39 protein-coding genes and 3 pseudogenes (1 of these 42 running past the window's edge) are annotated in these 57671 nt (G+C 43.5%); 18 read left to right on the forward strand and 24 right to left on the reverse strand.

The window, feature by feature from the left end; all coding sequences use genetic code 11:
• Nucleotides 1–339: 339 nt before the first annotated feature.
• Nucleotides 340–2319, reverse strand: a complete 1980-nt coding sequence (locus ACED53_RS10895) for a replication initiator protein RctB domain-containing protein (RefSeq protein WP_017100481.1) — start codon at nt 2317–2319, stop codon at nt 340–342.
• 1262 nt (nt 2320–3581) lie between these two features.
• Between ACED53_RS10895 and ACED53_RS10900 the strand changes: the two genes are divergently transcribed.
• The 4 genes from ACED53_RS10900 (at nt 3582) to ACED53_RS10915 (ending at nt 10204) form a co-directional block, all read left to right on the forward strand.
• Nucleotides 3582–4799: a ParA family protein gene (locus tag ACED53_RS10900; RefSeq protein ID WP_009846016.1), complete on the forward strand. Its 1218-nt coding sequence runs from the start codon at nt 3582–3584 to the stop codon at nt 4797–4799.
• A 5-nt stretch (nt 4800–4804) separates the two neighbouring features.
• The gene (locus tag ACED53_RS10905; protein ID WP_009846015.1) at nt 4805–5779 is read left to right on the forward strand and encodes a ParB/RepB/Spo0J family partition protein; all 975 of its coding nucleotides are present in this window, start codon (nt 4805–4807) and stop codon (nt 5777–5779) included.
• 91 nt (nt 5780–5870) lie between these two features.
• The gene (locus tag ACED53_RS10910) at nt 5871–8003 is read left to right on the forward strand and encodes a GNAT family N-acetyltransferase (protein WP_017100480.1); all 2133 of its coding nucleotides are present in this window, start codon (nt 5871–5873) and stop codon (nt 8001–8003) included.
• A 530-nt stretch (nt 8004–8533) separates the two neighbouring features.
• Nucleotides 8534–10204 (forward strand): DUF342 domain-containing protein, encoded by a 1671-nt coding sequence (locus ACED53_RS10915; protein WP_102579904.1) that lies wholly within the window; start codon nt 8534–8536, stop codon nt 10202–10204.
• Nucleotides 10205–10351: 147 nt separating this feature from the next.
• On the opposite strand, the gene ACED53_RS10920 is transcribed toward ACED53_RS10915, so the two are convergent.
• From ACED53_RS10920 to ACED53_RS10945, 6 genes are all read right to left on the reverse strand, one after another.
• Entirely contained in the window at nt 10352–12466 is a 2115-nt protein-coding gene (locus ACED53_RS10920; protein ID WP_009846012.1) for a type I secretion system permease/ATPase, read from the reverse strand.
• A gap of 17 nt (nt 12467–12483) precedes the next feature.
• Nucleotides 12484–14394: a LapD/MoxY N-terminal periplasmic domain-containing protein gene (locus tag ACED53_RS10925; protein ID WP_009846011.1), complete on the reverse strand. Its 1911-nt coding sequence runs from the start codon at nt 14392–14394 to the stop codon at nt 12484–12486.
• A 5-nt stretch (nt 14395–14399) separates the two neighbouring features.
• Nucleotides 14400–15068 (reverse strand): transglutaminase-like cysteine peptidase, encoded by a 669-nt coding sequence (locus tag ACED53_RS10930; RefSeq protein ID WP_012600028.1) that lies wholly within the window; start codon nt 15066–15068, stop codon nt 14400–14402.
• 59 nt (nt 15069–15127) lie between these two features.
• Nucleotides 15128–16519, reverse strand: coding sequence for an HlyD family type I secretion periplasmic adaptor subunit (locus tag ACED53_RS10935; protein WP_017097204.1), 1392 nt, complete (start codon nt 16517–16519; stop codon nt 15128–15130).
• Nucleotides 16520–16631: 112 nt separating this feature from the next.
• A complete protein-coding gene (locus tag ACED53_RS10940) occupies nt 16632–17936 on the reverse strand; it encodes a sigma-54 dependent transcriptional regulator (RefSeq protein ID WP_029225421.1) in 1305 nt (434 codons plus the stop codon).
• Nucleotides 17937–18036: 100 nt separating this feature from the next.
• Nucleotides 18037–19935 (reverse strand): ATP-binding protein, encoded by a 1899-nt coding sequence (locus ACED53_RS10945; protein WP_371715257.1) that lies wholly within the window; start codon nt 19933–19935, stop codon nt 18037–18039.
• Nucleotides 19936–20125: 190 nt separating this feature from the next.
• Between ACED53_RS10945 and pdxH the strand changes: the two genes are divergently transcribed.
• On the forward strand, nt 20126–20761 hold the full coding sequence (gene pdxH, locus ACED53_RS10950; RefSeq protein ID WP_009846006.1) for a pyridoxamine 5'-phosphate oxidase: 636 nt from the start codon (nt 20126–20128) through the stop codon (nt 20759–20761).
• Between the two features lie 103 nt (nt 20762–20864).
• Here pdxH and ACED53_RS10955 read toward each other — a convergent pair whose 3' ends face one another.
• The 3 genes from ACED53_RS10955 to ACED53_RS10965 form a co-directional block, all read right to left on the reverse strand.
• On the reverse strand, nt 20865–21647 hold the full coding sequence (locus ACED53_RS10955) for a helix-turn-helix transcriptional regulator (RefSeq protein WP_017100476.1): 783 nt from the start codon (nt 21645–21647) through the stop codon (nt 20865–20867).
• Between the two features lie 377 nt (nt 21648–22024).
• Nucleotides 22025–23854 carry a formylglycine-generating enzyme family protein gene (locus tag ACED53_RS10960; protein ID WP_009846004.1) on the reverse strand — a complete coding sequence of 610 codons (1830 nt, stop codon included), beginning with the start codon at nt 23852–23854 and terminating at the stop codon, nt 22025–22027.
• A 157-nt stretch (nt 23855–24011) separates the two neighbouring features.
• Complete coding sequence (locus tag ACED53_RS10965) at nt 24012–25121, reverse strand: PEGA domain-containing protein (RefSeq protein ID WP_009846003.1); 1110 nt, start codon at nt 25119–25121, stop codon at nt 24012–24014.
• A gap of 498 nt (nt 25122–25619) precedes the next feature.
• On the opposite strand from ACED53_RS10965, the gene ACED53_RS10970 reads away from it, so the two are divergent.
• From ACED53_RS10970 to ACED53_RS10980, 3 genes are all read left to right on the forward strand, one after another.
• Nucleotides 25620–26444, forward strand: a complete 825-nt coding sequence (locus ACED53_RS10970; protein WP_012600035.1) for an AraC family transcriptional regulator — start codon at nt 25620–25622, stop codon at nt 26442–26444.
• Between the two features lie 181 nt (nt 26445–26625).
• Entirely contained in the window at nt 26626–29781 is a 3156-nt protein-coding gene (gene putA / locus ACED53_RS10975; protein ID WP_017100474.1) for a bifunctional proline dehydrogenase/L-glutamate gamma-semialdehyde dehydrogenase PutA, read from the forward strand.
• 11 nt (nt 29782–29792) lie between these two features.
• On the forward strand, nt 29793–30497 hold the full coding sequence (locus ACED53_RS10980; RefSeq protein WP_017100473.1) for a 1-pyrroline-5-carboxylate dehydrogenase: 705 nt from the start codon (nt 29793–29795) through the stop codon (nt 30495–30497).
• Here ACED53_RS10980 and ACED53_RS10985 read toward each other — a convergent pair.
• A complete protein-coding gene (locus ACED53_RS10985; RefSeq protein WP_009845999.1) occupies nt 30494–30649 on the reverse strand; it encodes a hypothetical protein in 156 nt (51 codons plus the stop codon). The two genes, ACED53_RS10980 and ACED53_RS10985, sit on opposite strands and share 4 nt — an antisense overlap.
• A gap of 34 nt (nt 30650–30683) precedes the next feature.
• Here ACED53_RS10985 and putP point away from each other — a divergent pair, with 34 nt between their 5' ends.
• Entirely contained in the window at nt 30684–32174 is a 1491-nt protein-coding gene (gene putP, locus ACED53_RS10990) for a sodium/proline symporter PutP (protein ID WP_029222791.1), read from the forward strand.
• Between the two features lie 674 nt (nt 32175–32848).
• On the opposite strand, the gene ACED53_RS10995 is transcribed toward putP, so the two are convergent.
• Complete coding sequence (locus tag ACED53_RS10995; RefSeq protein WP_009845996.1) at nt 32849–33019, reverse strand: hypothetical protein; 171 nt, start codon at nt 33017–33019, stop codon at nt 32849–32851.
• A 279-nt stretch (nt 33020–33298) separates the two neighbouring features.
• On the opposite strand from ACED53_RS10995, the gene ACED53_RS11000 reads away from it, so the two are divergent.
• A complete protein-coding gene (locus ACED53_RS11000) occupies nt 33299–33787 on the forward strand; it encodes an Lrp/AsnC family transcriptional regulator (protein ID WP_009845995.1) in 489 nt (162 codons plus the stop codon).
• Between the two features lie 108 nt (nt 33788–33895).
• Here the strand turns inward: ACED53_RS11000 and ACED53_RS11005 are convergent, their stop codons facing one another.
• Nucleotides 33896–34600, reverse strand: a complete 705-nt coding sequence (locus ACED53_RS11005; RefSeq protein WP_017100472.1) for a DUF445 family protein — start codon at nt 34598–34600, stop codon at nt 33896–33898.
• Nucleotides 34601–34895: 295 nt separating this feature from the next.
• Nucleotides 34896–36746 carry an ABC transporter ATP-binding protein gene (locus ACED53_RS11010; RefSeq protein ID WP_009845993.1) on the reverse strand — a complete coding sequence of 617 codons (1851 nt, stop codon included), beginning with the start codon at nt 36744–36746 and terminating at the stop codon, nt 34896–34898.
• A gap of 566 nt (nt 36747–37312) precedes the next feature.
• Between ACED53_RS11010 and ACED53_RS11015 the strand changes: the two genes are divergently transcribed.
• Nucleotides 37313–38287 (forward strand): arginine deiminase-related protein, encoded by a 975-nt coding sequence (locus ACED53_RS11015; RefSeq protein WP_017100471.1) that lies wholly within the window; start codon nt 37313–37315, stop codon nt 38285–38287.
• 157 nt (nt 38288–38444) lie between these two features.
• Here the strand turns inward: ACED53_RS11015 and ACED53_RS11020 are convergent, their stop codons facing one another.
• The 10 genes and pseudogenes from ACED53_RS11020 to ACED53_RS11065 form a co-directional block, all read right to left on the reverse strand.
• The gene (locus ACED53_RS11020; protein WP_009845991.1) at nt 38445–39077 is read right to left on the reverse strand and encodes a triacylglycerol lipase; all 633 of its coding nucleotides are present in this window, start codon (nt 39075–39077) and stop codon (nt 38445–38447) included.
• Nucleotides 39078–39191: 114 nt separating this feature from the next.
• Nucleotides 39192–39275 (reverse strand): annotated as a pseudogene (locus ACED53_RS11025) (AraC family transcriptional regulator); the annotation flags it as partial.
• Nucleotides 39269–39814 (reverse strand): mechanosensitive ion channel domain-containing protein, encoded by a 546-nt coding sequence (locus tag ACED53_RS11030; RefSeq protein WP_017100470.1) that lies wholly within the window; start codon nt 39812–39814, stop codon nt 39269–39271. The gene ACED53_RS11030 and the pseudogene ACED53_RS11025, both read right to left, overlap by 7 nt.
• Nucleotides 39814–40749 (reverse strand): CorA family divalent cation transporter, encoded by a 936-nt coding sequence (locus ACED53_RS11035; RefSeq protein WP_017089364.1) that lies wholly within the window; start codon nt 40747–40749, stop codon nt 39814–39816. Before ACED53_RS11035 ends, ACED53_RS11030 begins: the two co-directional genes overlap by 1 nt.
• Before the next feature lie 329 nt (nt 40750–41078).
• Nucleotides 41079–42701, reverse strand: a pseudogene (locus tag ACED53_RS11040) (phosphoethanolamine transferase).
• Nucleotides 42702–42933: 232 nt separating this feature from the next.
• The gene (locus ACED53_RS11045) at nt 42934–43509 is read right to left on the reverse strand and encodes a porin family protein (RefSeq protein ID WP_371692819.1); all 576 of its coding nucleotides are present in this window, start codon (nt 43507–43509) and stop codon (nt 42934–42936) included.
• Between the two features lie 618 nt (nt 43510–44127).
• A complete protein-coding gene (locus tag ACED53_RS11050; RefSeq protein WP_017097222.1) occupies nt 44128–44424 on the reverse strand; it encodes a Bor family protein in 297 nt (98 codons plus the stop codon).
• Nucleotides 44425–44547: 123 nt separating this feature from the next.
• Nucleotides 44548–45867 (reverse strand): ATP-binding protein, encoded by a 1320-nt coding sequence (locus tag ACED53_RS11055; protein ID WP_017100467.1) that lies wholly within the window; start codon nt 45865–45867, stop codon nt 44548–44550.
• A 36-nt stretch (nt 45868–45903) separates the two neighbouring features.
• Entirely contained in the window at nt 45904–46608 is a 705-nt protein-coding gene (locus tag ACED53_RS11060) for a response regulator transcription factor (protein WP_009845984.1), read from the reverse strand.
• Nucleotides 46609–46967: 359 nt separating this feature from the next.
• A complete protein-coding gene (locus ACED53_RS11065; protein ID WP_017100466.1) occupies nt 46968–49163 on the reverse strand; it encodes an EAL domain-containing protein in 2196 nt (731 codons plus the stop codon).
• A 277-nt stretch (nt 49164–49440) separates the two neighbouring features.
• Between ACED53_RS11065 and ACED53_RS11070 the strand changes: the two are divergent.
• The 7 genes and pseudogenes from ACED53_RS11070 to choV all read left to right on the forward strand — a co-directional run.
• Nucleotides 49441–50531 (forward strand): annotated as a pseudogene (locus ACED53_RS11070) (alpha/beta hydrolase).
• Nucleotides 50532–50956: 425 nt separating this feature from the next.
• Entirely contained in the window at nt 50957–51559 is a 603-nt protein-coding gene (gene betI / locus ACED53_RS11075; protein ID WP_017100465.1) for a transcriptional regulator BetI, read from the forward strand.
• A gap of 116 nt (nt 51560–51675) precedes the next feature.
• Nucleotides 51676–53136 (forward strand): betaine-aldehyde dehydrogenase, encoded by a 1461-nt coding sequence (betB, locus tag ACED53_RS11080; RefSeq protein WP_017100464.1) that lies wholly within the window; start codon nt 51676–51678, stop codon nt 53134–53136.
• A 72-nt stretch (nt 53137–53208) separates the two neighbouring features.
• Nucleotides 53209–54921 (forward strand): choline dehydrogenase, encoded by a 1713-nt coding sequence (betA, locus tag ACED53_RS11085; protein WP_017100463.1) that lies wholly within the window; start codon nt 53209–53211, stop codon nt 54919–54921.
• Between the two features lie 157 nt (nt 54922–55078).
• Nucleotides 55079–56050 (forward strand): choline ABC transporter substrate-binding protein, encoded by a 972-nt coding sequence (locus ACED53_RS11090; protein ID WP_017100462.1) that lies wholly within the window; start codon nt 55079–55081, stop codon nt 56048–56050.
• A gap of 106 nt (nt 56051–56156) precedes the next feature.
• A complete protein-coding gene (gene choW / locus ACED53_RS11095; RefSeq protein ID WP_009845976.1) occupies nt 56157–56999 on the forward strand; it encodes a choline ABC transporter permease subunit in 843 nt (280 codons plus the stop codon).
• A 2-nt stretch (nt 57000–57001) separates the two neighbouring features.
• Nucleotides 57002–57671: the 5' portion of a choline ABC transporter ATP-binding protein gene (gene choV / locus ACED53_RS11100; RefSeq protein WP_017100461.1), read on the forward strand. It continues 545 nt past the right edge of the window; 670 of the gene's 1215 nt are visible here — the first part of the coding sequence; the start codon lies at nt 57002–57004; the stop codon falls past the right edge of the window.

A 57671-nucleotide genomic window follows, 5' to 3' on the forward strand; every position in this document is an offset into this window, starting at 1 on the left:
GGGTATGGGTATCGAGATACAGACTACTTCTTCTTGAAGATAAAAGCGGCTTTCCGGGGAAAGCCGCGATGAACCAAAAAAAAGCGAGTCCCTTAGGAACTCGCAAAAATCTATTCAGTATGATGTAACAAAATATGAGCCAATCTATTAATCATAAGAAAGGACAAAAGGTTGTCTATTCGGGATAAATAATAATCAACTGGATGCGCTACATTGTCATCAATTTGTCAGCGTTAGGTGCGGTTTTAATCAGCACCTAATGTGTTAAAACTATCCATTCGTCGACCGTAAATATGGGCTTCTTACAACTGAGCAGTGACAGTGATTGGTGGTTAGTGACTAGTGGCCAATCGCCATTTCGTCGAGCGCTAGGAACACGTTTTCGTCTAAATGACCTTCGTGAACTTGTTTACACACTTTACGACGCACAGCTAAACCAGAGATCAAGCGCTCAATAGACAAGTGTCGATTGCTGGTGCTGTCACGGTCGTTGTAAAGCTCAATCAAACGACTCAGTGTTTCGTATGGGATAACGTCCTCCCCTACTCTCAACCAATCAAGCTTCTCAATGAGCTCTGAACACTCTTCTTTGATTGAAGCATGTGAATGCCCTGTCATAGCAGATAAAGCCGTTATGCTGCGTTCTAGAGCCTCTGCAGAGGTATATTTAGAGAGAGTAATCATGATTTCGTCAGCGTTGATCTCAACAGAGTGTTTACGCTGCTTAACTCGACGTCCCAATTTGCCTCTTGGCGACGGTGCTTTGCGCTGAATTGGCTCAAACTCACCATCAATAATCTCAGACAACTCTTCCAATTTCTGCTTAGACACCATTTCATTACGCAGTGGGTTCGGTAACGTTGGTGCCATATTACGCTTGCCTGCATTGGTGGTGCGTGCTCTTGAGTAACGTAAGACTTCTTCCACATTACATTTGATATCAACCTGATAATCAGTCGTTTTGCCTTTTTCGATCAACGCGGTGATCGTTAAGTGATACCCCCAAAGGTTAACCAGGAAGGTATCTTCTTGATCCCCTACTTCACCTAACTTTCTGAGCTCGCGGATCAGATCCATCGAAAAACGACGCCAATCGATGTTACGCGCCAATTTCTGATTCAGCTCGCTGAGCAACATGCAATCTGTATGGCGGCGTGCCATACGGCTTCTAAAGTACGAATACATTTGGAAGACCAAGGTATGTTGCTTCAGGATTTCTGGCGGAAATAGGAAGAAATAATCACGAGTGAGCAGCTCTTCGTAGAACGACGGTTCCCAAACCAGGATGTACAGGTTCGGTTTAATGCGAATTTCGCCGTCAGAGCCTTCTGTAGGCGCTTCTTCCGATGCGGTAATGGTTCTAGCTAGGAATCGGAAACGATCACTCTTAAAGCCTTCTGGCATGTTCTCGCTAAGCCAACGGCCTGTGAGCTCATGCAATTGGAAGTCGGTAAATTCGATACGATCAATACTGTCACGGATCGAATCACGTGCCGGCCCGCTGTCTTTCTTGCCACGCAAGGACAAAATATCCGTGATGTAAAGTGGTGTTTTGTTCGGTGTGTGTTTAGCGTCTAGATGGTAATCATCTTGGTGATGATCATGATATTGAACAGTAAGCGTGAATAACGCGAATAGCGTCATCAGATCATCAACCGTCATAATGTTTTTTGAAGATCGTGTCTCGATCACCGCTCGAGTTCCAGAGATCGAAACCATTGATTTTTGGTAGCTCTTGCGCGTTCTAGGGGGCGCTAAGGCTTGATCAATAATACCCGCCCAATTAGTTGGCGACACAATAAATTGATCGGCTTCGTCTTTCATCGTTGGTGGGGTATTGAGTCCGTGTTCATTCAATAAGCGCTTGTTGACTTTGGTTTGAGCTAGAGCTTTAGATCGCTTTTGCTTCTCATTTTGCTTCACGCTTTCTGTCACTAAGCTAGTAGCACCCAGTACCGATATCAATTGGTTTGGGTTCACAAAGCGATGCAGCATAGTTTTGCCAGCAAGACCTTCTTCAAAGCGAACCGGAATTTGTCTGAAAAGGCCGATACTAACCGCAGCTCTTAACCTTTGCTGTAAGGCTGCACGAGTAACTTGGCCATCAGTTGATTCAATAATCTCGGTAGTGGAAACGTAACCGTCTTTGCTGCTAAACCCACGAAGTGAAATTAGGTTAAGAAGCTCAACAATGCTTTTGGTGACACCTTTGAAGTGCTGATATTGTTCTATCCATTCAACGGCTGTTTCAGATACCTCAAATAAATGACCATCTTTGTGGCTTCGTGCCTTAATTAACAATTTCTCTTCTGGTTTCATTTTTGATCCGTATCACACTAACCGTAATTTCACTATAGTTCCTGAATGATAAAGAAAGAATGATCATAAATAAAGAGAATTTATTGGCTTTTAAATAACTGATCTTTTTGATTAATATGATCTTAAATGATTAAGTGATCTAATGATCTGGCTGTTTCTTTTCCTTTAAGTTGCTGAATTTAAACGTTTAAAATAAAACCCCTTGGAAAGCATGATCATAAAAACCCCGAAACTATGATCATTAAATCAAAGAAAGCATGATCACAGAACTTCAGAAGTATGATCATTAAGTCATTGTAAGCATGATCATTATTGGCTTGAAAGCATGATCATTATACTTATACAGCTTATCCACAGTTCGGAAGTCAACATCATCTTCTAAGTCACTTCATACACATCAATGTGGATATTTATGATGGCCAATCTATCGGAACAATGATCAAGTGATGGTACTTTTTTATCCTTCCCGCCCTATTGAGGATAAAATTTAATCTGTATCTGTTGAAAATGGATAGCTTTGATGTATTTAGCGCAGGTGGGAGTTAACTTGGAAGCATGATCATGAAATTGTCATGTTTGCGTATTCTCGGTCAGTGTAGATTGAATTTTCAATCATTGAGCCCTTATAGGCGTTGAATCCCCATTGCAAAAGCATTTGTCCGTAACTTATCTCTTAAATTACATGCTTCCGGAACGATATTTACTTGATCATTTTTCCGTAATTTGATCATTTGTAATGTGCAGTTGTTCGGATCAATATTGCTAAGTTTACGCCTTGATCATGCTTCATAATTGGGTGTTATTAATTATCTTACACTGGATATGTACCATGATCATTCTTCCGCTCAGGTTAGAATCCTCTGTTGTTTTTTTGCACCTCCTCTTCTCTTCTGTTTTGAATTTTTTGTCCATTGAGCGTTTTTTTAATTTTTATTGAATTGAAAATCTATAAATTCGAATGCAAATCACACCAACCGTAATCTATAGTTGTGTTTCAATCGTTCCGCAGTTTTTTAACGATAATTTCATTTACATTGTAAATAAGTGATGCTGTAACATTTTAAATGTGCACTAGAAATAACATGGTTGTGCATGATGAAAATGATGACTTTCAGTATTACTCTGAGGTGATGTTTCATCAAATTGTAAAAACACTGTCTATTTTATGTGAGTTTTCTCATAAATGCATGTTCATGTTTTTGTTGTGTTTGTTGTTAATCGCTGTACAATTTGTACTTAGTTAATCATTACGGAAACTGGCAATGAAAAGAGAACAAACGATTGATAAGCTCTATCAGCTAGCCGAACAAACTCAACAAGTTCAGGCTGACCGAATTGAGATTATTTTGGAAGAGCGAAGTGATGAACATTTCCCTCCAATGTCTAAAGCTATGATGGAGACTCGTTCTGGTTTAACGCGTCGTAAACTCGATGAAGCGATCACTAAACTTGAAGCTGATGGCCATCAGTTTACAAAGAACAATGCCAATCACTACTCGATTTCATTGACAGAAGCTCACATGTTGATGGACGCGGCAGAAGTGCCGAAGTTCCATCAACGTAAGCAGCATGCTGACAACAAACCATGGATTATCAACGTACAAAACCAAAAGGGCGGTACGGGTAAATCAATGACGGCAGTTCACTTAGCTGCGTGCTTATCTCTAAATTTGGACAAGCGCTACCGTATCTGTTTGATTGACTTGGATCCACAAGGCTCTTTGCGTCTGTTCTTAAACCCACAAATTAGTGGTGCAGAGCATGACAGCATTTATTCTGCAGTTGATATCATGTTGGATAATGTGCCAGAAGAGCAGGATGTTGACCTAGAATTCTTGCGTAAGAACGTGCTGTTGCCAACTCAGTATCCTAATTTGAAGACTATTTCAGCCTTCCCAGAAGATGCGATGTTTAACGCTGAAGCATGGCAAAGTCTGTCTAGAGATCAGTCACTTGATATTGTTCGTCTTTTGAAAGAAAAGCTTATCGACAAAATCGCCGATGATTTTGATGTGATCATGATTGATACTGGACCACACGTGGACCCGTTAGTGTGGAATGCAATGTACGCGTCGAACGCACTTTTAATACCATGTGCAGCCAAGCGTTTGGACTGGGCTTCAACGGTTAACTTCTTCCAGCACTTGCCAACGGTTTATGAAATGTTCCCGGACGATTGGAAAGGGCTTGAGTTCGTTCGTCTAATGCCAACGATGTTTGAAGACGACAATAAAAAACAGGTATCAGTTCTGACTGAGATGAACTACCTGTTGAATGACCAAGTAATGATGGCCACGATTCCAAGAAGCCGCGCCTTTGAAACTTGTGCTGACACTTACAGCACGGTTTTCGATCTGACGGTAAGCGACTTTGAGGGCGGTAAGAAAACTCTGGCTGTGGCTCAAGACGCAGTACAAAAAAGTGCTCTAGAATTAGAGCGTGTATTACATAGCAACTGGCCTTCACTTAATCAGGGATAACAAGAATGGCAATTAAAACATCTGACTTAAATGCAAAGCTATTTGGTAAAGCAAACAAACGTCGCGTAGCTACGCCACAAGAAGCTCAAACTGCGGTAAAAGAGCAAGCTCAAGTGATTGAGCTTTCTGTTGCGGGTGAAGATTTAGTTTCATTTGAATTGGTTCGAATTCCAGCCGCTGATGTAGCAACACGAACGGTTGTTTTTGAAGAGAATGCTCGTGAGCAGTCTTTCTTGAATGAGCACGCGCTTTCTGACGTACTAACTACGCTTAAAGAGCGCGGCCAGCAATATCCAGCGGTTGGCCGTAAGAACAAAGACGGCAAGATTGAAGTTCTTGATGGTAGCCGTCGTCGTATGTCATGTATTTTGGCTGACAAAGAGTTCTTGATCTATGTCGCTGAAAACATTAACGGCGAACATGCTAAGTTTTTATCAGATGTAGCTAACGCTCATAAACCACTTTCTCTCTATGAGAAGGGGAAGGAGATGCAAGCGAAGCTTGATAAAGGCGAAGCTGAAGACCAGAAAGCACTCGCTAAAATGTTCCAGTGCAGTGAAGCTTTGGTGAGTGGCGCGTTGAAAGCGGCCGCTTTACCACTTGAATTATTACAAGCTTACCCAAATGTGAGCGATCTTGGCCGTCCGACTATTGTTAAGTTACACAAACAATTTAGCGGTCTTACTAGTGAGCAGCAACAAACATTACTGACCAAGTGTGGTGCTTCTGAAGGTTTTGTGTGGCAGCGCAGCGAAGCTCAAGGCGTAACTCGTTTAACAAAAGACGTGACAGAGACTTTAGAAGGTTGGGTGCTCGAACTAGCACCAGCACCCGCGAAGAAAGCTTCTCCAAAAGTTGAACTTATTAAAGGTCGAGCGTCATATAGCCGTAAGGGTTCAAACTTGGCGTTAAATCTTAAGAAAGTTGATGATACAACAATGGAAGAAATCCTAGCATTCGTACAATCTAAGTTAGACTAAGTCACGACTTTCATTACTCCTCTAAAGCCGCTTTATGCGGCTTTTTATTTGGCTGTGATAAACTGTGTTTAGATGAATCTGGACGCTAACTATGACAAACCCAACCAATACTTTTCTGTCTACACTTTCTAATATTGCCCAACACAATGGTCACCGTTACGGTGTGGTCTTTGATGGCGACTTTGATTGGCAAAACTCTGCTGTTTTAACCTTCCTTGAAAATTCGTACACTCCGAGCATCTTCCAGATTGGTGGAACTCCGTTTGAAGGTGTGATTCATGCTCCAGTCAAAAAAGGCCAACAATTGCTTGGTCGTGAGTGCCAAGTTCTTGTTTGTGATTTTAGAGAGCAGTTTGATGCGAATGGTTTTAGCGCTGCACTAGGTTCGTTAATCGGTGGTGGGCTGTTGTTGGTGTTGCCGCCAAAAGTTGATGACTCTGAAGATAACGAGAGCTTTGGCCAACGTTGGTTAAAGGAGAATTTCAATAAGCTCATCTCGATTTCACAACACAACGAAACAGACGATGTTGTTCAAGCGACTAAAGCACTTCCACTCAAGCAAGACTTTGAAAACAGTTTGAACAAATTCGAACAGCAAAATCTGGCTGTTGAGTTGGTTAAAAAAGTGGTGTCTGGGCATCGTAAACGACCTTTAGTTCTCACGGCAGATAGAGGGCGTGGTAAAAGTTCTACATTGGGTATTGCCGCTGCTCAGCTTTTGGTTGAGCAGCATGGATTAAATATCATCGTGACAGCGCCTTCAGTGAAAGCAATCGAGCCTGTATTTTCCCACGCGAGTCAAAGCCTAGAAGACTGTGAAGTGCTCAACGCAACTTACATTTGCTATCAAAGCGGAAGTTTAAGATTCGTAGCACCAGATGAATTACTTAAGTCTAAGCCTGATTGTGATTTGCTATTAGTCGATGAAGCGGCTGCAATTCCAATCCCGATGCTTAAATCTATGGTTGGCATTTATCATCGTATGGTTTTTTCAACCACCGTTCACGGATACGAGGGGAGTGGGAGAGGGTTTGGACTTAAGTTCGAGTCTTGGCTTTCAGAGCATCGCCCGGGGTGGAAAGGCTTTAAGCTCGATCAGCCCATTCGTTGGAATCGCAATGATCCACTAGAGCGCTGGTTGTTTGATTGCTTCCTGCTTGGTAACGACGCGTCGCTGAGTGACTCGGTGATTCATGAGTTAGATAGCTTTTCTGATCTGGCAATCAACCAACTGAGCTTGGTCGAGTTATCAAAGGCAGAATGCTTGGCGAACCCGGAGCCGCTACAGCAATGCTTTTCTCTTCTTGTTGACGCTCATTATCAAACGTCACCAAACGATCTAATGCAGTTTCTCAACAATCCAGCAATCCGTTTGTACGCTGCTTGGCAGAAAAACGAATGTTTAGGTTGTATGTTGGTAACTGAAGAAGGTCGGTTGGATAGCGATCTGATTGCTCAGATTCAACTTGGAAAACGAAGACCTCAAGGTCACCTAGCTCCAGTGTTACTCGCAAACCAACTGGGTTGTACGCAAGCGGCGCTCAGTCGTTGCCTTCGAGTTATGCGTATTGCCGTTTCAACACGTCATCAAGGTTCGGGGATTGGTCGTTGGATGTTGGGGCAGTTGTCAAAGCAAACTAATCAGGCGGATTACTTAGCAACGAGCTTTGGCGCGACCAGTGAATTGATTTCATTCTGGCGCGATAACGATTTTGTACCTGTGCACATTGGCCACCAGCGCGATCAAGCAAGCGGCTGTCACTCGGTATTGATGGTTAAGCCACTTAATAAAAGCGCACAGAATTGGGTCTACAATCTGATAAGTCACTTTGAACGTAGTTTCTGTTTTCTCACTTCTGGTTCTTTGGCTTCTCTCGAGGTTGATATGGTGCGCGCATTATTACCAAGGCAAGCGGAATCTATGGCAGAGTCTGAAATCCAACTCATCAGGAATTATGTCGATGGTGGTAATAGTTACGACAGCATTGGTTTCAGTGTCCTGAATTTGATTCTCCAAAGTAATGGTCATCAAGCGCACATAACTGAATCTGACGCTATAATCGATACAGGTTTCGTTGTTTCAGACTTACTTATCGCGAAAGTCGTGCAGCAGAAAGAGTGGGGGACTTGTGTCGAACAGTTTAATCTAGTCGGACGAAAACAAGCTGAGCTACAGTTTAGGAAAGATGTCGGTACTCTACTATTAAATTTACACTGTAAATAAGTAGGTCAACGATCGTCACTAAATTTGGAACGACAGAGCATATGTCGAGCTGTTAATTAGATTTACAGTGTAAATTAGAAGGCCGGATTTACACTGTAAACTGAACCGCGGTATGCAATGACCTATGTCATTTCAATAATCCAATCTTTATGCAATTTCTCAATTTGTTGAACATGTCCATCATGGCGCTCATTTCCTATCTCAATTCTACCGATCTAATCATCGCCGTTGTTTGGAAGGTATAATTTCATATTATCACATCAATTCATCCCGAATCGTTTGGTGATGAAGCTCCGTCGCTGTATTGCGATCTTATGCTCGTACCCAATATTCATAGTTTGAAAAATCGTGAAAGAATCTTTTTTGTAAAGGTGAAGAAGAGATTAGAATCGGTCAGTCTTATTTATGAGTCCCTTTGCAACATCGAAAGTAAGTGATGTGACGCTGATTATTCTACTGTAGTGATTCTAAGCACTGAGCGAATTATATAGACTGCATAACAACAGAGTTATTAAGGGTACACAATTCGAATGTGGGATAGCATCGTTACATTGTCGGAAGATAGGAAGCAAGTGATGGCATGTCTGCCGTCTGGGTTTGTGGTCAACGCAAGCTTTGACAATAAGACTTTACCAACAACCTTAGAAGCTTTGAACGCATCAAACTATTTTATTTTCGAAGAAGAGATACTGCGTTTTGTCACTCTTGCTAAAGAAGGTAAGGGAGAAGCTTATCAAGGAATATTGATTGCTGAAGTTCGTAATTCCAGTGTTACGGTTGAACTGTCTGATGATGAGATGCTCGCAAGTCTTGTTGTAACTGGGGCATATAATGGGCAGGCATTACGTGGCAGCGATATTATTCATTGCTTGGCTCAGGCTCACATAACGAAAGGAATTAATAAGCTAGCACTTAGAAAAGTCTTAATGATGAGTAGCAAGCTAAAGCCGGGTGAGAAATTTACTCAGCCCGTTGCCAAAGGTTCTCCAGCTGTGAAGGGTAAAGATGCTAAGTTTTCAGCATTGGTTGAAGACATTACTCATCAAGTATTAAAGCCTCGCAGTAAAGACGCCGGTAAGATCGATATGCGAGATCTCGGCGAAACCATTACCGTTGGTCAGAATGACCCGCTAATGAAACGTACTCCTGCCACCAAAGGTATTGCGGGCTTTACCGTCCAAGGTCGAATTATCCCACCCCTTCCGGGCCAAGACAGTTTGATTAAGCCGGGAAAAGGCACCCACATTTCCCCTGACGACCCTAATTTATTACTTTCTTCATCCTCTGGTCTGCCCATTATTAAAGAGCGAAGTATCGAAGTGGATGACGCCTTATGTGTTAGCAATGTCGACGTATCTACTGGGCACGTTAAATTCAAAGGTAATGTGTTTGTCTCTGGGAATATAGAACCTGGAATGATAGTGAAGGCGACCGGAAGCATTACTGTTGGTGGCTTTATTGAATCTGCAGAAGTTCAGGCTCAGGGGGATATAAAAGTCGCGAAAGGAATCATTGGTCATACGACCAAAGAGGATGAGCCCAAAAGTTGTAAGGTACTTAGCAAAGGCTCTATCACAGCAAGCTACGCACAGAATACTGAACTGCAAACCGCCAATGACATTCTACTCAACCTACATAGCATGAGTAACGACATTCGTTGTGGCAACAACCTCATTGTGATGGATACCTTTAAGAAGCATGGCACACTTAGTGGCGGTGAAGCTAAAGTCGGCGGTAAAGTGGAATGTGTTTTCTTAGGCGTTGAAGGGGATACAGCAACTAAGGTTCATGGTTTTGCTCGCTTCGAGGGATATCAAAAAAAGATAGCTCAACTGAAGGAGATTTATAAGCACGCTCAAGAACAAACCATGGACGTCATCCGTCAAGAACTCGAATTTAAGAAGCGACCAAAAGCGGAAAGAAGCGAAGAGCAAGCGTTGGAGATTGAGCAGCAACGGGAAAAAAACAATCAAGCGATAGAGAAGACTAAATTGCAGTTGGATACACTCGAAGCTGAATTTGAGACAAACCTTGCCGAGTGCACAGTAGAGGCGCACGAGAAAGTGTACACCCGTGTATCTGTTTTGTTTGGTGATGAGATGGTGACGACTAAGAGAACGCACGGCGGCAGTATTTTCTCGTTCAATCAATATGAAATTCAATGTTCTTTCAAAATGGAGAAAGAAGATATCTCATTGTAATTGAGCGACTCTGAAATTGCCCAAGACAGAATAGAGCGGTTCGAGCCGTTTTCACTCATTAGAACAAATAAGAAAGGGGGAGCTGATGCTCCCCCTTTGTTTTTGCTGATATTGATTTAGTTTGATTCTTTAAGTCACATGAGCGCTTTAACTTGCCGCTTTTACCTTTCCTTGCTTTAAGTCTGACAGAACTTGTGATTTTGGTCCGTCGGCAATAATGCTGCCTTTCTCCATCACAATCACTCTATCTACGATATCCAACATCGACGTTTTGTGGGTGATAAGAATCAAAGTCTCACTAGGTAACAGCTGGCTCAGCTGATGCTTAATGTGCATCTCTGAACGGTTATCCATAGCGCTGGTAGGTTCGTCCATCAATAATACAGGAGGGCGCCCTAGGAAGGCTCTAGCTATGGCTATCGACTGACGTTGACCTCCTGAGAGTAAACCACCACCTTCACCTACTTGGCGTTCTAAGCCTGCCGGATCTTGCTGAGTAAAAGCGGTTACACCTGCACGGTTGGCAGCATCCATGACATCACGATCGTCAACCAACGGGCGTCCCAAGGTAATGTTGTCTCTTACCGTGCCATAGAATAGGTTACTGTCCTGCGGCACACAGCCTATATTTCGTCGTACGTCGACATGGTGAAGTTGTTCCATATCGGTGTCATCAATGCGTACATGACCTTCTGTGGGCTTATACAGGCCCATAATCAGGCGTTCAAGTGTGCTTTTACCTGAACCAATTCGCCCAATAATCGCGACCTTTTCACCTGGACTAATATTAAGAGTCAGGTCTCTTATAGACGCGATTGGCGAATCAGGGTAATGGAATGTTACTTTATCAAGCGCGATATGCCCTTGAATAATCGGACGGTGGATGTATCGCTTACCTTCCTCTTGTTCACTGGGCATCGACATGACTTGTTCAATCAAGGTCATTGATGACTTCGCTTGGTTATAACGCGTAGAAAGCAATGATAACTGGACAAGAGGACCAATTGCTCTACCACTCAACATAGTAGCGGCAATCAAGCCACCCATTGTAAGAGTGCCTTCTGCCATTAGGTACACACCAAAAATAATCATTCCCACATTGGTACTTTGTTGAACAAAGCCAGCAGTATTTTGGATGCTATCGGTAATACGACGACTCTTGATATTCCAGTTCGCCATGTGCGCAACAGCTTCTTCCCAGCGGAATTGGAACTGGCTTTGAGCGCTGAATAGCTTAACGGTTTCTAGCCCCGCTAAACTCTCAATTAAGTTTGCGTACTTCTGAGAAGCAAGGCGAGAGCCTTCTTCAATGGTACGACGCAGCGGGCCTTGTATTAACAACGCATAGATGATCAGTATCACCACGCCAACGACAGGAACAAACACAAGGTTGCCAGCCATTAACCAAATTAACGCCAAGAACATAAGAGCGAATGGCAAATCGATTAATGAGCCTATTGTTGCCGAAGTAAAGAACTCACGGATTGACTCGAATTCTTGCAGGTTTTTAGCAAAAGCACCGACAGAAGCAGGCTTCGCTTCCATACGAATCCCGAGCACCTTACTGAACAACTTAGATGAAATCAGGATATCGGATTTCTTACCCGCAACGTCAATAAAGTAGCTTCGCATTAACTTTAAAAGTAAGTCAAAGAGGAAGACGACAAAAATACCACTCGCGAGTACCCATAGCGTCTCAAACGCAAGGTTTGGTACCACTTTGTCGTACACCAAACGAGTAAACATTGGAGCTGCAATAGCGAAAAGGTTGATTAGAATTGATGCGATCAGCACATCACGATAGATTTTTTTAGATTGCCAAATCGTGCTCCAAAACCAGTGACCTTCGCGCGTTTTTAAAATTTCTGGTGAGCGTTCATCATAACGGAATTGTTTCTTTACTAAGAAGTAACGGCCGATGAATTGCTCTTTCAATTCTTCGATAGGGATGACGATTGGCATCATCCCACTTTCCGTTGTGATGATTTCGGCTTCTTGCTTCTCAATATCGATACTATTAAGAACGCAAGCCTCACCTTGCTTGAGTAACAATACGGCTGGCAGAATTAAGTGAGGGATGTTTTCTAGATCGGAACGGTTTTCTTTGGCCACTAACCCCGCACGCTCGGCAGAGCGAGGGAATAGGAAAGGAGTTAGCTTTCCATCAGAGAGTGGTAGCCCATTGATCAACGCTTCGGGCGAGTTGGCTAACCCGTAATACCGACTAACGTAGATCAGTGAGTTTAATAGTGGATCTTGCATGCGATATAACCTTACAACTATTTATCAACAATGAAGCCTTGGAACACTTCTACGTAGTTATCAGACAAAATATCTAACTGAGTCTGAGTTTCAATTCGTGACGCAATAGTCGTCACACCAAGGTTATGAGCCGTTCTTGAGATAGACGTTAACGTAAATTTCTGTTTTTCGTCATCAAGGTTATGAGTAAATAGGTAATCCAGCTTCACATAGCTAGGGCGGTACTCGTTGATGTAATCGAGTGATTGGAAGTTGCGTCCATAGTTATCGACACCAAACACCGCATCAGCGTTGCGAATGGTGTTACACAATAGTGCTGTGTAGTGAGGAACATTGACGAAACAGTTTTCTGGAATTTCAAAATGCAACAGATGAGCGATTGACGCATTTTTCTCAAGAGACTTTCCGATCCAACGGATGAAGCTTGGCTGAGAAATACTGCTTGGCGAGATATTGATAGCAACGGGGCTCGTAAGCTCTTTTGCATTCAGTTTATCAATCATCTTCTCGATAACGTATTGATCGAGGATGTGGCTCATTTCAAGCTGTTCTAATGCGTATAAGTATTGGTTGGCACCGTAACGAACCCCCTCTTTCTCAATCGCAGAGAACACTTCTTGGTGATAGGTTTTGCCAAAACTATTATTTGCAGCTTGGAAGCGGAAAGTTACTAGGTCATTGATGATTGCTTCTTCGACCAACATGCGCCATTGCTGTTTACCCATTACAGCGCCATGGTCGTCAGCAGTTACGTAACCGTAAGCGAGCTCACGGTTCGCTTTCGCGCTAGACAGTGCGTTATCGACCAAAGACATGATTTCAGTACTGGTTTTACGTTTCTTACTGTACGTCACACCGAGAGCTATGTGTGGATTCGCCATACCTGTTGGATCTGAACCTAGATTTTGAATGCAGTTTACGATGCTGCTCGCGACGAGTTTCAGTTCATTTTCATCAATGTTCGGCATAATGAAGCCAAACTCATCACTAGAAATACGAGCGATAGTAATATCTGGAGATGAAATAGAAGCCTGTAGCTGTTCAGCTAATTGGTGAACTAAGGCATCGCCTTCTTGATAGCCTTTGTCATCATATTCTTCACTAATAAATTCGGCTTTTAGCACCGCCAGACCACCTAAACTCGACTCTTCTAACCACTGAGTTAGTTGAGACATGTAGTAAGCACGGTTACCTAACTGAGATACAGGATCGATATACGCGCGTTCACGAAGTCGTTGCGCTTCTTGTGCTTGGCTCTTAAATGCAAGTTCAACTTGAGTCGACATGTGGTTAATACCGTCGACGACTAAGATGAGGTCTTTTGTTTTAGGGCGAACCAGAGGCTCACCGAACTGATTTTTGGCGATTTGATCCATTTTTTTTATGATTAATGACAGCGGACGTAGCGCTCGTTGGAGTATCCATGAAATCGAGATCAAACCCAGTAAGAAAATCGCTCCAAAGAAGGTCACTAGCCGTGTAAATGCCTCCCAAAGCTGAGTATAGGCTGGGCCTGGGTGGCTCACTATCTCAACTTCAGCAAGTTGCATCCAACCACTGGTAATCACGCGGCGATCATGAATCGGTTTAAACAAATTCAGGTTGGTAAACCATTGTGGGACACCACTTGGTTTCACAGGGTATGAACGAAGAATATCATCTCCTGTGTCTAAAAAAATCAATCGTACGACAGAGTAAGAACTACCATCAAACAGTGCGTTGATAACAGACTCTACAGCCACTTGATCCTTTTCTTCGAGGTAAGGGGCGAGCGCCAGTCCAACAGTATTAATGGTATTATTTACTTCAGAGCGTTGCTGCTCTTCTAAGTAGTCACGGGTGGTATTGAATTCGATCATAAAAACTGAGGTCATCAGTAATATGAAAACCGCAACCATTCCGACCACAAGCTGTTTATATAAAGTCATTGTACCTACTCATCGTAATTGATAATGGGTTTGTTTAATTTTAGAGAGCGCTCACGCGAACGTAAGTCGTTCCATAAGCTCAATCTTGAAGATTTTCCTGATAACTTGCCGCTGCCTGCCGCCGACTTGATTAACCATAGGTTTTTACCATTGAAGCTGTATATCGGTCGTAGATCTCTGCGCTTGGAGCCGCGTTTTATTTCAGGGTTTAAGTTGTCTAAAATTAGTGGTTCTGCACTGGGTGTAGAGTAATAAGCCAACACCATATGGAATTGGTTTAACTCAAGTGCTTTTACATACACTAATCGTAATTTCTTATCTGGGACGCCGAGTTCAAGTAAAGAGAAGTATTTTGCGATAGTGAAATCTTCACAGTCACCCGCGTTACTGCCCAAAAACTCCAGCGGTGTCGCCCAGTAGTCATTCTTTCCCCAAAGTATACTGTCATCGACAAAGTACATTTGGTTGAAGAACCGATTTACCGAATCGAGTTTCTCTTTTTCACTTAACCCTGCGTACGACGTCATATTTGAGCGCCATGTCGACACTCGCTTCCCTGCTCTTTCTCCGTAGGTTACAGAGACTGCGTCGATCCACCTTTGGTCACTCTTGTTCAGTGCCCCGGAAGTAAAAGAGGTAAGGAACAGTAGCAATAACGAAAACCGAGACTTCATTGCTGCTGCTCTTGTTTTTTCACTGCACGTAGGAAGACGTTATCAAGCATTAACCGTCCTTACTCTTTTAGTGCGTTGTTTTGAGCACTCAAAATTGGCTTCAACATATATTCAAGCACGGTTCTTTTTCCGGTGATGATATCGACAGAAGCGGTCATACCAGGAATGATAGGCAGCTCTTCATTAGCCCCAAAGCTGTACTTCTCGGTACGAACACGCACGATGTAAAAACTATTGCCTTCTTCATCTTGAGTGGTGTCAGCACTGATGTGTTCTAACACACCCACTAAACCACCGTATTTAGTAAAGTCATAGGCACTGAATTTAACCACAGCGCTCAATTCTGGACGGAGGAATGCGATATCTTGTGGAGCAATTTTCGCCTCAACTAATAGGGAATCTTCAGTTGGTACAATCTCAACAATGTCCATACCCGGCTGGATAACACCGCCTACGGTATTAATACCAAGCGTTTTGACGGTTCCTGTTACTGGAGAAACTACTACAGTTCGATTAACTCTGTCTTCAAGGCCAACCGCTGATTCCGTCATTGCAGAGAGCTTATCTTGTGCTTGGTTTAGCTTCTCTTGTTGTTCTGATCGGAAGTTCAATGCAGCATCGATACGACTGAGCATCGCTTCTTTGATTGCTGAACGTAGAAGAGGGATTTTGAGTTCGCTAGAGGTCATTTCTCGGCGAGTGTCGTTAACTTGTCTTTGCAGCTTGAGCAGTTCAATTTTTGGCACCACCCCTTCATCAGCAAGAGGCTTGGTAATATCCAGCTCTTGGCGGGCAAACTTGTAACTCTGTCTTAAATTCTGAACACGCGCTTTTATTTCAACTAGGTCTTGTTGTTTCTGTCCAACCTGTTGATCAAAAACGGAAAGTTGGTTCTTCAGATTATTCAGATCTTGACGATATTCTGCTTTTTGGCGATTAACCAATTTGGGGTGAAGGTCGTAGAATAGTGGTGGGAAGGCGAGTTTACCATAATCGAGTAAGACACTTTTTTTCCACTCTTTTACTGAGAATTCTTCATTGATAACCACACTGGTCAGTGAGGCGGACAGCATGAGTACATTAGCCGTTAAGTTCGCAACTTGTTGCTCACGTTCACGAAAGTCAGAGCGGAATCGAGTGTCATCTATTAATAGTAATTGTTGCCCTTTTTGAACTCGTTGCCCTTCTTTGACTAAAATTTCTTTAACCAAACCACCTTCAAGGTTTTGCACCACCTGAATCTGAGAGGAAGGGATCACCTTGCCTTGGCCAACAGTCACTTTGTCGATTTCAGCCCAAGCAGACCAACCAATAGCAGCGACAAAAAACAGAACGATAACCCACAACATAATACGCGCACTGGTGGGCGTATTGAGGAGCAGTGCCGCTGTTTTGTCATCGACATACTCAAGTTCGGTCTCGTTCAATTTGCTGAAATTTTTCTGACTCATAACAGTCCTTGTTCGCTAAATAAAAGTGCAAGCTTTGTGAGTGTATTCTTACTTTTGATAAATGTTAAGGCTTTGCTCCTTTAAATCTTTGAATTTATATATTTTTTAACTCTTATTGTTTTTTGAAATCTGTTTTATCAAGTTGGTGTTTTCTCAGCTTGTCATAAAGCGTTTTTCGCGATACTTGTAGCTCTTGCTGTACCTCTTTTAAGCGCCCTTGATGACGATGTAGTGCCTCTATCAAGATGATTTGCTCAAAGCTATCGGTTCGTTGGCTTAATGACAGTTGTTGCTCTTCAGTCTTTAGAACGATGTGGCTCTTATCGCTTTGATCTTGATTATGATTAGGCTCTGATTCAAGCGATGCCAGCTTGGGTTTAGTCAACACTCTGAGTTCTGCATGTTGGCGAAGCTGTCGAATATTTTCACTCCAGTGAGTGGCGATCAATCGTTGAACCTCTTTTTCTGTAATCACCGGTGGGGGTAACTGATATCGACTTGCCGCACCACGAGCAAAATGTTTAAACAAAGAACCAATATCTTCTGTTCGTTGCGCTAGCGGTAGCAAATCAAATCGACGGAACTCACTTACCATTGTAGTAGGAAGTATTGTGGTTGCTAAAATGATACAAGTTGCACTGGTCTTGCATGAGTTTTCACGAAGTAGAGTGGGTTTTAGGTTTGCTAGCCACTGCCATTGGTCTTGAGTTAATGCTTCTGTTTCATGGATATAAAGTGTCCCTCCCTGATGTTTCAAGAACAGTTGCAAAACAAACTGATGGAATGTCGCTTCGTCACTGCGTGGCAAATTAAACGCAGCAACAGGGCAAAGCTCTGCAGCTTGATGGCTGTGAAGATCGTGCGTGTACTGCGCCGTAACCCTTTTGCCCGTTCCTAAATCACCGACGAACAGTAGAAGTGGGTTAGTTTTGGTATCTAGAGAGATCAGTTCTCGGCGTAATGCCTGCATTGATGGCGATTGACCAATCAACTTTGGACCTACCTGATTCTGTACCGCCAACTCTTTACGTAATAGATTATTCTCTTCAACCAGTGCCAGCTTATCTGATGCTTTTTTTACTGCGGTCAGCAGGGCATCGACCACAAACGGTTTTTCCAAAAAATCATAAGCGCCTGCTTTCATTGCGGATACGGCTGTTTGCACGTCCCCATGGCCTGTCAGTACGATGATCTGAAAATGAGGGTTTTGATTCAGCAGCTTTTGTGTCAATTGAATGCCATCCATCACTGGCATGTGAATATCGGTAATGACAATCCCAGCTTGCGTCACATCTATTCTCTTTAGTGCCTCAATGGCATTGGGGAAGCAGGCAATATCGATGCCTTCAATGAGCATGGCTTGTTCTACGGAGTCTCGAATGGCGGGTTCATCATCGACAAAATAGAGTTTAGGCAGAGGGTGCAAAAGTCGAATCCTTAACAGTATGTGAGGTTAGCTATGTGTGAAATTAGCAGTATGCAAAATTCATTTTCTAATCAACGATAACAACGGCACGTTAGCCCTTATCGTTATATAACGGGATGTTTAGCGAGAATACCATGCCTGAAGGCTCTAATCGGTTGGCGCTGATCGTGCCGTGATAAGCTTCAATAATCCGTTTCGATATTGAAAGCCCTAGCCCTAAGCCTTCCGGTTTAGTGGTAAAAAACGGGTTGAAAAGCTGTTCTAGCTTATCGTCCGGCATGCCAATTCCGTTGTCCCAAATGATCAACTGACAAGAATTATGATGCAATTGCCATTCGATGCCTATCTGTGGGCTGGCCGGTTGGTCAACGTTTTCCAAGTTTTGTTGCTCCTGCAAGATTTTCTGTTCAAGAACGTGTTGTTGAAGCGCTTGGGTCGCGTTGTGAACCAGATTCACCAGTACTTGCTCGAGTTCGGTTGGATGAATGGCAATATTAATGTGATTTGGCACCGTGCTTAGTCTTAGTGTAATGCCTTGCTTGATCATCAGCGCACTGAGAATACTGGTGGCGTTGTTGACCGCTTGGTGCAGGTTCGCGACATGATGTTCTTGTTTAGTGACCTTGCGAGTAAAGACTTTGAGTCGCGCTATGATGTCGGTAATGGTGTTGTTGAGGCCAATCATTTTCTCAAGATTGCTCTTCACTAAATCTGTCCGTTCCATTTCAAGCAGCTTTAAGCTGTTCTCGCTATAAGTTCGAAGCGCTGCAAGCGGTTGGTTGATTTCGTGGTTAATGCTGGCTGACAGCTCTCCGAGTACCGCTAATTTTGCTGTTTGGGTCAGCTCTTGTTCTGTCTGCTTCAGCTTTAACTGCGATGCTTGGTATTGAAAAATGGTTTGCTGAAGTTGTTGATTGGATTTCTTCAAATAGTGAGTACGTTTATCAACGGTTTGTTCTAGGTTTTGGTTGAGCCGGGTTAGCGCCACTTTCGCGACGTAAGTCTGTCGCCACGACCACGCGATGAGCATCACCAAGCTGTAAATCACCACGAAGATGACATCGATCTGCAGCACTTTAATAAGCTCTGCTTTGGCCTTTTTTAATGCGACAACTTGGTACTGATTGTTACTGAAGGTGGCGGGGTAAAGATTGAACGGCCCAAGTTTAAACAATCGGTTTGCCGTAAGTTCTTTTTGTACTCGATTTGGTTGAATGTTGTTGGGCTGATTAGCGTCGTTAACTTGTGGTTGATAGTTGGAAGAGCGAAAAGCTTCTATGATCGAAATTTCGCTTTGACCGTATTGGCGTTGCAGGGCGATATCGGTTTGTTGCTTCTGGCTTAACGGCAACAACGAGTGATAAAGCCACTGAGTTTGGCTCGAGAGAAAAACCACTTGGTTAGAGTCGAGTACCACAATCTCAAAATCATCGCTGGTTAGGATGTTTTCAAGGTTCTCTAGACTCACTTTAACGGTGATAACCCCAACAATGTCATTCTCTATATACAGGGGCGAAGACAAAAAGTAACCGCGTACGTTGGAGCGAGCCCCCAGTGCGACATAGTGTGTGCTGTTACCTTCAATCGCGGACGCAAAATAAGGACGAAACGAGAAGTTCTCACCCACGAAAGTACCGAGCTTCTGGTAATTACTGGAAGCGACCACAGTACCGCTCGGGTCATGAATATAGATGGTGTCAGCTTGGCTTTGATTAGACCATTCAAATAGCAATTGATTGAGCTGCGCAGCGGAAATCTTGTCTGTTTGTGGTGATGAGTCAAAATAAGAGAGCAGACGCGGGTCATGGCTGAGCAAATCAGGGATCTGTTTGAATTTATCCAGTTCAGAGTCGATTTGTAGGTTCGCTTTATTGGCCGCTTCGTTGAGCTTTTGAGTGACCACTTTTTCTTGAAATTGTACTGCCAAAAAATGAGTTGCGCTCAGCCCAATAGCCCCCAATAACAATGAGAATAAAACGAAGGGAGTCATTATGTTAAGCAGTATCTTAGTCACTAGGATCTCAGCATGTCATCGGTTTGTATAAAGATTATCAATATGATGGATAGAGTACCGAGATCTTGTTAACACAGAGCACCTTCTGTGAGACAAAACCATGGCTTAGACTTGTGTTTCAAAGGATTACAGCGCAAAATCAAAAAAAATTGAAAGGAGCAACCAAATGGAACTGACCGATATTCGTCGCGAATACGCTAAGGGTGGATTGAGACGTAAAGACTTAGCCGCAGACCCGATTGAGCAATTCAATCTATGGCTAGAGCAAGCTATTGAAGCTAAGTTGACGGACCCTACTGCCATGACAGTTGCTACGGTTGATGAAAATGGTCAGCCATTCCAGCGAATTGTTCTGCTAAAGAATGTTGATAAAGACGGCTTCGTTTTTTACACCAACTTAGGTAGCCGTAAAGCGCACCAGCTAGAGCACAATAGCAAAATCAGTTTGCATTTCCCTTGGCACCCTCTTGAGCGACAAGTTCATATTACGGGCACGGCTGAAAAACTGACAGCAATGGAAAATATGAAGTACTTCTCGTCACGACCAAAAGAGAGCCAATTGGCCGCAATTGCAAGTAAGCAAAGTAGCCGTATCTCTGCTCGTGGGATTTTAGAAGGCAAATATCTAGAGCTTAAACAGAAGTTCGCGAAAGGAGAGATTCCTGTGCCTTCTTTCTGGGGTGGCTTCCGTGTGCGTGTGGATAGCATTGAGTTTTGGCAAGGTGGAGAGCACCGCTTGCATGATCGCTTCTTGTTCTCACGCCAAGATAGCCGTTGGGATATCGACCGCCTAGCACCTTAATTTTCTTAACTGCTTAACTGCTTAACTGCTTAACTGATCCAAAAATACCGTTGATTAGACTTATCAACGGTATTTTTTTGTCTGCATCTAATCAAACCAATATCTAATCACTGTGCAGAACAACGGAGATCTGCTTTTTAAGCAGGGTTTCTGGGATCATAGAGCCTAGCCCCGAGTCCAACGCATACTCAATCAACTGGCTTTTACTGCGCGCATCAAATTTCTGTTTCAACCTGGCGACATGCCCTTCGACCGTTTTGATTGAAATGTTCAACGTAGACGCGATGTACTGTGGTTTCTTGCCGAATAGCAGCAAGAACAGCACTTCTGATTCTCGCGAAGTCAGTCGCTTTTTGAGCTTTGATATGCGTGGCTTTGATCCTGCAATGGACACTTGATTGTCTTTTTCGCAAGTTGCCTGACACACCCAATGGCCTACTTCTAAGATGGCGGTGTCGGTGAGTTCTTGACCATAAAAAATGGTGCCTTGAACTTCGCCATTCCCATCAAGCCAAGGGGTTTTAGTAAAAATATGGGCGTGCCAGCGTCCGTCTGGATAAGGGTGAATATCGAGGATTTTAAGAGTACTGCGTGTATCCATTACATGTTTGTCTTGAGCCCTGAAATCCTGCGCGCATTCGGTTGTTTGACTAGGCATATCGAAATCGGTTAAGCCCGTACAAGTTTCGTTGGGTTTTAAGCCAATTAATTGGTTGTAAGCAAGGTTGGCATACACGAAGACAGAGTCAGTATCTTTGCAACCCCAGCAACCTGGAAGTTGTTCAAATAAAGAACGATGTATGGAATCGAGGGGATCCGGCAAGGCTTTATCTCGTAAGAGGAAGTATTGCAATGATATCAGTTTCTTATATTGCTGCAATGACAATTAGAAGTCGAGTTATGCATCAAAAATGGAGTGTGATTGATAGTTGAACGGTATGCTGTTTAAGTGCGCTTTTATTGATCGATGGCTGAACAAGAAGGGTGAGAAAAAAGCTAAAAAAAAGCCAGCCTGAAGAAGGGCTGGCCAAAGACAAGATATACCTTGTCGACACGTAGAAGATTTCCAGTTTAATTTACGAGGGTCATGTAAATTAAGCTGAGGTATCAGATAGATACCCAGAGTGACTTACTACTCTATCGACGAATTTACTCCTAGGCGAGATCGAATATAAGGAGGGAATTCCCCTATAAACACTGACTCAACCGGATACTAGGAGAATCTAAGGTAAATATTTGAGGGCTTTGAGTAATACCAAGAGCTTATAGCTCTCGTAATACTCGGAATCCTAAGTAGTTAGCGGCAGTAGAAGGCGAAACGTACAGTTCAGCAAACACTTTTGCCTCTTCAGGAGAGAAGCTCCACGCGCCCCCCTTAGCGATGCCTTTTTGGGTTGCAGTCCATTCCCAAACGTTACCTACCATGTCGTAGAAACCCGTAGGCGTTGGCAAGAATGATTTAACAGGAGAAGTACTGACGTTTGACCACTGTGTACCAGACCAACCAGTATTAGCTCTACCTGAACGGAATTTGTTGCCCCACCAGAAGCTGGTATCTTGACCCGCTCTTGCCGCCGCTTCCCACTCTTGTTGTGTTGGTAGACGGTAAGTAAAGCCTGTTTTTTTAGATAACCAACGTGTGTACGCTTTCGCATCGCTTTGGCTGACGCATACAACGGGAGAGTTATCGACTTGCTTGAAACCAGGAGCTTTCCAGTCATTGTCTGACACAGTCGTGATTTCTGCATTCACGAAGGTATCACAAGTGTTCATAAGCTCTGCGTCGGTCTGGTAACCCGTATTTTTCACAAATGCTTTAAAGTCTTGAACACGAGTTGGGGTTGCCGCTAATGCAAATGGCTGTTTGATCGTGACTTGCTCAGCGTTATTTTCACCGAGTAGGTAAGTCCCAGATCCAACCACAATCATTTCTGGACTTTGAGCACCATTGCCCATTGGGTCAGCAAACTTAGTCCCCACATTCAGTGAGTTCTGCTTCGCTTGTAATACTGCTCTTAGGTTGTGATCTCGGGCTATTTTCAGCTCTTGGTGGAAAGAAAGGTAACCTTCTTTCTCAATCGTAACCATGTGCTGCCCTGTCGGTAGCATCACTTCCACCGGTGTGCTGCCATAGTTCACACCATTGATAGAAACCTTGTCATTATATTGATTTGAGCGAACCACCAAGTTAACCCAAGCAACTTCTTTCTGCTGATCATCGGCTTGCAGATCGCTCTGATCGAAACAGTTTGAGGATTGAATGCCAAGTAAGCGGCAAGGAGTGTTCTTATCTGGACGAGTTTCTAAATTCGCAGCAACCACTGCTCGGTAACGGTTATCTTCGGAGAAGCCAGATGATTTCACGCTGTGTTGTAGAACGTGAATATTCAAAGATGCAGACGCTAGGTGTTCTTTTACTATTTTTGATTCTGTCGCGTTGGATACAAGGCTATTTTGAAATTGTTTTACTGCTTTTTGAAGTGTCAAAGCCACCGTTTGGTCTGAACATTGAGCTAACGTCATGTCGCTGCTACAGCGGTTGGTAAAGCTAACAGTATGTTCTTGTGTTTGAGTGACCTCGCTTCTTAATCTCTCAGCTCTTGCTCTTAGTTTGTCTTGATTCAAATGGGCGATAGACATTTCTACAGCCGATTTTTCGGCTTTGATGGCCTCTAGTTCCATCACTAAGCTTTGAAGCTTTTGCTCTGAATCCGAAATCGTAAGCTTGTGCTCTTTTACCGATTTCCAGGCATCTTGAAAGCGGTTTTGAGCTGGTGAGATATCGAAATCTGGCTCATCAATCATGCGAGTGTAATCTTGCTCTAGGCTAGTTTTCGCCGTTGCGAGTTTTTGCTCTGATTGAGCTAATAACTTGGCTTGACGTGCCATTTGCTCTGCTTGGTTGTCGACTTGATTTTGTTTGTCCGCCATCTTCTTCTCGATAGCCGTTAAACTGGCATGTTCTTCGAAAAGAGAGCTTTCAATGTCGATGACTGATGACGTGATTGCTGGAGATGTCGCTTCAGCGAAAACAGCAGGCGTCATTAAGCATGGAGCAAGTGCAAATAATAGAGTAGGAAAACCTTGGCGCATGTTGGGCTACTTCAGTCGTAATTTAGGTTAATTGAATATTCTAACGAAAACGCCATTTCGTTTGAAGCTACTTTCTATAACTACAACAAGATGGCGAGTATTCATTCAGCTTTGTGAAATAGGCACGGCTATTTATATCAGGCTTAGCTTTATATATTTAGATTTCATTTTCTTTACTAGGAAGGAGTTTCACCCAAATAGTATCGCTGCCGTTGATAGTCACTGTGCGGTTGTATGACTCGTAACCTTCTTTTGAAATGGTTACTTGGTGACGACCGCTCGGTAGCGAAACCTCTAGGGGTGTGCTGCCGTATTTAATGCCGTTGATAGTTACTGAGTCATTGTACTGATCAGAACGTACCATCACGTTTGCCCACTGCTTGTCGCTCTTCTTTGTAACCTTAACGTCGCTGTCCGTTAAACAGTAGCGAGTTGAAACGTTCAATAAGTTACATGCTGCAATCGCTTCCGGTTTTGCTTGAAGTTGAGCTTGCATCTGCACAAAGTAAGAGTTGTTTCCAGAGAAACCGCTCTTGATTGCTTGGCTGTCTTGAACATGAATGTTCAATTGAACACCTTGTAAGTTTTGCTTCGCAAGAGTGCTTTCTGTGAGCTGTTCAAGTAATTTGCTCTTGAAGTTTTGTACTGCTTTCTGCTTCGTCAGGTGTTTACCTTGAGCAATACACTCACCCAGTGTCATTGTTGATGAACATGTGGTGGTGTAGCTCGTTTCAAGAACGGCACTTTCACGAAGTTCTGTTGCAATACGTTTAACGCGAGCTTCAACTTTTGATTCTTTCAAGTTAGCCAGCTCATTATTCAAACGAGCTTGCTTTTGCTTAATTTGAGAAAGGTAAATTTCGTTCTCATTCATCGCTTGCTGATTATCTAGCTGAGACGATTGATTCTCTTTAACCGCAGCCCAAGCATCTTGGTATCCTTTCTGAAAAGAAACCAGATCCGTTTCTGGATCGTCAAGTAAGCGACTGTATTGTTTGTCGAGTACAGATTTAGCTCGGTTACGTTTTGCCTTTAACTCTTCACCTTCACGTAACAACTTACTGTTCTGGTTTTGAAGTTGTTTTAAGGTCTCAGTTGCCGATACTTTGGTCGCTGAAATACGCTCAATATCTGAGTTTTTCTCTGTTAGCTTTGCATCGATAGCTGAAACGGGATCGACTTGATTCAGTTCTTCAGCTGATAACGATGCAGATACCCAAAGTGGGGATAGCGCAAGTAAAAGCGCTGAAATTCGAAAGTTAGTCATAGGTCCCTGCAACTTGTATATTTAAAATTGGCTCGTTAATAAAGTGTCTACTTCCTAGTTGTCAGTCACTAGTTATTAGCAATTAACACAGTACCCGTCTTTATACCGTTTTATTGCCCTCCAATCTACTCAAAAGCTAAGTTTCGCTACTTCGGATACACTTTTTACATATTTACACCGAAATAATTGAGCTATATAAGAAAATATTGTCGTTATGGTGTAGTCATTTGGTTTCCATTTGTGACTTGCTTTGACTTTTGGTGTTCAGATTTATTTGCTCTTGGAACAAGGAAGAGTGGCCTAAATATTGGAAGGTTGACTTTACAAAGCCCGTAGTTTGGGCTCACTTGATCATACTTCCGGAGACATGATCACGTGGTTATCAATAATGATCTTTCTTTGAAGAAGAAAAAACAACTCTCATGATCATTTACAAATTCATCTTCTGCAGATTTCAGAGTATTATTCTTATCATGTCGACCTAAGTACTTTGCTGTCATGCCAAAACCTTTACCCTTTCCAAACCTAGACTTGTCTCCGCTAGGGCTTACTGGCCCCCGACCCGCGGAAATCATAACTTTGCCTTCGCATATGGACTGTCACGATCATCATTATTCGCAGGTGGTGATTGGTTTAAAAGGTCAGGCTGAATTTGAAGTGAGCGGTAAAGGCAATCTTGTCGGCCCAGGTCAAGGTTGTGTGGTAACGGCGAGCTCTGATCATGCTTTCGGTGGTGTGGTTGGCCAGTCGGACATCCTAGTACTCAATATGCCAGTGCCAACGGATGATGACCCTCTGATGCTAGAGAAGATCAATCAGTTAGAATCATCGAACGTCTACTTCCAATTAGACGCGCAAATTCAAAAGCTTATCCATATGTTGGTGCAAGAAATGCAGGCCAGTCCTAATGATCTTCTACTAAGCCGAGCCTGTAATGACACGGTGATCGCGCTGATGCAAAGACACATCTCGGCTTTTGAAACCTCAATCAAAGATTCACGCTTTGATCTTGAAGCGTTGGATCGCTACATAGAACAGCATTTAGCAAATAAGATCTCCGTCGCGCAGCTTGCAGGCAGTGTGTTTCTGGGTGAAAGCCAGTTCCACATGCTATTCAAAGATCAAATGGGCATTACCCCGCATCAGTACGTGTTAGGCAAGCGTATCGACCGATCTCGTCGTTTAATCGAACAAGGTAACCTCAGCCTTGGTCAGGTCGCTGAACTGGCTGGTTTCTCCGGTCAATCTTCCTTTACTCACACCTTTTCACGCCTTCAAGGCATGTCACCATCTCAATACAAAAAGAAAATTTCTGTTAAATAGTGAAACAAAACGGCATATTATTTTAAAGTTTCATATGTGACCTTGTGTTTGTTTTGTTAATAAAGCGAGTTTTTAGCAAAAAACTCGGAGTTTTTGACAAGTAATCCTTATATACTCTAAATACACTGCAGCCATTGTAGAGATCCCGGGCTAATTCCGGGTGTGAGATTAAGGAAAACGCATGTTTACAGCTACTGATGTGTTAAAGCCAGAATTCAACGAGCAGTCGCTTGATGATCTTTGGACGCTTATCTCACCATTATATATGGTGGATGAAACCCAATGGCTAGAGCAACTTCTGCCGCTAGCTACCCCTTCTGAGTCTGAAAAGCAGCAAATCGCAGACAAAACGACATCATTGATCGAAGCTATCCGCGCGGATAAGACTTCTATCCAGATGATCGATGCATTGTTGCTTGAATACAGCTTAGATACTCAAGAGGGCATCTTGCTAATGTGTCTGGCGGAAGCCTTGATGCGTATTCCTGATTCAGCAACCGCTGATGCTCTGATTCGTGACAAATTAAGCGTTGCGGATTGGAAATCTCACCTAAAGAATTCAGACTCAGTATTTGTTAACGCATCCACTTGGGGATTAATGCTAACAGGTAAGGTGGTTGGACTTTCATCTAAAGAGCAGAGTGCAGGTCAAGCGGTTAACCGTTTAGTGAACAAGCTTTCTGAGCCGGTAATTCGCAAAGCGATGCACCAGGCAATGAAGGTGATGGGTCACCAATTTGTTCTTGGCCGCAGCATTGCTGAAGCGCAGAAGAACGGTAAGTCTATGCGTGACAAAGGTTTTACCTATTCATACGACATGCTAGGTGAAGCGGCACTGACTACAGCTGACGCAAACAAATACTTCAAAGATTACCTAATGGCGATTGAAGCCGTAGGTCGAGACAACTATGTTTCTCCACAATCGAAGGTCTCTTCAAAATCGAGCCCTGCGCCATCGGTATCTATCAAGCTTTCTGCGCTTCATCCACGTTATGAAGTGGCGAACGAAGAGCGCGTACTGACTGAACTTTGCGACACGCTAGAGCAGCTATTGCGCCGCGCAGTCGAGCTCGATGTTGCGATTACGATTGATGCGGAAGAAGCGGATCGCCTAGAGCTTTCTCTTAAATTATTCGAAAAACTGTACCGTACTGATCTTGTAAAAGGTTGGGGTAAATTTGGTCTGGTTATTCAAGCCTACTCAAAGCGTGCACTACCGGTTCTAGTATGGCTAAACCGCTTAGCGAAAGAGCAGGGTGATTTGATCCCGCTTCGTTTAGTAAAAGGTGCTTACTGGGACAGTGAAATCAAATGGTCCCAACAAGCTGGCTTTACTGATTACCCAGTTTACACACGTAAAGAAGCGACAGACGTAGCTTACCTTGCATGTGCGCGTTACTTATTGAGCCCAAGCGTTCGTGGCAATATCTTCCCACAGTTTGCGAGCCACAATGCTCATACGGTTTCTGCTATTGCCGTCATGACCGACCATAAAGACTTTGAATTCCAACGCTTACACGGCATGGGTGATTCTCTGTACAACCATGCGATGGAAGCTTATCAACAGTCGGTACGTATCTACGCACCGGTTGGCAGCCATAAAGATCTACTGCCATACCTAGTACGTCGCTTGCTAGAAAACGGCGCAAACAGCTCGTTTGTCCACCGCCTAGTTGATGCGCGTTGCCCTGTGGCAGAGCTGACTCAACACCCTGTCGATATGCTTCTGGCGTTCGATACATTGCACAACACTAAGATTCCTCTGCCTCCAGCGGTTTTCCCTGAGCGTAAGAACTCTTACGGTGTGAACATTGATATTGAAAGCGAAGCGCATCAGTTTGAAGAGCAAGTAAAAGGCTTCTTAAACAATCAATGGACTGCGGGCCCTGTGATCAACGGTGAATCTCTTGCCGAAAGCATGATCAAGGCTGATCAGAGCGTTGAGCAAGTAACCGCACCTTACGATCGTCGTATTCATGTGGGTCAGGTGGCTTTCGCTAACCTTGATCATGTTTCCGCAGCGATCACCGGTGCAGACGCAGCATTCGCTGATTGGAACGCGACTTCGGTTGAAACCAAAGCGGCTGCACTTGATAAGCTGGCTGACCTGATGGAAGACAACCTCGCTGAATTGGTGGCGATTTGTCATCAAGAAGCGGGTAAGACAATTCACGATAGTGTTGATGAAGTACGTGAAGCAGTCGACTTCTGTCGTTACTACGCTAAACAAGCTGACAACCTACAAGGTTTCGAACTAAAAGGTTTTGATGGCCAAACACGAATCGCTTCTCGACAAGGTCGTGGTGTGTTCGTTTGTATCAGCCCTTGGAACTTCCCTCTAGCCATCTTCCTTGGCCAAATTACTGCAGCACTAGTGGCGGGTAATACGGTTGTGGCTAAGCCTGCCGAGCAAACAAGCTTGATTGCTGCTCGTGCGGTTGAACTGATGAATGAAGCGGGCTTCCCTGCTGGCACCATTCAGTTACTACCGGGTCGCGGTGCTGAGATCGGCAGTGCACTAACAAGCCATGATGCGATTGCGGGCGTTGCCTTTACTGGTTCTACGCCAACGGCACAACGTATCAACGTGTCATTGGCAAGTCGTAACGCTAAGCCTGTTCCGTTTATTGCGGAAACCGGTGGTCAGAATGCGATGATCGTCGACAGTACCGCACTGCCTGAACAGGTAGTTCGTGATGTTATTCGTTCGGCATTCGCTTCAGCAGGTCAGCGCTGTTCTGCACTACGTGTGCTTTACATCCAAGAAGACATAGCAGACCGCGTGGTTGGATTGATTCACGGTGCAATGGACGAGCTGAGTGTTGGCATTCCACACCTTCATAAAACCGATGTTGGCCCTGTTATCGACCAAAACGCGAAACAGAAGCTAATGGCGCACTTAGAAAACATGACCAATACCCAGAAGAAGGTGGCTCAACTTTCTCTAGGTAGTGATTGTGAACATGGTGATTTTGTTCCACCAAGTGCTTTTGAAATTGATGACATCAGCTGCTTGAAAGAAGAACAGTTTGGCCCAGTGCTACACATTGTTCGCTTCAAAGCGAGTGAGCTAGCGCAAGTGGTAGACCAAATCAACCAAACGGGCTTTGGCTTAACCATGGGTATCCACAGCCGTAACGAGACAACTTACCGTTGGATCGAAAAACACGTTCGTGTGGGTAACTGCTACATTAACCGTGATCAAGTGGGCGCCGTTGTTGGTGTTCAACCATTTGGTGGTCAAGGTTTGTCAGGTACTGGCCCTAAAGCGGGTGGTCCTCACTACCTATACCGCTTTACTGATGTTCATTTCTCTCAATCACAAGACAAGGCATAAGGAGCATTATCATGGTTCATCAAGTGACAGGTTTTTCTGATGCTTTGCTAGCGTGGGAACAATGGAACCTTACCGACTTTGATTACAAGAGTGCTCAGGTACTTGCGCTTAAATCAGAGATCGAAAGTCAGTCTTCGCCTTTGGCGATGGTGGCGACTTATCATCTAGAGCAAGCGTCTGCGCTGCTTTCTGAACATCACCTAATGGCAGGTCCTACGGGCGAAACCAATGAGTTGTATGCCGCTGGTCGCGGTGTGGCTTTGGTGATTGTTGATGATTGCGAAGAGAAAGTGCCAGCGCTGCAAACTGCAATGGCTTTGATTACTGCTGCGCTATTGGCAGGTAACAGTGTTCAATTGTGCAGTGATGATGTGCAGTTCAATACCTTAGTTGCAGACGCAGCTAAGTCGGCGAACTTGCCAACTAACTTGGTGCAAGTTGCCTCGTATGATGCTGCTCAACAGTTGTTGTCTTGCGATGTACGTAGCGTGGGTTACGTAGGTAACTCGCAAACGGCACAAGCTATCAATTTACAGCTTGCTAAGCGTGACGGTGCAATCGTCGGTTTAGTAGCTGAAACGGATCTGGTGACAATGAATGTTGCTAATGATCCACACCTATCGCTGCGCTTCATTACCGAGCGTACGCGAACTATAAATATAACAGCCGTGGGCGGTAACGCGACCTTGCTCGAACTTGGAAGTGAAGCTCACTAACCTTCAGTAAAATTGGCTCTAAGTACTTTTGGTTTTTTCCATTGTTGGGTTTTCTCCATCTTTGGATTTAATTCATAGTGCCTTGGAGCCTCAATACCTAACTCAATGCACTCGCTTGCCTTACGGTGAGTGTCTTGCATTGAATTAGGCATGGAAGGCTTTCTACAAAATGAGGACTATCAAATGATAGAAAACAGTTTTGCAATAACGACGACGTTCATTGCGTATCTAATTATGATGCTAGCGATCGGTGTTATTGCTTACAAACGTACATCTAACTCAACAGACTACTTCCTAGGTGGTCGTTCGTTAGGCCCATGGCCTGCTGCACTTTCTGCTGGTGCATCAGACATGAGTGGTTGGTTGCTACTTGGCCTGCCTGGTTACGCTTACGCTGCTGGCTTTGAAGCATTTTGGCTTGCTGGTGGTCTACTTGTTGGTACTTGGGCAAACTGGTTAATCAGTGCAAAACGTCTACGTACTTACAGCATTACGACTGAATCACTGACGCTGCCTGAGTTCCTATCTCGTCGTTTCAATGATAATTCTAAGCTGATCCAAACAATTTCTGCTTTCTTTATCCTTTTATTCTTCCTTTTCTACACAAGTTCAGGCTTGGTAGCAGGTGGTAAATTGTTTGAAACGGTATTCGGCCTTGATTACACAACAGCGGTAATTATCGGTACAGTCTGTGTAGTTTCGTACACTCTGTTTGGTGGTTTCCTAGCGGTATCTTGGACTGACTTAGTTCAAGGCTTACTAATGTCTGCAGCGCTATTGATTGTACCAATCGCGGCAATGAACGGTGGCCTAGGTCAGCTTTCTAGCGACCTACACAACATCAACCCAGAGCTGCTAACGCTATGGAATGATGCGAAGGGTGAGCCACTGTCTGCTATTGCGATCATCTCACTAGCGGCATGGGGTTTGGGTTACTTCGGTCAACCACACATCCTTGCGCGTTTCAAAGCAACACGTAGTAATAAAGACCTGACAACAGCGCGCCGCATTGCCGTTATCTGGACTGCACTGTCTATGATTGGTGCAATGCTTGTGGGTCTTGTTGGTCTAATCTATGTGACGAACTCTGGCGCACCTAAGCTAGACGATGGCGAGAAGATCTTCATGCTTCTTGTGAACGCGATGTTCCACCCAGTAATCGCCGGCATCCTACTTGCTGCCATTCTAGCGGCAATCATGAGTACTGCGGATTCACAACTTCTTGTTTCTTCATCTGCAATGGCAGAAGACCTGTATAAGCAAGTTTTGAAGAAAGACGCAACGTCAGAAGAGATTGTTCGTGTCGGCCGTTTCGCGGTTATTCTAATTTCTCTTGTTGCTCTTGTTCTGGCGATGACACCAGACAGCTCAGTACTTGGCCTTGTATCTTACGCATGGGCTGGTTTTGGTGCTGCATTCGGTCCTGCAATCGTATTAAGCCTATACTGGTCTCGTATGAACCGTAACGGCGCTCTAGCGGGTATCGTGGTTGGTGGTGTTACGATTGTACTTTGGAAGCAGTTCACGGGCGGTTGGTTCGATGTTTACGAAATCGTACCGGGAATCATCCTATCGACGCTTTCTATCGTTATTGTGAGCCTAATGACTGGCGAGCCAGAAGACGAAGTGAAAAAGCAACACGCTGAGTTCAAGAAGAACTTAGTTGAGCTAGACTAATTTACATTGTAAAACATATGTGAATTAGCAAAGAACATTAGCTAAAAAGCAATTGTAAAAAGAAATTGAAAAATAAAAGTAATAGAGTCACTTCGGTGGCTCTATTTTTTTATCTGGGCACTACCTTTGTCTTATAGAAAATCAGTAGGATACAGGAGAAGCACGGCTGTTATGAGGTTTACAATGTAAATCGAAACCAAATGATAGAAGGAAAATAAATAGAAGAGAAAGGCTTTTCATAGCGCTTGATGTCAAAAAATAACCGATAAAATGGCTATTTTTTGAACTTGGCGCTCACTTTTGTTATTAGCTCGGTGAATTATTACACTGAATTGGACATCATGTGTCAATTATCAGTAACCACTAAAGACCTATAGGACAAAGGTATGCCTGATCTCTATTGCAAAGGATGTAAAAAAACAACACTACATAAGTCTATAATGAAACGTTGTGAATCTGAGCCTGAGACAACCTCTGGCCGTATGATGCAATGGACGTCAAAGCTATTTAGTGGAAACCTGTACTACGAAATGGAAACTCAGCACTTCTGTCGAACGTGCAACTGTCGTTGTGAAACAGGAACTACAGTTCCCCAAGTTGGTCTGGCTTAGATTGTAGTAAGTGCTTACTAACTTCGATTTAAAAACCTCCCTAATGGAGGTTTTTTTCGTTTTTTATGCCGCTTTTAGTGAAGGTTCTGCCTCGACGACATTACCATCAATCTTAACTTCCCAGCCATAGTTTGAGTATTCACTTGCGAGTGCTTGGGCAACATCTTTTGATACCGTTACGTGTGTCCATGAACCGATTCCGTAAGGTTTATATGCGAGTTCTTGCGTTTTCATAATAGAGTCATCCTTTCTCTTTGAGAATTCTATTATTCACTTTGGCCTATATCCTTTCTTTCGTTTCTGGCTCAACTTATTTGTTAATCGGGTCATTTCTATAATAATTTGTTAATAACTGGAGTTTGATTTATAAGGGTTGTTATCGCTCCGTTCGGTTTTATATTTAACGTGAATAGGAATGGTCTATTTAGTTTTCTAAATGTGTGAGCAAGGTTTTCTTCGATTGCTCTTAGTATGGAATATACTGAGCGCAATCTAGAATGTTTAAGGAATATTATGTCTCAGCATCAACTCGATCGTATCGATAAAGAGATACTAAGAATTCTGCATATGAAAGGCCGTTTGCCCGTTGTTGAACTAGCGAAACAGGTCAACCTAACAACTTCACCTTGCTCTGATAGGTTGAAGCGATTGGAAAAAGTGGGCTACATCACTGGTTATCATGCTGAGCTTTGTTCAGAAAAGTTGGGGCTCGATGTCCAAGTGTTTATCCATATTCGCCTCGATCAAACCAGTTTTTCAATTTTTGATAAATTTGCCCAAGCGGTTGAAACGATGCCTGAAGTCGAAGAGTGCTATTCGCTGTCGGGGGATTTTGACACCATGATCAAGGTTCGAGTAAAAGACATGAAGGCGTACCAAGCGTTTATGGCAACGAAATTGGGTACCCTGCCAGGTGTGATTCAGACACGCAGCGAAGTGGTGATTGAAGAACACAAGAAGGGCTTTGGTGTTAACCCTGAGTTGTTGGCCACCATAAAATAGTGACCGGCTTTGCCTTACCAAGGTTATTTAGATATAAAAAATGGAAGCCAATAAGCTTCCATTTTTGTTGAACGTCAGATAAAGAGCAATCGGATAAACTTCTCCGCCTTACAGCGTAATTGCGGCAGAGATTAAACCAATCACACCGCCGAATACCCCACCCCAAACGACCAACCAACCAAGGTGTTTCTTGATCATGGTCTGAACCATCTCTTTAACCAGTTTTGGTGTCAGTTCATTCAAGCGCTGATCGATGATCGCTTCAATGTTCTCTTTGATTTCATCCATCATCGCAGGTGATTCAAGTTCATCCTTGATGGCATTTTTTACCGAATCACTCTTGCTGATTTCAATCACAGACTCTTGCATCTTCTCAACAAATGGCGCCTTCATTGGCTGTAGTGCTTCTGTGCCACCAACCATCGCCAACATGCCACCAAACTGTGAGTTTTCGATAACATGAACCAGTGAATCGAATGCTGGGTTAAAGTCGATCTTTTTAATTACGGGCTCTAGATTGAGCGATTTTCCGGTCATCTCACTGCTAAGGAAGCGGTCGATGTTACTTTCAGTAAAGAACTGTTCCATCATTAGTTGCTTGATTGCAGCCTTGAACTCTTCAAAGCGTGCTGGAATAACACCAGAACCGTATAAGCCGGGTACTTTTTCGAACAACATGTGAATCGCAAGCCAGTTGGTGATAGCACCAGAAAAGGCGAATAGGCCTGCATAAAGCAAGTATTGGTTTGCTGTCGCATAGCCGCCAGCAAGCAGTGCTAACGCAATAACGTTAGTTAAGACACTTTTGTTCATGGTTGATCTCTAGAAAGAATACTGCGCGCATTTTAAGAAAAAAACGCCAAGAAAAAAACAAAAGGATCGATGAAGTTTAAGAACCAATGAAAACAGACGAGAAAGGGCGAAGAATAACAGACATAAAAAAGGCTAGCCTCCCCCCGAAGTCTAGCCTTATTCCAGAACGCGCAAGCGAAGCGTCATTGCTGTTAATGTCATTATATGATTACGACATAACATTCTGCCATGTGTAATTTACCGCCAATTAACATTTTGGTGTGAATTACGCCGCACTTTTAAAATGGAATATAAATTAAGCGCTCGTTGTCTGTTCAAGATCATCACCAATAAAGCCACCAGTCTGGTGATTCCACAATTGAGCATAGATGCCATTTTGTGTAATCAGCTCTTGGTGCGTGCCTTCTTCGACGATATTACCTTGGTCGAGTACGATCAAACGGTCCATTGCTGCAATCGTCGATAGACGGTGTGCAATCGCTATAACCGTTTTGCCTTCCATTAGTTCAATCAAGCTCTCTTGTATCGCAGCTTCAACCTCTGAATCGAGAGCTGATGTTGCTTCATCTAGAACCAACAGCGGAGCATTCTTCAGAAGTACACGTGAGATAGCGACACGTTGACGCTGACCACCAGAAAGCTTGACGCCACGTTCACCCACTTGAGCATCGTAACCAACGTTGCCAAACGGGTCGGTTAGCGTTTCGATAAACTCATGAGCGTGCGCCTGTTTAGTCGCCGCGTATACCTCTTCGTCTGATGCCTCTGGTCGACCGTAAAGAATGTTGTCTTTGATCGAACGGTGCAGCAGTGAGGTATCTTGAGTCACCATACCTATGTTGCTACGCAGAGAATCTTGAGTAACGCTCGAGATCTCTTGGTCATCAATCAGGATGCGACCACTTTCTACATCGTGGAAACGCAGCAGTAAGTTAACTAGGGTCGATTTACCTGCACCTGAACGGCCAACCAAGCCGACTTTTTCACCCGGTTTGATGTTGAGGTTTAGGTTGTTAATCACACCCTTATTCTCACCGTAGTTAAAGCTCACGTTGTCGAAGTTGATACCGCCTTGTGGAACGTCCAAAGGTTTCGCATCTTTTTTGTCTTCGATAGCAATGGGCTTAGACAGTGTTTTAATACCATCAATCACGGTACCTAGGTTTTCAAACAGACCACCTATTTCCCACATGATCCATTTCGACATGCCGTTAATACGCAGAGCTAAGCTGACCGCAATCGCAATTGCACCTACGGTGATCGCGTTATCTAGCCATAGGTAGATAGAGATACCCGCAATGCTGAACACCAACAAGTAGTTAGCGAATTCAACGCAGATGTTGAAGCCAGTAACCAAGCGCATTTGGCGATGGACTGTGTCTAGGAAGCCTTCCATCCCTTCTTCTGCGTACTCGGTTTCTCTTTTACTATGAGAGAAAAGTTTGACCGTAGCGATGTTGGTGTAGCTATCCACAATGCGACCCGTCATCAACGAGCGAGCATCCGCTTGTTCTGAAGACACGTCTTTCAGCTTTGGTACGAAGTGCAGTTGAATGCCAACGTAAATGAACAACCAAATCAACATTGGAGCCATTAAGCGCCAATCCGATTCAGCGAGCATGAACAGCATCGCTGTAAAGTAAACCGTCACGTAAACAAACACATCGACCATTTTGGTCACGGTTTCACGTACCGCGAGCGAGGTTTGCATCACTTTGGTGGCAACACGCCCGGCAAAGTCATCTTGATAGAACGACAAACTTTGCTTCAAAAGGTAGCGGTGAGCTAACCAACGAATCGACATTGGATAGTTGCCTAGCAAAGTTTGGTGAAGCAATAGCGAATAAACACTGATCAAGATTGGCATCACGACCAACAGCAGAACGCCGAGCCCCATCAGTGTCGACTCGTTGTCTGCTAAGAAAGTGTCCGGGTTGCTGGTTGATAGCCAGTCAACCAGTTGACCCATGTAACCGAACAGCGCAACTTCGATGATCGCGATGGTCATGCTCATCAATCCGAGCAAGATCAACGGCTTTTCAAAACCTCGTGTGTAATGGCGGCAGAATGCCAGTATTCCAGTAGGAGGTTGTATCGGCTCTCCCTTTGGAAAGGCTTCAGTAAAGCCTTCAAATTTCTTGTACATAGTTTTCCCTTTATAAGCTACTGCATCTTTGATGCTAGAGCATCGTGATGTGCAGCTTTGTTTTTATAGTCTTGATTTGAATTTTTCAGTTTTAGTTTGAAATTATATAAGTGCCAACGCGTTCTTATAAGTATTAAGCCATTCGATAGATTTTTGTTTAGTTCTTATGTAAGTACTTGGTTTAAGCGACACAGAACACTTCCAAAGAGTGTCTTTCATGAAGCTAATTTTAGATTGAATTAGACAGGAAAAGTTAAGCTTATTTCAAACGTAATTGATGGTTATGCAACGGTGATAATCCTAACGTTAAATGGATTAAATTGTAATCAAAACTCGTGTGGAGTTGAAAAATGAAATGAGAATATTTATCCAGTAAATTCTTTAACGAATATGCATACAGTTGGTTCTTTCTGATGTGCTGTTATCTTGCAGTAAAAATTACCGACTAATCTAAAATCCGCAGTAATTACTTGGGATAAATATTCAAATCATTGTGATTTTCAGTGAATTTTGTCGTAACAAGTTGTTTACAATTCTGAGGTAAATAAAAGATAGGGACGGTTAAAATGTTAAACCTACACAAAAAATCACTGCATATTACTAATGTTCAAAACGCAAATTGCGTTGTTATGGTGCCGCCAAAAGAATTTAAATTTAACGAAGAAACAGCCCGTGATAACGAGTTTCAGCACAGAGTCGATCTGACTGAAGCTGAGGTAAAGTTAGAAACGATGGCCGAGTTTAAGGCTATGGTGGTTTCGCTACGTAAAGAAGGTGTGCAAGTTGTAGAGTTTGATTATCCGGAACTGGGTGTTGAAACCCCTGACGCAGTGTTCCCAAACAACTGGTTCAGTACTTGTAGTGATGGAAGCCTATTCACTTTCCCTATGGCGTGTGAAAACCGTCAAAATGAAGTTAAGCCGAATGCACTTATTGAAGCGTTGGAAGCGTCTGGTCGCATTGTTAATCACAGTGAGTCTATGGAGTCGTACGTTGCTCAAGGTTCTTATCTAGAGAGCACTGGCGTGATGGTGATCGACCATATCAACAAGACCATTTATGCTGCGCTTTCACAACGTTGTGACCGCGAAGTATTGGAAGATTACGCGAAGCGCATTGGCTATTCTCGCGTGGTCTCGTTCCAAACGGCATTACCGTCTGGTCAACCGATTTACCATACCAATGTGATGATGGCGATTGGTGATAACTTCTGCGTGATCTGTGATGAAGTGATCCCAGAGTTTGAGCGCCGCTTTGTTGTGAAGTCTCTTGCCAAAGACAAGCAAGTTATCTCTATCTCAATCGATCAGATGAATCGTTTTTGTGGCAACATCCTTCAGCTTGAAACTGTGAATGGCGACAAGGTGATCGCGATGTCTCAATCGGCTTACGATGCGTTTTCTCCAGCTCAGTTAGCTCAGCTTTCGACACACGGTAAGCTCCTACCATTTAACGTGAAAACGATCGAAGACATCGGCGGTGGTTCGGTGCGATGCATGTTGGGCGAGGTGTTCTTACCAACCCGAGTGAATTGTCTGTAGCAAGTATAGAAAGTATAGCAAGCGCTCATTTCCAGTAATGGATCTTCGAATACCACTCTTATCGCAGAGTGGTATTTTTGTTTTTATCTATCACAAATAAGAGCTCGATACAGGAGTCAACGCGCAAAAGTTAACGAAAAACAGCTACTGAACAAAGCTATGAAGCGTCCTTAAAAGCTCTGTGTTCAATGAACTGAGCCGACAGTGTTACGACTTCCTTGGAGTAGACAAGCGCAGTGTGGTTGAGTTTGAGGGCGTAAGTATCAGTGGCTCCTCTCAGGTTGGCGTCTTCGAGAGTGACCGTACCATCCCCTGGGTTTCTTCCCAGAACAATCCGTCCTACTCCGGCGTCGTAGGTACCCGTAATTACGCCTATCGGCACATCAATATCGTAGTCACCCAAGCCATCGCTTAAAATCATTTTGCTCGAACCAAATATAAATCCAAGCCCATGATTAGACAGTGTTTTGGCGATGGTTGCCCCATTGTGCGGAGTGCCTGCTGTAATAATGCAGGTGTCGGCGAAGTGTGGTTGGTAGAATTTAAAGTAATGACGAATCAGCAAGCCGCCCAGTGAGTGACCGAAAAAATAGACCTCATCATACTCATTAAAACGAGCATTCACGAAACGATTGAGACGTTTGGCTGCAGAAGGGAAACGCAGCGAGTTGTAGGCAAACTTGTGCGTTGTAAAGCCGCGTTTTTTGAAGTTTCTATCCAGATATTGCATGATCAACGCAGGCATATATAGACCATGAATTAAAACTATATGTTTGTTTTTATTATTCATTTTTGTCCTCCGTCTGATGATGCCCCCAGTATATTTAATCGCAAATCTAAACTCAATAAAACTTGCGGCTAATGGGACACAATAGACAGAGCGCTCGTTATAGATAAAGAGTGGTTACTCCGATCTCACTCCTCCATACACATCAATGGTTAGTCCACCTTGTTTGGCATAGGTATTCGGTGTTAGGCCTGTTACCTTATTGAAGCTTCACTTTTTGCTTCAGGTTCAACCAAAACCTTTATCACGCCTTTTTGTAAAATCAGGTTGTTGGGGTAGGTGATAATGTTACCCGAACTGTGTCGAAGAATAACGTGGAACATGGTGATATCGATGATCACACCGCTGATGTCTTCGTCTTTCTCCGCGACTCTTACTCTGTCGCCAATGCGATAAGGGAAGACAAAAAATATAAGTACGCTGGCTGTGAGGTTACTTAGAATGGACCATTGCGCGAATAAAGCGACACCCAGCACCGCAAATATGGATGATAAGAACAGCGAAATATCACCAAAACCCAAGTTAAGAACAATCGTAAACACAGCGATGAAGAGTAGAAACAGAACGATATTGAAACACTTAATCACGAACTGCTTTCGCTTCAATTCGACGCGCTTATTTTCCGCTAATGTTTCTATCCAGTTTTTCCCCAAGCGTTTTATCACCCAATAAACAGTGATAAGAAGTAAACCTAAACCCACTTGTTTAAGCCACATATTGGATTGCAAAAACTCAACCATTAAATAAACCTCAATTTTTTCAAAATAATGACCTCTGCCGCTATGACCACGAGCAGCCCAACGCAAAATAGTGGGAATGCTATTGGGTTATCTGTTCCGGGTATTCCTGCAATATTGACACCCAGCAAACCGGTGAAAAACCCAGCAGGGAGGAAAATACCCGCAATGATAGAAAATAGGTACGTATTTCTATTCATTTTTTCAGCTTGTTGCTGACTTAGGCTCGCTAAAAATACATTAATTTGTTCGATGTAAAACTCAACAGACTCATTAATTCTCAGGATGGTATCAAGGCTGTTCTTTATATGACTGTTGTGCTTACTCAATGGTGCAGGCAGGTCACTCATTAAGTCCTCAAAAACGTACTTCTGTGGCTTCAAATAGCGCCTTAGTCTAAGTAGCCTTGAATGCAGAGCGTTAATGGATCTTATGTCGATATTGGATTTAGATTCTAACTCGTCAATCAAGAGTTCGACGGGTACTAGGAAGGTTGAAATACTGTGGTTGATTCCACGTATCATGCCCAGTAATACATCAGGTAATGATGTCGGGCCTTGGTTTTGTTTGAGATCAGATATCAGATTACTGACCGCTTTTGAAGGAACTTTGCGTGTCGATATTAAAGTGCCTTTGTACCATAAGATGCGTAGGCTAAGCATGTCGTCAGGGTTAGCACCTTCGTTTAGATTAATCCCTCGCAGAATCATCAAAAAACAGTCGTGGCCAAACTGTTCGAACCGAGGACGGGTGTCATCGGTGAGTAATGAATCGATGATGGCATTTGGAACCGTATTACTGTGGAGCCATTCTCTCAAACCGTCAGCATCTCTTTGGCAGTGATACCAAGTTGATTGCTCGAATGAGGCTGGGCTGGTGGTGTGTTCATGTGCCACACCCTCAGAAAATTGCCAGCTTGAAATTATGAAAGCGTCCATTCATTTGTCCTTAATGATATGACGTAAACATTGATATTGCGGCGCCATTCAGGTGCCGTATTGAACTGAGCTTAATCGTGGTAAGTTCAATGAGCGATGTGAGTGAGATAAAGTCTAATAAGACTAGTTGGTCTTTGGAGCACGACGGACTCTTCCATTATTGTGTCTATTAAATGTAGCTCATTGTTTCATCGTTATAAATTAGCACTCTGGCTCCATGTTAGCGACGAAAAAAAAAGAAAAGACCGAGGTCTTTTCTTTTTAGGAGAAGTTGAGGATAGCTTGTTCAGGCAACTCGAGTTTTCCGATGGTTTACATAAGCAAAAGCACTACCGACACGCAGAAAAAATGTCTTGGTTCTCTCGATATTCTTTGGTTTGTACATCCATCAAGCCAAGTAAGGAGTCGAACAGATTATCTTGGGAGAAGCTCTGTTCTTTGCCTGCCTTTCTTAAGCAGGTCTGGTCTATCCCTTTCTGCTCGGCGAAACCATCAGACATCCACATTATCATAGGCACATGGGTTTGCTCTTTCGGTGCCAATGAATAAGGCATGCCGTGTAAGTAGACGCCATTTTCTCCCAATGATTCTCCGTGATCGGAAATGTACATCAGCGCGACATTGTACTTATCTGTGAGCTTCTCTAGCTTTTGAATAGCCTGTGAGAGAAAGAAATCCGTGTACAAGATGGTGTTGTCGTAGGTGTTGACTACTTGCTCTTTGGTGCAGTTTTCGATATCAGAACGTGGGCAGTCTGGCACAAACTTCTTATGATCTTCTGGGTATCGCTTAAAGTAAGTTGGGCCGTGAGATCCTGAGATATGATAGAAAATGATGCTATCTTGTTTAAGATCTTGAGTATCTTGTTCGAAGTTCTCTAGCATGGCTGTGTCATAGCACACATCGTTATTACACAGCGGGTCGCTGTCTTTGGCGACGAGAGTCATCTCTTTGATTCGATGTGCGACCGCCTTGTCTCCACCATCGTGCTCTCGCCAGATAGAGTGAATGCCCGCGCGGTTCATAATGTCGACCACGTTATCTTGGTTGTAGGCTTTGTCGCGATCGTAGTTGCTTCGGTTCATGTTAGAAAACATACACGGCACAGAAACCGCAGTGGCGGTTCCGCATGACTGAACATCAGAGAAAAAGATCGGATTATAGGGTTTGGTATGAGCATTGGTTTCTTTCTCATAGCCATAATATTGGTAGTTATATACACGTGCTGTTTCACCAAGAACAAACACCAATAAGGTTGGTTTTTCAGCTTGTTTAGCTTCTGGTTTTAGCTGCGCATCTAAGCCGATTTCTTGGTAAGGAATCGGTTCTTTGATGTAAGTATTGTTGATGTATTTTGCGGTTGAAGCGACGTATTCGGTCGGAATGATCATCTTTTTAAGATGAGAGTTATTACGACCAATCGACACATAATCTTTGTAAAACAGTCCAGCAATAATCGCTATGACAATCAACGAAGAGAGCAATCCAATCGCCTTCCAAATAGCAAAATCTTTCCAAGATTCTTTTTCAAGATCCGTAAATAAAAGCAGCAGTGACGGGACTCCTCCCATCAGAACAAACCATAAAATAGAATAGCTGCTTAGGTAGCTAGCAGCCTCTCCGCTGTTGGTTTCGAAGACGTTTTCTATCATTCCATAGTCTACAAAAATGCCGTAGTTGAACATGCTGTAGCTGACTAAAGAGGAAGTAAGTAGTAACAAGATAAAAAAAGCTTTGGCGAATATCGGCTAGTTGAATACTTGAAAGATAAAGTTGAATGCGGCGAGAAAGAAAAATGGGATCGAGATGATAAACCCAATGCTTTCGGCTTGTGAGGCACTAAGAATATTGAACAGTTCGCGTGAGATAGGCAAGTTAATGACAAGCAGGTAATACACTGCCAAAACGAAAGGGAGTTTGTTTATCGACATGTTTAAGCGTGGTAGATTCATAGGTCTTGTCTTCCTGTGTCACTTATCCCTTTATTTTAGTCTCGCTACCAAGAAAGCTCTAATATCAATGCATAAAGCTCAAATAGAAGGCGCTGAGCGATAAACTGGCTAAAGTGAAATGACGCTAAGGTGTGTAGATACAAAAAATTCACTTTACTGAGTGACCTTCATGACAAGGTGGAACAGCAAAGTGAATTAGTATGTTCAGCTTATTCTATGTGGTTCAATCACATTAGAAGTTGTATGAACCACCGAAGCTAATGCTGTTGAAGGCAAGCGTGTGGTCACCAGCTGATATCTGAGAGTTCTTAAATTGGACCGTGTCGTCTACGCTTACTGCATCCGCTTGCGAGATTAAGCGTAGCGTTAGGTGTTCGATTGGCGTGTATTCAACACCTACACCAAAGTGGAAACCCGTACCGCTGTCATCAGCGTAACCAGCACTCTTATTTGCGTTTAGGTCAACAGAGCTTAAACCAGCCAATACGAATGGGCGGATTGTGTTGTCGAATGTGTAACCAAGATTTGCTGACAAAGAAACAGACGTCGGAGACAGCTTTTCAGCGCTATTTTTGTAGTTTGCGTAATCTGTGTAGCCAAGTTCAACACCTACGATACGGTTGAATTGGTAGCCGCCGTATAGGTTGTAGCCCATGCCATCTGAATCTAAGCTACCGTGACCGTCTGTGTCAGAATCTTGGTAGACACTAAGTCCACCACCTACATACGCGCCACCATCTGTGCTTGCTGCAAAAGTTGGAAGTGAAACTAAACCGATTAAGCCGAGTGCTAATACTGATTTTTTCATGATAATACCTTGTTTACTCATCCTGTGATGTAAGTCACGGTATCGCTGACGAATGATTTATAAAACCCTCACAAATGAAACCTATTTTTTCATTGATAAAGTGACTATCTGTAGCCCTTGATTTATCAAGAGGTAAGGTCATATTTGTTGGTTATATTCTTTATAAATAAAATTCACATATTGACAAAAGGTTAAATTTGCTAAATAAAACGATGTTTTTTAAGGTTGGAGTGATGTCAGGTTTGTCTAACTAATTGAAAAATAAAGCATAATAAACATTGTGTTTGTTCTATTGTAGTATTTATTTCGGTGTTTGTTGAAAGCAAAGCAGTACGCTGATTCTAATCATGACAAGGAGAGTTGGATGTTAAACCGAGCAAACACAGGTTTGGTGGTTGTGGACTTGGATGAGGCTTTGAGTGGGATGAGATATTGCATGTTTGCATTTTAGGAGGAATAAACGGGGAGATGTTAGCACCAGCCCCCGTATTTACAGTCAATATGATGGTATTCTATGCTCAGTCCTTGAGCACCAGCGAAAGTATTGAATGTCAGGTAGAAGCTTCCAAGACCAAACTTTTGGTGTCGTCAGTTGGTTCGTGGACAAATAACGACGAGTTAAGCTTTGCAGTAAACGCGTGCTTCTCGTGGTGTATAAATACCAAAAGTCACGGCTGCTAGTAAACCATTCACGAATGTCTCTTGAACTTCAACTTTGGCAACGTTGTCGATACCGTTACATACTTTAGCTGCATCAATTTGCTTTTTCTGCGCTAGACCGTTGATGAAAAAGTGGTGTGACTTTTCAGTTGTTGGTGCTGTTGCTTCGCTCTCTTGAGGGGCCATTACGAAAGTTTGTTGAGCGCAACCTGTTGCTACTAGCGATAGTGCCGCGATGATCATTAATTTTTTCATGTGTTTCTCCAGAGATAAAATTCAGCTCACGTTAGTAAGGGTGAACGAGTGTTGTTGGTTTTGAAGGGGGATATCTAGCCCCCTTCGGTTGATGTTGAACATTATTCCAGAGATGATTGGTCGTTACTGTATGGGTTTGTCAGTCGAATCGTTACACAGTGGAAAGGCTATAGTGAATACGGCGCCCTTTAAAGTGTTGCTTTGTGCAACTTGCACTGTTGCACCGTGTTGAACACAGATCTTCTTGACGATAGAAAGCCCTAGACCATGGCCACTCTTGGCTTTGTTACGCGCTTTATCTCCAACATAAAAAGGTTCGAATAGGCGAGAACGGTGCTCTTTTGCTACGCCGTCACCGTCGTCATGCACGGCGATTTGTAGCATATCGTGGTGCACGCTTGCTTCTATCGAAATTTGTGAGCGTGCGAATTTCATCGCGTTACGTACTAGGTTATCTAACGCGCGATTGAGCAGCGTATCATCCGCTAATATCAAATTAGGTTGTTCTGGTAGTGATAGATCAATACTAAACTCAGTCTCTTTGTTCCAACGGCTCATTGCGTGATCGAGAAAGTCTCTTATCTCTAATGGCTGTAGTAAGTTATCTAGATCACAACTGTCGAGTTTTGCGTAATATAGTAGCTCATCGACCATTTTTTCCATCTCTTCTGTGTCTTCAACAATGCTCTCGATAGTATCTTGCTGTTCTTTGTTGAGTAGCGTGTCTTTGAGCATTTCAGCCTGCCATTGAATTCTGAATATTGGAGTTCGCAGTTCATGAGCTACCGCATTGGTAAGTGAACGATTACTCTCGATTAAGCTATGGATTCGGTCGGCCATCAGATTAAAGGATTTATTCAGAGTTCCAATTGCACTGCCGCCTGATGTTTCAGCTCGCGAAGAGAGGTCGCCTTCAGAGAAGCGTAATGTGGCATTTTCAAGCTTCTTAACTCTGCGGAAAATAATCAACAGATGACCCAGGCCATATACGATGAAGCTCGCGATAAAGAATACCCAAATGAGGTCATCTTCGAGCTCTATTTTTTGTCGAACGAGCGTGTCGTCGTTGGGCAGGTAATGATAGATGTTTTTACTGTTAGCTAAGCGAAACCATAACTCCCGATAGTCGTCGTGAAAAATAAATACGTTGGGGTTAGCAGTAAAGAACTCAGAAACTGGAGTCGGTACTTCATCATTCGATTTGAATGTGACGAGGGTATAGCGGGAGGTGTCAACAAACTGATTTATGGCTTGATGAGCGGCTTCGAGGCCCTGATTATTCGCTATGTTTTCTAGGAGCTGTTGGTGGGCCGTTGCTTCGTAATCTTGCAATATATATTCATAGTCGGTATTGAGCTGATAGACACAAATTTCGTAGGCGAGAAGACCAACAATAAAGCAAGTTAACAGCCCTAGTAGGGACTCCAAATAGATACGTCGCATAATCGCTCTCTTTCATTGCGCCCGTACTGAGCGCGGTTAATGCCAGGCGGTCGAAACAAATAAGTAACCTTTTCCGCGAATGGTTTGAATTTTCTCTGCTGGTGCTTTGTCGTCACCAAGTATTTTTCGCAAACGTACTACTTTGTTGTCAATCGTCCGGTCGATCCCGTCGTACTCGATCCCACGCAGCGTTTGAGTTAAATAATCACGTGACAGTGGAGTATCAGGGTTGGATGCTAACAGCCAAAGTAGGTCAAATTCACTGTCTGTCAGTGATAAAACTACATCTGAAAGCTCGCACTTTTTATAGGTGTTTTTCAGCGTAAGTTGACCAAACTGAAGGCTACTTGAATCATCAACCAGAGGTGTATTGGTTTCTTGACGGCGTAATAGCGAGCGGACCCTTGCCAGTAGAACTCTTGGTTTGATTGGCTTGGTGACATAGTCATCAGCACCTGTCTCTAAACCTGCAACGTGATCAAAATCATCATCGCTGGCGGTGAGCATTAAAATTTTACCCTTAAAAAGCGTACGAGTCTGTCGGCAAATTGTCAGCCCATCGGTTACAGGAAGCATTAAATCCAACAACACGATATCAGGTTGATCGTCAAGGATGGTTTGCACAGCATCACTGCCATCGTCTAACGCGGTGACCTCAAAGTCTTGTGCTACAAAGTAATCCTTTAGCATTTGCTGAAGTTTTAAATCGTCTTCAACGATGATCATTTTAGGTTTTGTCATTCCGTTATCAGCCTTGTTGTGCGTTTAATTTATTGAAATTACGTGAGTGCGTTTAATTTTGGCAGCTCCTACTGTTGCATATTCATCACAAATGCGTCACGAAGAAATTCCTGATGTGAATGATTAAACACTTTCCATGCTAGTTCAATGTCGATTTGTAATTTTTGCAGGGTTTTTCAGCAGGTTAAAAGTGGTGTTTTAGTCTGTTGGCGAAGAAGGCCGGAAATGAGAGCTCTTAATGTCGAGTTTTTAGTTTAATAACAGAAGAGGCAGCCATGAAGCATCTTTTTAAAGAGGTTTCATGGCTGGTTGGAACTTAATTGGATTTTAAGTCAAAAATTAAGGCCTACGGTTTGAACCTAAGCATGCGTATTTATGAGTTCCGAGTTATGATTTTTGGCAAACAGAACAAAATCGTCTAGTGGCATTGGTTTTGCGAAATAGAAGCCTTGTACTTCGTGACACCCTGCGTGGCCTAAAAATTCAAGTTGCTCTTTTTCTTCAATGCCTTCAGCAAGTACATTGAGTGAGAGTTCGGTTGCTAGCTTACAAATCATGCTCAAGATAGCTTGGTCATCGGTGTTGTTAAGTAAGTCCTTTACAAACTCTCGATCTATTTTCAGTCGATCTATAGGGAGTAGCTTCAAATAGCTAAGAGATGAATAACCAGTACCGAAATCATCTAACGCTATTTCAATGTTTAACTTCTTTAAATCATTCAATACAGCCACGACCTTCGACACATCACCCAACATGGCACTTTCTGTTACTTCTAATTCCAATAAACTCGGAGAAAGGCCTGTCTTTTCTAAGGTTAGTTGTGTCAGATCTAAAATGTTCTGTTCGGAAAACTGAATACTCGAAATATTAACGGCAACCTTTACACCAGCAAGCGCTTTATGATTCTGCCACTGTTGGCAATCAGTGGTAGCTTGTTCGAAAACATGAGCACCCATTGGAATGATTAAATGGGATTGCTCTGCCAGTTCTATAAAAAGGTCAGGCCTTACGAGGTCTCCATTTGGCTTTTTCCAACGCATGAGCGCTTCGGCACCAATGATACGATTGGTCTTTAAGCAAAATTGAGGTTGGTAATAAGGAATAAATTCTCTGTTTTCAATCGCATTGTTTATCTCTTTGATTAACGTTATACGTCGCAACGCAGCATTTGACAGTTCAGGTTTATGCTTAACCGTAATGTCATCGCCTTTTTCCTTGGATACATATAGAGCGATGTTCGCTTGAATGAGCATTTCAGAACTGCTTTGTGCGCCATTTGAACTGCAGGTTGCACCAAGGTTAGCCACTAGTTTTATCTTGTTCTCATCAATGATAATTTCATTTGAAACCACATCAATCAACATAGCAAAAAAAGCATCCGAACCTTGATCGCCATTGTGTTCTTTCGCAGGCACTGCGATACAGAACTTATTTTCATCCAATCGAGCTAGGTTAAAATCAACCATGGTTGTGCATGCGGATAAGCGGTTGGCTAGATGAAGCAAGATTGTGTCCCCGGCTTTATAGCCGAGTGTATTGTTGATATCTCTAAAACGTTTAATATCAATGATTAACACGGTGATGCGTTCATTTTTTTCTCTGTGTTTATTGAGCAACTCATCAAGCGATCGCAAAAACCCAAGACGGTTCGGCAACTTAGTGAGCGAATCATAGTAAGCCAGTGTTTCGATTTCTTTTGTTAATGCTCTACGTTGCTGCTCTTTATCATAAAGGCTAGAAAAAGCACTTTGTAGTTCCGTTATCTCGTAATATTTTGCTGGTGGTAAAGATGCACTTTCTTCTTTACCTTGTGCCAATAAACTAAGAGAGCGAGTGATGTTTTTTAATGGAGTCGATACTCGACGAGCGATGGCAAAGTTAATAAACATCACCGTCATAAAGCTGATTATGCTAATAGACATCAAAGATTGATTGATCATCTTTCCATATTTTAGCCATTCATCTACAACTGTATTTACCTCGAGAATCCCTCGTACATCGTTGAGTTCCCAATCGTGTTTAGGAGAGTCGGGGTGGCTATTGTGGCAGTTTACACAAGTTTGGTCATAGAGGCGGTCTGCCCGAGCGACGCGTACTCGGGTTCTGTCTTGCTCTTGTACAAACTCGACGTAGAACTCATCTGGTTTCTCGTTAATCGCTACCCACGCCCGTTGTTGAAATTCGTCAAAAAGCCTACCTTGACGGTTTTTAAAAGGATAAGGGCTGGTAAACGAGGTGGTGATGGTGAGATCTTTATCAGATTTATCAAGCATTTCGATTAAAAAGGTAGCAGGAACCGGAATACTGTTCTCTAAGGATTGGTGCTGGGCTGTTGCCACGAGTTCTTTACTATCAACAACTTTCTGTACGACATTTGATGAGTAATAGTTACGAATACTATGAAATGTAGTCACATAGTTCTTTGCATTTTCAACCGACACTTTTTGAACGAAATCTTCAAGGATAACGGTCGATATTAAAGAGAATAGTAAAATACAAGCAAGTGCTATTCCTATGATTGGATAAATAATGGTCCAAGATAGTGAACGCTTCATTGTCTACCTTTATTGATATTTTTAATTGCCTGACACTACTGAAGTGGCTTTCCATGTGGCTTGTTGATGATTTGTTAGCATTATATATAATTTTAGAGTGGCTGAATGTAAGCTCGTGTAACTGGTCTTATGAGTTGGTTTGCACTCTGAGGCGAGTGTTTTTAGCAAGGAAGGGGGCGAGGATATAGATGAAATACATTCCATTACATAGTTACGACAGATAATTTAATTGTTAGCCAATAGAATTTATCCAATCAAAATTTTGGGGAATAATGGTATGAAATACTATCGAAATACGTGGCTAGCGTTACCTTTGGCTCTTTTGGCTGGCTGTAATTCAAGTTCAAACGCGGGACAATCAACCACCATTTCGCAAAAGAAACCTAAGGCTGACTACGTAAACTTGGTGAATTGTATCAAGAGAGGCAAGAGCTCCAAGAAGAGGCTATGAAGCTCTCTTACGATGGTATTTTGTATGAAAAAATTCAGTTTGCTGAAGACATTAGTGATAAGCAAAAAGTGATTAGGCTTTTGGATGGCTTAGGTCAAAGTGTTGATCTGTACTTTCCTGAAGCTGGGTTTGATAGTTGTGGTATTTATACAGAGAGCAAGGGCTTGGATCTATTTGATTGTGATGCAGCACAACGCTTTACTTCTAGTGATACTACGTCAATAAAAGCAATGACGAAGGATAAAAAAGTCTCCGTTAACCTTGAATACCAAAACGAGTTGTCGCAATACGTAACGAGCCTAGGTTCGACGATTCTGAGTAAAACCAAAAATGGTAATAAAGTCACCATTACCACATCGTTTGCCTTCAACGCTTTTTACCGCGATGTGCTTAACGAGACAGGCGCTGTTGAGCGCATTACTTCCACTCTCGGCGCATCAACTTATTCTCAGCTTTTTGATATCGTGAAGTTATACCGAGGCAGTGAGATGACGTTGAAGTTTACCAATCATATTGGCGGCAGTGCTGATGACGAAATCAACATGTACACCGGGCGTATGATCAATAACAACAAGATGACGACGGTTGTGACTCCAACGGGTTCGGTTTTTTCGGGTGGTACGGATCTATTCGCTGCTGGCAACCCACGTATTTTGCAACGCGCTGATACTACCAAGGCCATTGAACTGAATAAGCAGGTGGGTGTGCATAGTTGGGCTGAAGGGAATAAAACGGCCAAAGAATTCCCATACGCCAATGAGAGCCATCGTCAGCAAGCGACCTATTTTCAAAAGGTGATGGGAGAGAAAGGGATCGATTTCTATATCTTCACTTTAGATTCTGCACCTGCTGCTGGTGAGCACTGGATGACTAAAGCAGACTCTGATAAGTACGGTTTCATTACACGTATTGAGTAGTCAAAGAAAGTAGCAATAACGACTCCGCAAAGGTTGATGATGGCTCTGTCATTATCGGCCTTTTTTGTTCATGTCTTGATTCGTTACTTTGTTGAGTGCAGATTTCCTTGTCTTAAATTTCAGTATTAAGACTTATTGATACTACCTTTCAACTTCCCCCAAAAAAGTGTCTACACGGATTCCTACTGATTTATTTTTTGCTCTTTCTAAGCAAAAACTTTTGACCCGTAACTATCACACCTCAAATCTTTAATTGATTTCATTAGTGCCCTGAATGATATTTAACTGATTGTTTTAAAATGATTTGTTGTACTTTGAATGATGTATTGTTACGGGTTTGTTTTAAATAATAATTTGAACCCTAACTACTTTTCTGGCATTTTATAATTAATTGAACGTTCAATGAAAAATAAAAGGACTAAGAAATGCCCAAGGTAGGGATGCCTGATATACGTAAACCACAGCTTGTTCAAGCCACCATTACCGTGATTGATCGAGTGGGTTTACATGCTGCGAGTATTGCTCTGATCAGCAAAGAGGCGGGAGTCTCCACTGGCATCATTAATCACTATTTTGGTGGGAAACATGGCCTGCTTGAAGAGACCATGCGAGAAATACTGCGTCAACTTTCGAATACCGTAACAACAGAATTAAAAGCGCTCCCTGCTGATGCTCACCAGCAAAGGATCAACGCTATCATCAACGGTAATTTCGAAGGCTATCAAGCGGAAAATAAAGTGTCGAAAACATGGCTCGCATTCTGGTCTTATTCGATGCATGACGCTCAACTCAAGCGTCTTCAGCGCGTGAATGAAAAGCGTTTAATTTCTCACTTACTTATTGAATTAAAATCAATTTTTCAACCTGATCAAGCAGAATTGGTCGCACACGGCATCGCATCATTAATTGATGGCATCTGGCTGAGAGGGACGCTCAATCCTGAAGGCATTAACGCTGATAAAGCTCGTGCAATCATCAATGACTACTTAGACAAGCAGCTTACGTTTTACTCGTGTCAGCGTGATTAATGATTCATCAAAAATTCTAGTGAGTGAGCTCAAAAGGCTCGCTCTCAACAACGATATGCATTCACAAATACATAGACCGATAGAGTCTAACAACAATAATTAAGTCAGAAGATCAAATGGAAATGAACTCGTTATACATCGATGGTAAAGCGGTTGACGCTACCTCAGGCGAAACTTTCGTCAGCATTAACCCTGCAAACGGCGAACCTATCGCAACGCTTGGCCAAGCTTCTTCAGCTGACGTTGAAAATGCGATTGAATCGGCGAAGCGCGGATTTGCGGTATGGTCAGCAATGACAGCCGTAGAACGCAGTCGTATTCTTTTAAAGGCGGTAGAGATACTTAGAGCTCGAAATAATGACCTTGCGAACCTTGAGGTTGTCGATACGGGCAAGCCGTTACAAGAAGCGATCGAAGTCGATGTGGCTTCTGGCGCTGACGTTATTGAGTATTTCGCAGGGCTAGCACCTACGCTGCAAGGCGATCAACAACCTCTTAGTGAATCTCAATTTTTCTACACACGCCGTGAACCGCTAGGTATCTGTGCGGGCATTGGCGCGTGGAACTACCCTATCCAAATCGCAATGTGGAAATCGGCTCCAGCACTCGCTGCGGGTAACGCGATGATTTTCAAGCCTTCAGAAGAAACGCCGCTAACGGCACTTAAGCTTGCTGAAATCTTCACAGAAGCTGGCCTTCCTGATGGCGTGTTTAACGTAGTTCAGGGCGATTACCGTGTCGGCCAAATGCTCACGGCGCACCCAGACATCGCTAAAGTGTCGTTCACAGGCGAAACTGGTACAGGCAAAGCGGTAATGTCAGACAGTGCTAAAACACTCAAGTCTGTAACGATGGAGCTCGGCGGTAAATCACCAATGATCATCTTTGATGATGCGAAATTGGACGATGCGGTGTCGGCTTCAATGGTCGCTAACTTTTACACCCAAGGCGAAGTGTGCACTAACGGTACTCGCGTTTACGTTCATGAAAATATCTATAACGATTTCATCGACCAACTTAAAACACGCACTGAAAAGCTCATCATTGGTAACCCAATGGACATGGAGACTCAGATCGGCGCGTTGATTTCTAAAGAACACCTTTCAAAAGTCCTTGAAGCAATTGAGCTGGCTAAACAGTCGGGTGCAACTCTGCTGACTGGCGGTTATCAAGTGACGGACAACGGCTTAGCAAACGGCAACTTTGTTATTCCTACGGTATTCACAGATTGCCATGACGACATGCCTCACGTTCAGCAAGAGATCTTCGGCCCTGTAATGTCAGTGTTGAAGTTTACGGACGAAGACGATGTGATTCGTCGCGCTAATGAAACCAAATATGGTCTTGCGGCTGGCGTGTTCACGCAAAACCTTTCTCGCGCTCACCGTGTTATTCATCAAATGCAGGCGGGTATTTGTTGGGTTAATACATGGGGGGACTCACCTGCAGAAATGCCTGTTGGTGGCTACAAACTTTCAGGGGTTGGCCGTGAAAACGGGCCAGAGACTCTACTCCACTATACGCAGACTAAGAGCATTCTTATTGAACTTGGCGACTACGCCAGCCCTTATGCCTAACGCGTAACACTCAATTTTATGGGTTAGCTTAACAGAGCGAGCCCTACTGACTCATCTCAGGGAAATCAAAACATGGAACAACGCTACGATTATATTATCGTCGGCGCGGGTTCGGCCGGCTGTGTGTTAGCGGATAGGCTAACGGAAAGCGGTGAACATAGCGTTTTATTATTGGAAGCGGGTGGTACGGATAAGAGTATTTTTATCCAAATGCCGACTGCGCTTTCTTACCCGATGAATACTGAAAAGTACGCTTGGCAATTTGAGACCCAACAAGAACCGGGCCTTGATGGACGTGAACTGCATTGTCCACGTGGCAAGGTGTTAGGTGGCAGCTCATCGATCAACGGCATGGTTTACGTTCGTGGCCACGCTTGTGACTTTGACCAATGGGAAGAAGAGGGCGCAGCCGGTTGGAATTACCAAGCTTGCTTGCCTTATTTCCGCCGTGCTGAATCATGGAATAAAGGTGGTGACGAATATCGTGGCGACAATGGCCCTGTCGGCACTTGTAACGGCAACGATATGGCGCTCAACCCACTTTACCAAGCATTCATCGATGCAGGTAAAGATGCCGGTTACCCAGAAACTCAAGATTATAACGGCTACCAGCAAGAAGGCTTCGGCACCATGCACATGACGGTAGACAAGGGTGTTAGAGCCTCAACCTCTAACGCTTATCTACGTCGTGCATTGAAGCGTTCAAACCTCACCTTGAAAAAAGGCATCGTGGCACGTCGTTTCTTACTTGAGACACAAGACTCAACAGGCCAATCCGGCTTGAAAGCCGTTGGTGTCGAGTTTGAAAAGTCAGGCAATACCCAAGTGGCTGTGGCGAACAAAGAAGTGATCTCATCTGCGGGTTCTATTGGCTCTGTTCAACTGCTGCAACTGTCTGGTATCGGCCCGAAAGCGGTACTTGAGAAGGCAGGTGTTGAGCTGAAGTACGAACTCCGAGGTGTCGGTGAAAACCTACAAGATCACTTAGAAGTGTACTTCCAATATCACTGTAACGAACCCATCACGCTCAACAGCAAGCTGGGCTTAGTCAGCAAGGGCATGATTGGCGCAGAGTGGATTTTGACTCGCAAAGGTTTGGGTGCCACTAATCACTTTGAATCGTGCGCGTTCATTCGTTCTCGCAAAGGATTGAAGTGGCCGAATATTCAATATCACTTTCTGCCAGCAGCGATGCGTTACGACGGACAAGCGGCCTTTGATGGTCACGGTTTCCAAGTACACGTTGGACCTAACAAGCCAGAGAGTCGCGGTACGGTTGCGATCACCTCTGCTGATCCGCATGCCAAGCCAGAGATCATTTTCAACTACATCTCAACCGAACAAGACCGCCAAGATTGGCGTGATTGTATTCGCTTAACCCGTGAGATTTTGTCGCAACCTGCGATGGATGTTTACCGTGGTGAAGAGATTCAGCCGGGTCTAAGCATTACCTCCGATGAAGCAATTGACGAATGGGTTAAGCAGAATGTTGAAAGTGCTTATCACCCTTCTTGTGGCTGCAAAATGGGCGCTGATAACGACCCAATGGCGGTGCTTGATGAAGAGTGTCGTGTTCGCGGCATTGATAATCTGCGTGTTGTTGATTCGTCTGTATTCCCAACTATTCCAAACGGAAACTTGAACGCGCCCACCATCATGGTGGCTGAGCGCGCATCTGACCTGATTCTGGGCAAGCCCGTTCTAAATGAGCAAAACGTTCCGGTATGGATAGCACCGGAATGGGAAGAAAAGCAAAGAATCAATAAGCCAGTAAGAGAAGCGTAAGCTTCTGTTCTTGGGTAAAAAATAGCAAAAGTAGTAAAGAATAAAAACAACAAGTAACAAGCAAAAAATAACAAAACTAATTAGTCAAAAGTCAGAAGAACTGCTCTCTATCGGCGTTGATATCGAGCAGCAAAAGGAAAGATAAAAAGGGACCATTATGACGACTCTAAATATTCAGAACGTGACGACAAAAACGTTAACAGCACTAGCCATCAGCTCATTTGCATTTGGTGCTAACGCTTCTGTTGAACCACAACAATGTGAAAACGTACGCTTCGCTGATGTTGGTTGGACAGACATTACCGCAACAACGGCTGTTACTTCTGAGCTACTGAAAGGCCTAGGCTACAAAACCAAAACTGACCTACTTTCAGTACCGGTTACTTACTCTTCAATGGCGAACGGCGATATTGACGTATTCCTAGGTAACTGGATGCCAACTATGGAAGGCGACATCGCTAAGTACCGCGAAGCGGGAACGGTTGAGACCGTGCGTGCCAACCTTGAAGGGGCAAAATACACACTAGCCGTACCAAAATACGTGTACGACTCTGGCGTGAAAAGCTTCGCCGACCTAGCAAAACATGCCGACAAATTTAAAGACCGCATCTACGGTATTGAGCCGGGCAACGATGGCAACCGTCTAATCCAGTCAATGATTGACTCAGACGCGTTTGGCTTGAAAGATTTCAGCTTAGTTGAATCAAGTGAAGCGGGCATGGTATCGCAAGTATCTCGCGCTGCTCGTCGTAGCCAGTGGATCGTTTATCTAGGCTGGGCACCGCACCCAATGAACAGCAACGTTGAGATGGAATACCTATCAGGTGGTGACGACTTCTTCGGCCCGAACTACGGCGGAGCAAATGTTTACACCAATGTTCGTTCAAACTACGTGTCTGAGTGTGCAAACGTCGGCCAACTTCTGCAAAACCTAGAGTTCACTCTAGAGATGGAAAACCAGTTGATGGAAGAGATTCTTAACCAAAAAGTGAAGCCTGAGAAAGCGGCTCAACAATGGTTGAACAATAACCCTCAACAAGTTGAAGCTTGGTTAGACAACGTAAAAACGCATAAAGGTGAATCAGCGACTCAAGCGGTTACTGAATACCTAAAACAAGTTAAAGCTTAGTTTACCTACCTATCGATCTATTTATCAAAGCTCTATAAATAAAAAAGGTGGGCTGACCAATTGTCGATTGGTTTGAAGTAGCCCACCCATAATAAAAGGCAATATTGTGAATTTTATTACGGAAAACAAAATCCCTGTTGGTCAATGGATGGAAGCGGGTGTTGATTGGCTAACAATCAATGCAGCAGGATTCTTTGACGCTATTTCGATTTTTCTAGAAACCGTCATTATGTTTTTAGTCGATGTATTTAAGTGGATGCCACCGGCTTTACCAATCGTGATGACTGCGGCGATTGCATGGTATTTACACCGTAAACCCTCGCTTGTGATTTTCGTGGTTGCAGCTTTGCTGACTATTTTAAACCTTGGCTACTGGCAAGAAATGCTGGAAACCTTTGTCCTCGTGTTTGCAGCGACAACGATTTCCGTATTAATTGGCGTTCCAGTTGGCATTATGGCCGCGCATCGCCCTTGGTTGTATACGGTGCTTAGACCCATTCTTGATTTAATGCAGACGGTTCCGACGTTTGTGTATCTGATTCCGACTTTGGTTTTATTCGGCTTGGGCATCGTTCCTGGCTTAATCTCGACCATTATCTTCGCCATTGCCGCGCCAATTCGTTTGACCTATTTAGGCGTCACCAAAGTGCCTGAAGAGTTGATTGAAGCGGGTAAAGCGTTTGGTGCAAGCCGCATGAAATTGCTGATGAAAGTGGAATTACCGGCTGCCTTACCAAGCATTATGGCGGGTGTAACTCAATGTATTATGTTGTCGCTTTCGATGGTGGTTATCGCCGCTCTTGTCGGTGCTGACGGGCTTGGTAAACCTGTTGTTCGCGCATTGAACACAGTGAACATCTCACAAGGTTTTGAAGCCGGGTTGGCGATTGTATTAGTCGCTATCATTCTTGATCGCTTATGCAAAACACCAAACCAGAAGGAAGCTTAATCATGTCTAACTCTCAGGAAAAAAAGACAATGGACGCGATTACCATTAAGAATCTCGATGTTGTGTTTGGTGATAAGCCGAAGCAAGCGCTTGAGCTGCTCGATCAAGGTAAAACTCGTCAAGAGATCATTGATGAGACTGGCCAAGTGGTTGGCGTAGATAATGTGTCGCTGACCGTTGAAGAAGGCGAGATTTGTGTGCTGATGGGTTTGTCTGGTTCTGGTAAATCTTCTTTGCTTCGCGCAGTAAACGGCTTGAATGAGATCAGCCGTGGCTCATTGGCGATCAAAGATGGAGACAAGCTGGTTGATTTAGGTGAACACTGCGACGAAGCGACCTTACGTCATCTTCGTACTCACCGCGTCTCTATGGTGTTCCAAAAGTTTGCCCTAATGCCTTGGTTAAACGTGTTAGATAACGTGGCGTTTGGTCTAGAAATGCAAGGCGTAGCCAAAGATGTTCGTCGTGCTAAAGCGCGTGAACAACTTGAAATGGTGGGTTTGGCAGAGTGGGAAACCAAGTATCCGCATGAGCTTTCTGGCGGTATGCAGCAGCGTGTTGGTCTAGCGCGTGCCTTTGCGATGGATACCGACATTCTTCTTATGGATGAACCGTTTTCAGCGCTGGATCCGCTGATTCGTGCGCAGTTGCAAGATGAGCTAATTCTATTGC

The sequence above is a fragment of the Vibrio sp. 1F169 genome (assembly GCF_041439605.1).
GTDB lineage: Bacteria > Pseudomonadota > Gammaproteobacteria > Enterobacterales > Vibrionaceae > Vibrio > Vibrio tasmaniensis_A.

Bases quoted from the DNA above. Each gene is read 5' to 3' on its own strand.
- ACED53_RS10895 (WP_017100481.1), bottom strand. From the start codon at position 2,319: ATGAAACCAGAAGAGAAATTGTTAATTAAGGCACGAAGCCACAAAGAT.
- ACED53_RS10900 (WP_009846016.1), top strand. From the start codon at position 3,582: ATGAAAAGAGAACAAACGATTGATAAGCTCTATCAGCTAGCCGAACAA.
- ACED53_RS10905 (WP_009846015.1), top strand. From the start codon at position 4,805: ATGGCAATTAAAACATCTGACTTAAATGCAAAGCTATTTGGTAAAGCA.
- ACED53_RS10910 (WP_017100480.1), top strand. From the start codon at position 5,871: ATGACAAACCCAACCAATACTTTTCTGTCTACACTTTCTAATATTGCC.
- ACED53_RS10915 (WP_102579904.1), top strand. From the start codon at position 8,534: ATGTGGGATAGCATCGTTACATTGTCGGAAGATAGGAAGCAAGTGATG.
- ACED53_RS10920 (WP_009846012.1), bottom strand. From the start codon at position 12,466: ATGCAAGATCCACTATTAAACTCACTGATCTACGTTAGTCGGTATTAC.
- ACED53_RS10925 (WP_009846011.1), bottom strand. From the start codon at position 14,394: ATGACTTTATATAAACAGCTTGTGGTCGGAATGGTTGCGGTTTTCATA.
- ACED53_RS10930 (WP_012600028.1), bottom strand. From the start codon at position 15,068: ATGAAGTCTCGGTTTTCGTTATTGCTACTGTTCCTTACCTCTTTTACT.
- ACED53_RS10935 (WP_017097204.1), bottom strand. From the start codon at position 16,519: ATGAGTCAGAAAAATTTCAGCAAATTGAACGAGACCGAACTTGAGTAT.
- ACED53_RS10945 (WP_371715257.1), bottom strand. From the start codon at position 19,935: ATGACTCCCTTCGTTTTATTCTCATTGTTATTGGGGGCTATTGGGCTG.
- pdxH (WP_009846006.1), top strand. From the start codon at position 20,126: ATGGAACTGACCGATATTCGTCGCGAATACGCTAAGGGTGGATTGAGA.
- ACED53_RS10960 (WP_009846004.1), bottom strand. From the start codon at position 23,854: ATGCGCCAAGGTTTTCCTACTCTATTATTTGCACTTGCTCCATGCTTA.
- ACED53_RS10965 (WP_009846003.1), bottom strand. From the start codon at position 25,121: ATGACTAACTTTCGAATTTCAGCGCTTTTACTTGCGCTATCCCCACTT.
- ACED53_RS10970 (WP_012600035.1), top strand. From the start codon at position 25,620: ATGCCAAAACCTTTACCCTTTCCAAACCTAGACTTGTCTCCGCTAGGG.
- putA (WP_017100474.1), top strand. From the start codon at position 26,626: ATGTTTACAGCTACTGATGTGTTAAAGCCAGAATTCAACGAGCAGTCG.
- ACED53_RS10980 (WP_017100473.1), top strand. From the start codon at position 29,793: ATGGTTCATCAAGTGACAGGTTTTTCTGATGCTTTGCTAGCGTGGGAA.
- ACED53_RS10985 (WP_009845999.1), bottom strand. From the start codon at position 30,649: ATGCCTAATTCAATGCAAGACACTCACCGTAAGGCAAGCGAGTGCATT.
- ACED53_RS10995 (WP_009845996.1), bottom strand. From the start codon at position 33,019: ATGAAAACGCAAGAACTCGCATATAAACCTTACGGAATCGGTTCATGG.
- ACED53_RS11000 (WP_009845995.1), top strand. From the start codon at position 33,299: ATGTCTCAGCATCAACTCGATCGTATCGATAAAGAGATACTAAGAATT.
- ACED53_RS11005 (WP_017100472.1), bottom strand. From the start codon at position 34,600: ATGAACAAAAGTGTCTTAACTAACGTTATTGCGTTAGCACTGCTTGCT.
- ACED53_RS11010 (WP_009845993.1), bottom strand. From the start codon at position 36,746: ATGTACAAGAAATTTGAAGGCTTTACTGAAGCCTTTCCAAAGGGAGAG.
- ACED53_RS11015 (WP_017100471.1), top strand. From the start codon at position 37,313: ATGTTAAACCTACACAAAAAATCACTGCATATTACTAATGTTCAAAAC.
- ACED53_RS11020 (WP_009845991.1), bottom strand. From the start codon at position 39,077: ATGAATAATAAAAACAAACATATAGTTTTAATTCATGGTCTATATATG.
- ACED53_RS11030 (WP_017100470.1), bottom strand. From the start codon at position 39,814: ATGGTTGAGTTTTTGCAATCCAATATGTGGCTTAAACAAGTGGGTTTA.
- ACED53_RS11035 (WP_017089364.1), bottom strand. From the start codon at position 40,749: ATGGACGCTTTCATAATTTCAAGCTGGCAATTTTCTGAGGGTGTGGCA.
- ACED53_RS11045 (WP_371692819.1), bottom strand. From the start codon at position 43,509: ATGAAAAAATCAGTATTAGCACTCGGCTTAATCGGTTTAGTTTCACTT.
- ACED53_RS11050 (WP_017097222.1), bottom strand. From the start codon at position 44,424: ATGAAAAAATTAATGATCATCGCGGCACTATCGCTAGTAGCAACAGGT.
- ACED53_RS11055 (WP_017100467.1), bottom strand. From the start codon at position 45,867: ATGCGACGTATCTATTTGGAGTCCCTACTAGGGCTGTTAACTTGCTTT.
- ACED53_RS11060 (WP_009845984.1), bottom strand. From the start codon at position 46,608: ATGACAAAACCTAAAATGATCATCGTTGAAGACGATTTAAAACTTCAG.
- ACED53_RS11065 (WP_017100466.1), bottom strand. From the start codon at position 49,163: ATGAAGCGTTCACTATCTTGGACCATTATTTATCCAATCATAGGAATA.
- betI (WP_017100465.1), top strand. From the start codon at position 50,957: ATGCCCAAGGTAGGGATGCCTGATATACGTAAACCACAGCTTGTTCAA.
- betB (WP_017100464.1), top strand. From the start codon at position 51,676: ATGGAAATGAACTCGTTATACATCGATGGTAAAGCGGTTGACGCTACC.
- betA (WP_017100463.1), top strand. From the start codon at position 53,209: ATGGAACAACGCTACGATTATATTATCGTCGGCGCGGGTTCGGCCGGC.
- ACED53_RS11090 (WP_017100462.1), top strand. From the start codon at position 55,079: ATGACGACTCTAAATATTCAGAACGTGACGACAAAAACGTTAACAGCA.